We start from the raw sequence: 41,473 nt of genomic DNA, 5'->3' as shown, positions 1-41,473 counted from the left end.
AGAACGACACCGTCCTCCACACCGAACTCGTCCCCGAGATCGCCGACGAGCCGAACTACGAAGCCGCCCTCACCGCCCTCAAGTAACCCCCGACGAAGCCGGGCTGAGCCACGCAGCCCTCGTGCCGCCCGCTCCCGGCCGGGAGCGGGCGGCACGAGGCGGCCGGACGGTGTCAGGCGACCGCACCTCACCCCGGCCCGGAGCCGCGGAAGTTCGGCGAGGATGACCGAGGATGCGGTCGCGCGGCTCACCGAGGGGCGAGCCGCTGATCGACCAGGTACTGCCCTGCGGTCAGCCCGACGGCCCGCCGTCGGCTGCCCGGGAGCACTCGAGCGCCGCGCATGCGACTGGACGAACCCGGCTGTTGCACAGCCGAGTTGGACCCGGCATGCGAACGGCGGCTCGGGAGGGCCGGATCAGCAGAGCAGACCGAAGCCGTACCCGCGCGCCTTGAGGCCGGACAGGATCGCCGGCAGCGCGGCGGCGGTCTGGCTGCGGTCACCGCCGCCGTCGTGCAGCAGGATCACCGAACCGGGGCGGACGGCGCCCAGGACCCTGGACTGGATCGCACCGGACCCGGGGCGGGACCAGTCGGCCGGGTCGACCGACCAGAGCACCACCTGCTTGCCCAGCCCCGCCGCCCGGGAGCGCACCGTGCCGTTGACCGCGCCGTACGGCGGACGCAGGCAGGTCGGGGTGCGGCCGGTCTGCGCGCGGATCGCCCGATCGGTGTTGCCCACCTGGGAGTTGAAGGTGGCGGCCGAGAGCCGGCGCAGGTCGGGGTGCGACCAGGAGTGGTTCTGCACGCTGTGGCCCTGGCGGGCGACCTGCCGGGTGACCGAGGGGTGGGCGGCGACGTTCTCACCGAGTTCGAAGAAGGTCGCGCGCGCGCCGTAGCGGTTGAGGATCGACAGGATCCGGGGGGTGTACACCGGGCTCGGGCCGTCGTCGAAGGTCAGGTAGACGACCTTGCCGCCGGCCGCCTCCGCGGGTGCGGCCGGCACGGCGACCGCCGCACCCGCCACGAGCGTGACGGCGAGGGCGCCGATCGCGGCCCGGGCCCTTCCAACTGCCCTGCGCCTGAAGGGTCGTACGGCCATACCAGCCCCCTGCGGTTCGGAACTCCCGGATGTCGAGCATTCTGCGCCCGACCGGACCGGGGCCGCGACCCGCCCGGGTCGAAAGGGGACGGAACCGGCCAGTCGCAGGGGGGGTTGAGCCCTGCGTGTGCTCCCGCGCCGCGGGCCACCCGGGCGGAGGCCTGACGCCGGGCGGAGGGGGCCGGTGGCGGGCCCCCTCCGCCCCGTGCGCGGGGCTCAGCCGACCATGGCCGCGAGCACGCTGCGCCAGTCCTCCCCCGGCTCCGGCTCCAGGGCGGCCGCCAGGGTGTCGGCCCGGTAGTGCCAGGGGCGGCACAGGTCCGGGTCGGCGTCCGGGCGCAGGTCCGGCGTGCTCTGCGAACCGAGCAGGCGGATCAGCTCGGCGGCGAAGTCCGTCCAGGAGACGTGCCCGCTGATCGCGTTGACGACCCGCCCGGCGGCCGGGTGGTCGGGCTGGAGACAGGCGGCGACGGCCCGGGCGAGGGCCGCCGAATGCACCCAGGCGGCGCCGTTCCAGGTGGACCGGTCGCCGGGGGCCGGGGCGGGCAGGACGACGGGGCGGCCGGCCAGGGCGGCCTGGTAGAGCTCACCGGTGGCACCCCAGCGGAGCTGGTCGCGCAGCCGCTGGTGCGGACCCCAGACGATCGGGGCGCGCACGGCGGTGACCGGGCCGCGCCCGTGCGCCTCGGCCGCTTCGAGGAGCAGCCGTTCGCAGTCCAGCTTGGCCTGCCCGTACGGGGTGACCGGCGCGCAGCTCGGGGCGCCCTCGGCGACCTCCGTACCGGGCGGCCGTCCGTAGGCGTCCACGCTGCTGACGAAGACGAACGGCCCGCCGGACCAGCCGTCCAGCAGGGCGCGCATGGCGGCGACGTCGACGGCGTGCTCGGTGAAGGTGCAGGCGGCGTGGACGACGGCGTCCACGCCCTTGACGGCACGGCGCAGGCTGTCCGGGTCGGACAGGTCCCCTTCGGCGATCTCGGCGCCGTTGAGGGCCGGCAGGTGCGCCGACTCGGGCCGGACCAGCACGCGGACCGGGCGGCCCTGGGCCATCAGCTCCTGGAGCACGGCTGCGCCGACGCCGCCGGTGGCGCCGGTGAGCAGCACGGTGCCGGTGCGGGCCTCGGCGCGGGCTTCGGCGCCGGGCCGGGCCCCGGTGCGGGCGAGGGCGGCGCGGCGCTCGTCCGCGCGGGTGGCGAGCAGGGCGGCGAGGGCGCGCGGGGTGCGCCGTTCCAGGATGTCGAGGCCGGTGAGCGGAAGTCCGAGGCGGGTGCGCAGCCGTTCGGCCAGCTGGACGGCGATCAGTGAGTGGCCGCCGAGGGCGAAGAAGTCGCCGTCGGCGGGCGGGACGCTGCCGAGCAGTTCACCGAAGGCCGTGCGGACCAGGTCGAGCGGGCCGGGCCGGTCGGCAGCGGTGTCGGGGGCGGTGGTCGGGGCGGCGCCGGGCAGCCGGTCGCGGTCGGCGGCGCCGGTCGCGTCGCGCGGGATGCGGTCCACCAGCGTGACGGCGAGCGGCAGTTCGGCGGCGGGGAGGCTGCGCCGGAGGGCTGCACGCAGCTCGCTGCCACTGGGGGCGACCGGGCCGCGCACGACCGCGTAGGCGAGCGGCGGGCCGTCGACGCCCTCGACCACGGCCGCCTCGGCGACCCGCGGGTCGGCCGAGAGCGCCTCGACGACGGGGTGCCGGGCGGCGACCAGGCGCCCGCCGGGCAGCTGGGACAGGGGCAGGTCCGCGTCGTCGGCCACCGCGCCGAGCACGGCGGCGAAGGCCTCCAGCAGCCGCGCCGCGGTGGTCTCGTCCAGCGCGTCCCGGTCGTGCTGGACCAGGCAGCGCGGCTGCGGCCCGTCCTCCAGCAGCAGGGCGAGGTCGAACTTGGCCAGTCCGAGGTCGAGGTCGACGTTCTCGGCCTCGAGCCCGGGCAGGGCCAGCGCGGTGACGGGCTGGACGAGGTCGCAGCTGACGGAGAGCAGCGGAGTGCCGTCGGCGCCGCGGGCGGCGGCGCCGAGGCGCTCGACCACCAGGTCGAAGGGCACCTGGTGGTGCTGCTGGGCGTCGAGCAGCGCGTCGCGGACCACGGCGAGCGCCTCGCCGAAGGTGTCGTGGTCTCCCAGCTCGGCCCGCACGGCGAGGGTGTTGACGCCGAGGCCGACGGTGCGGCGGAGCTCGGGCCGGGCGCGGTGGCCGCTGGCGCACCCGAGGGTGAGGTCGTCCTGCCCGGAGGCGGTGCGCAGGGTGGCGAAGGCGGCGGCGAGGACGACGGCGAACAGCGTGGCGCCGTGCCGCGTGCCGAGCCGGCGCAGGCCGTCGACGGTGGCGGCGTCGATCGGTGCGGCGTGCAGGGTGGCACGGCGTTCGCGGGCGCCGGGCGGTACGGGCCGCAGCAGCGGCAGCGGCCGGGCGCCGGCCAGGTGGGCGGCGCGGGCGTCGGCGGCGGCGGTGAGTTCGGCGTCGCGGGCGCGCTCCTGGCGGGCGTACTCGGCGTAGGGCAGCCCCGGCGGCGGGAGTTGGGGCTCCACGCCGTCGCGGGCGGCGGCGTAGAGGGCGGCGAGGTCGGCCGCGAGGACGGGCAGGGAGCCGCCGTCCACCGCGATGTGGTGGATCGTCAGCAGCAGGGTGTGGTCCTCGGGTCCGTGCCGCAGCAGCAGTGCCCGCAGCACCGGGCCGGCGGCGAGGTCGAACGGCCGGGCGGCTTCGGCGGCGATCCGGTCGGTCCAGTCGGTCCGGTCGGTCCGGTCCCGGTCGGCACCGTCACCGGCACCGCCGTCGGCACCGGCACCGGCACCGCCGTCGGCATCGGCGTCGGCCGCGTCGATGACGGGCAGCGGCACCGGGGCGGCCGGCTCGATCCGCTGGTACGGCTGCTCGCCCAGGCGCGGGTAGCGGGTGCGCAGGACGGCGTGCCGCTCGGTGAGGGCGGTCAGCGCGGTGGCCAGGGCCGCCGGGTCGAGCGGGCCGCGCAGCCGGGTGGCGATCGGGACGTTGTAGAGGGCGCCGCCCTGGCCGAGGCGGTCCATCAGCCACATGCGCTGCTGGGCGTGGGAGAGCGGGGCCGGGCCGCTCTGCGGTGCGGTCGGGCGCTCCGGCGCGGTGGCGGCGCGGCGGTCGCGGGCGCGGCGCAGTAGGTCGCTCTGGTCGGTGGTGCTCATCGGTCGGCTCCGGGGGTGTCGTCGGCGGCCAGCAGGGCGCGCTCCAGCAGTTCGGCCTGTCCGGCCACGGTGGGGTGGCCGAGGAAGTCGGCGAGGGAGAGCTCGACGCCCAGGTCCTCGCGCAGGTCGTCGACGACCCACATGGCGAGCAGCGAGTGGCCGCCCTCGGCGAGGAAGTCGGCGGCCGGGTCGGTGATCGGGCGCTCCAGGGCGCGGCTCCAGGCCTCGGCGACGACCTGCTGGATCGGGGTGAGCGCGGCCGCTCCGGCCGGCCGGGGGTCGGCGGTCGGGTCCGCGGCGGTGGCGAGCGCCCGCCGGTCGACCTTGCCGCTGCCGGTGAGCGGCAGCGCGTCGAGTACGGTCCAGGCGGTGGGCACCAGGTGGGCGGGCAGCCGGTCGGCGAGCCGGCCGCGCAGGGTCTCGACGGCCGGTCGGGCCCCCTCGGTGAGGACCAGGCAGGCGGTGAGCGCGGCGTCGGCCTGCCCGGCCCGGCGGACCACCACGGCCGCCTCGGCGACCTCGGGGAACTGCAGCAGGGCGTGCTCGACCTCGCCGGGCTCGATCCGGAAGCCCCGGACCTTCACCTGGTCGTCGGTGCGGCCCTGGAACTCCAGGGCGCCGTCGGGCCGTTGGCGCACCAGGTCGCCGCTGCGGTAGGCCCGGCCGTGACCCGGGAGCTCGCGGAAGCGCTCGGCGGTCAGTTCCGGCCGGTTCAGGTAGCCCTGGGCGAGGCGCCCGCCGGTGATCCAGAGTTCGCCGACCGTGCCGGGCTCCACCGGAGCGAGCCCCTCGTCGAGGACGAGCGTGCGGGCACCGCCGAAGGGCCGGCCGATCGGGACGGCGCCGCGGTCGCAGTCCGCGAGGGTGACCCGGTGCAGCGTGGTGAAGGTGGTGGCCTCGGTGGGCCCGTACACGTTGTAGAGCTCCAGCCAGGGGAAGGCCCGCAGCACCGCGCCGGCGTGCTCGGCGGACATCGCCTCGCCGCCGACGGCCAGGGTGCGGAGCACGCCGAAGATCCGGGACTGCTTGGCGGCCAGGTGGTGGAAGAGCGCGGTGGTGAGGAAGAGGGTGGTGACGCCGAACCGCTCGACGTCGCGGACGAGTTCCTCGGTGGAGGGCCGGTCGGCCGGGGCGACGGCGACGGCGGCGCCCCGGGCGAGCGGGGCCCACACCTCGAAGGTGGCGGCGTCGAAGGAGACGGTGGAGTGGAGGAGCACCCGGTCGCGCGGGCCGATGGCGAGCGCGTCGGGGGCGGTGACCAGGTCGGTGACGGCGCCGTGCGGGACGATCACGCCCTTGGGCCGGCCGGTGGAGCCGGAGGTGTAGTAGAGCAGGGCGGGCGCCGCCGCCTCGGCGGCGTCGGGCACCGGCTCCGCCGGGGTGGTCTCGGTGCCGCGCTCGGTCAGCACCAGGGTGCGCTCCTCGGGCAGTCCGGCCTCGGCGAGCAGCGCCTTGTCCCCGAGGACGAGCCGCACGTCCGCGTCGGCGGTCATCTCGGCGATGCGCGGGCGCGGGTAGGCCGGATCGAGCGGAAGGACGTGGCCGCCGGCCCGCCAGACGGCGAGCTGGGCGACGACGAGGCGGGTGGAGCGGGCGCAGAGCAGGCCGACGGCGCTGCCGGGGCCGATCCCGCGGGCGGCCAGGACGGCGGCCAACCGGCCCGCTGCTTCGAGGAGTTCGCGGTAGGTGAGGACGGTGGTGCCGTCGGTCACGGCGAGTGCGTCGGGGTGGTCCTCGGCCTGCCGGGCGATCAGGGCGGGAAGCGTCGTCAGGTCGCGGCCGGTCGCCGGGGCGGACGAGGCGCTCAGGGTGGTGGGCGTCATGGCTGGTTCCCTTCCGGGCGCCCCGGCGGTAGGGCCGGGGCGCCCGCGGTCAGGAGGGGTCAGGGTTCGGGGCGTGCCCCGCGGTACGGCGTGCCCCGCGAGCGGCGCGCCGGCGGGGCGGCGTGCCGGCTCCGCAGGACACGCCCCGGGGAGGCGCGGTGAACGGTCAGGCGAGCGAGGCGCTGGGCATCCGCTCCTCGACCAGCCGCGCGATCGCCCGCAGGTCGGGCTGGCGCAGCAGCGGCGCGGCCCGCAGCCGGACGCCGTACTCGTCCTCCAGGGACTCCAGCAGCCGGGCGGCGGCGAGCGAGTTGCCGCCCGAGGCGAGGAAGTTGTCCTCCAGGCCGAGGTCGGCGCTGCCGATCAGCTCGCGGCAGAGCTTCAGCACCGTGCGCTCGACCGGGGTGGCACCCTCCTCGACCGCCGGGTCGCCGGGGTCCGCCGGGTCCGCGGTGGCCGCCGCCTCGGCGGCGAGCAGCGCCGCGCGGTCCACCTTGCCGTTGGCGTCCAGCGGGTAGCGGTCCACCAGCCGCAGGGCCGAGGGCACGGCCTGCTCGGGCAGCCAGGGCCGGACCGCCTCCAGCAGGCTCGCGGGCTCGGGGGCGGCCGCGGCTCCGGCCTCGGCGCCGTCCTCGGCCTCCACGAAGGCGACCAGCCGGACGCCGCCCGAGGCCACGGGCTGGGCGGCGACCACGGCCCGGCGCACCCGCGGGTCGCGCTCGAAGGCGGCCTCCACCTCGGCGGGCTCGATCCGCACCCCGCTGACCTTGACCTGGTCGTCGAGGCGTCCGTGGAACTCCAGCACGCCGTCGGCGCGCATCACCACCCGGTCGCCGCTGCGGTAGACCCGGTCGATGCCGTCCACGCCGGGCGGCACCCCGACGAAGCGGCGGGCGGTCAGCTCGGGGTCGAGGTACCCGGCGGCCAGGCCCCGGCCGCCGATCCGCAGCTCGCCGGCCTCTCCCCGGGGCACCGGGCGGCCCTGCTCGTCGGTGACCAGGACCACCGCGCCCGGGATCGGCAGGCCGATCGGCGGCGCGCCGTCGCCGTGGCCGCCGCCGGGGGCCATGGTGTGCACGGTGGTGGCGACGGTGGCCTCGGCGGGCCCGTAGGCGTTGTGGACGGTCGCGGTGACGTCCGGGCCCGGGGTGCGGCGCAGCCGGTCGCCGCCGATCATCAGGTGGCGCAGCGCCAGCCCGGTCGGCCAGGGCCGGGCGAGGAGGGGTTCGGCGAGCGGGGTGGGCAGTACGGAGACGGTGATCGCGGCGTCGCGGAACCAGTCGGTGAGCGCGGCGGCGTCCCAGCGGACGGCCTCGGGGGCGACGACGAGCGTCCCACCGGAGGTGAGGCCGGCCCACAGCTCCATCAGGTGGGGGTCGAAGGCGACCCCGATCAGCAGGCTGTGCCGGGCACCCGGGCCCAGGCCGGTCAGCTCCCGGTACCAGTGCAGCAGCGCCCCGAGCGCCGGCTCGGTGACGGCGACGGCCTTGGGGGTGCCGGTGGAGCCGGAGGTCAGCACCGCGTAGTGGGTGCCGGTCGGCACCTGGGCCTGCTCGCCGGGGGTCAGTGCGGCGAGCACCTCCCCCGCGGCGGGCAGGTCGAGCGCCAGCCGCTCGCCGCCCGGCGGCAGCACGTCGGGTTCGCCGACCAGGCAGGCGGGCCGCAGCTGCTCGGCGACGGCCTGCAGTCGCCGCTCGCCCGGGCGCGGGCCGAGCGGCAGGTGGACGGCGCCCAGCTTGGCGGCGGCCAGGGTGACGGCGACCAGCGCCGCCGACTGGCCGAGGCAGACGCCGAGCAGGTCGCCCTTGCCGACCCTGCCGCGCAGGGCCTCGGCGACGCCGTCGGCGAGGCGGTCGAGCTCGGCGTAGCTGTAGCTGCGCTCGCCGTCGATCAGGGCGGGCGCGTCGGGGGTGCGCTGCACCCAGCCGGTGAAGAGGTCGAGGACCGCGCCGTCCTGGTGCGGACGGCCGTATCCGATGCTCAGGGATTCCATCATTGTCTCTTGGCTCCAGACAGGTGACTGGCCGTCAGTTCAGGCCCATGGAACGGGCGATGATCACCTTCTGGACCTCGGAGGTCCCCTCGATGATCGTGGTCATCCGGACGTAGCGGTACAGGTACTCCAGCGGGTGGCCGCGCACCCAGCCGGTGGCGCCGTGCACCTGGAGCGAGCGGTCGACCGCCCGCACGGCGGTCTCGGAGGCGGTGAGCTTGGCGAGCGCCGCGTTCTCGGCGGACTCGGTGCCCTCGTCCACCAGCCGGGCGCAGGCCAGGGTGAGCAGCTTGGAGGCCTCCACCTCGGCACGGGTGGTCACCAGGTGCTCCTGGACGTGCTGGTACTCGCCGATCACCCGGCCGAAGGCGCGCCGCTCCCGGGCGTACTCGACGCCGACGCGCAGCGCGTACTCGGCGATGCCGTTGCACATCGCGGCGACGACCAGGCGGCCGCGGGAGAGGCTGTCCATGGCGAGGGCGGTGGCCGCCCCGATGCCCTCCTCGCCGCCGATGACGGCCTCCGGGCCGACGGTGACCCGGTCGAGCAGCAGCTCGAACAGCGGCTCGCCGGACATGCCCTCGTACCGCTGGCCGATCCGCAGACCGGGCTGGTCCATGGGCAGCACGAAGGCGGTGGCGCCGGCGGTCGGCCCGGCGCCGTCACCGAGGTCGGTGGCCGCGACGACCAGCGCGATCCCGGCGTGTTCGGCGTTGCTGACGAAGGTCTTGCGCCCGTCGAGCACCCAGGCGTCGCCGGTGCGCACGGCGGTGGTGGTCAGCCGGAAGGCGTCCGAGCCGGCCTGCGGTTCGGTGAGCGCCAGGCAGCGGGTCTGCTCGCCGCGCACCAGCGGGACGAGGTGCCGCTCGATCTGCTCCGGGGTGCCGTGCCGCAGCAGCGGGCTGGGGCCGTCGGAGCCGGCCAGCGCGTAGGGGGCGAGCACGCAGCCGCTGCGTCCGGCGGCGTGGTGCAGCAGCACGACGGCCGTGAACGGCATGCCGGCGCCGCCGAGTTCCTCGGGGTAGTCCCCGGCGTAGAAGCCGAGGGCGGCGGAGCGCTTGCGCACGTAGGCGCGCAGGTCGGCCGGGACCTGGTCGGCGGTCTCGGGCAACTCGGCGGCGAGCGGCACGAGCTCGCGGCGCACGAAGCTCTCGAAGGCGTCGACGAGTTCGCGGTGGCCGGCTTCCAGGACGCTGGAGGGGGCGCTCACTTCGCCCCTCCGGTGAGGACGCGGGCCTGGTCGGCGAGGACGGCGTGCCGGAACAGCGTGCGCAGCGGCGGCCGGCTGCCGAGGTGCGGTTCCAGGTAGGCGGCGAGCTGGGCGGCGAGCAGGGAGTGGCCGCCGACCTCGAAGAAGTGCGAGTCGGGGGTGAAGCGGTCGTGGCCGAGCACTTCGCGCCAGGCGGCGGCGATCAGCTCCTGGCCGGGGTCGGTGAAGGCGGTCGGCGCGGCGCTGGCCTGCGGCGCGGGCGTCTCGTCGGCGAGTCGGGCCAGGGCGGCGCGGTCGGGCTTGCCTCCGGGCAGCGTGGGCATCTCGGGGACGGCCGTCCAGCTGGCCGGGACGAGTCCGCCGGGCAGCCGGCGTGCCAGTGCCGCGTGCAGGGCGGCCTGGTCGGGGCGGTCGGTGCCCTCCAGGAAGCCGACCAGGCGGGGGCCGGTCCGCGGGTCGGTGTGCAGCAGGACGGCGCAGGAGCGGCCGCCGAGTTCCGCGGAGGCGGCGGCCTCGATCTCCTCCAGCTCGATCCGGTGGCCGCGCAGCTTGACCTGGTTGTCGGCGCGGCCGAGGAACCGCAGGCGCCCCTCGGTGTCGCGGTAGCCGCGGTCGCCGGTGCGGTAGACCCGGGCGCCGCCGAGCGCCGGGACGGTGGTGAAGCGGGCGGCGGTGGGCTCCGGCAGGCCGACGTACCCTTCGGCCAACAGGGCTCCGCTGACGACGAGTTCGCCGACGCACCCGGCCGGGAGCGGGCGCAGCGTCTCGTCGAGCACGTGGATCCGGGCGCCGTCGATCTCGGTGCCGAGCGGGATCTCGCCGTCCTCGGCGACGTCGGCGGCGGTGACCTGGTGGACGGTGGAGGTCACGGTGGCCTCGGTGACGCCGTAGGCGTTGAGCACGGTGGTGGCCTCGGTGAGGTCGGCCAGGGCGCGGGCGGGCAGCCGCTCGCCGCCGAGGACGAGCAGCCGGGGCGACCAGCGGCCGTCCTTCAGCGCCTCGCGCAGGTCCTCGCGCACGCCGAGCAGGTAGCTGGTCGGCAGGTTGGCGACGGTGACGCCGCGGGCGGCGAGGACCGCCACCAGTTCCGGGCCGGTGGGCACCTCGCGCTGCGGCACCACCAGCGCGGCGCCGACCGCGAGCGCGGGCAGCACCTCCTCGAGCGCCACGTCGAAGGACGGCCGGGCGAACAGCAGCACCCGGTCGGCGGAGGTGAGTTCGTAGCGCGCGGCAATCGCGGCGACGTACCCGGCCAGCGCCTCGCGGCCGACCAGGACGGGCTTGGGCACGCCGGTGGAGCCCGAGGTGTGGATGACGTAGGCGGCGCCCTCCAGCACGGCGGCGGGGCGGGCCTCCGGGAAGGCGGGGCCGTCCAGCAGCGCCGGGGTGACGCCCTCGGCGGGCAGGGCGAGCGCGCTCTGCCGGGTGGCCAGGACGAGGGCGGGGGCGAGCCGCTCCAGCAGCAGGCCGAGCCGGGCGGCCGGGTCCTCGGTGGACAGCGGCGCGTAGACGGCCCCCAGGCGCAGGCAGGCGAGCAGGGCGACCACGCTGTCGGCGCCGCGCGGCAGCACGGTGGCCACCGGCTGCCCGGCGGTGACCCCGGCGGCGCGCAGCCGGTCGACCAACTCTCCGACCCTGCGGTTCAGTTCGCCGTAGCTGATCCGCTCGGTGCCGGCCAGCAGGGCGAGCGCGGCGGGGTCGTGGGCGGCGGCCGGGTCGAGCCCGACCGGGGTGACCGGCACGGCCGGCGCGGCCTCGGGCGCGGGGACGAGATCGGCGAGCGGCACCTGCGGGCGGTCGAGGTAGTCGCGCAGCAGCTCCAGCAGCCGGTCGGCCAGCAGCATGGCCTCGGCCTCGCCGAAGAGGTCGGCGTCGTAGTCCCAGACCAGGGTCATCCCGGCGGCGCCGTGCTTCTCGCCGACGACCCGGCGGTCGTCGGGCAGCAGCACCAGGTCGAGGTCGAAGCGGGTGGTGCCGGTGTTGAAGCCCTCGTAGAGCGAGACCTCCAGGCCGGGCGCCTGGACGTCGGGCAGCGCGGCGTCGTGCGCGCTGAACATCACGTTGAACAGCGGGTTGTCGGCGCCGCCGGTGTGCAGCCCGAGGCGGCGGGTCAGCTCCTGCACCGGCAGGTCCTGGTGCGGCAGGGCCCGCAGCAGGACGTCGGTGGTCTCGTCCACGGCCTCGGTGCCGGGCGCGGCCGGGTCGAGCCTCAGGCGCAGCGGCACGGTGTTGACGAACATGCCGACGGTGCCCTCGAAGCCTTCGGGCCGGTTGCCGACGGCCGTGCCGACGACGATCTCCCGGTGGCCGCTGTGCCGGCGCAGCAGTTCGGTGAACAGGGTGAGCAGGGTGCTGAACGGCGTGTGGCCGTCGGCCTTGCTGCGTTCGCGCAGCGGCCCGGCGAGGTCGGCGCCGATCGACTGGCGCAGCTGCCCGCCGCGGTGGCGCCGCTCGACACCGAGCTTGGCCAGTCCGGGCAGGGTGACCTCGCGCGGGGCGTCGGCCAGTTCCCGGGTCCAGAAGGCGAGGGCGCGCTCGCGGGCCGCCGGGTCGACGGCGCGGCGGGCGTGCTGCTCGTACGAGGGCGCGGTGGGCAGCTCGTACGGCTGGCCGAGGACGTGGGCGCGGTAGACGGTGAACAGGTCGCGCAGCAGGATCGCGAAGGAGTGGCCGTCGTGGACGAGGTGGTGCTCGACATGGATCAGCCGGTGGTGGTCCTCGCCGAGCCGGACCAGGTGCCAGCGCAGCACCGGCGCGCGGAAGGTGTCCAGCGGCTCCTCGGCCTCGGCGGCGAGCAGGCGGCGGAAGGCGGCCTCCGGGTCGGCGTCGGCGGTGTAGTCGCTCTGCCGCAGCTCGGGGCGGCAGTCCGCGGCGACCCGCTGGCCGGGCAGGCCCTCCGGGCGGGCCACCAGCTCCAGCCGCAGGCCCGGGTGGTGGTCGAGGACGGCTGCGAGGCCCGCGTACAGCGCGTCCCGGTCGAGGGTGCCCCACAGGTCGAGGACGGCGGTGAAGTTGTAGGCGCGACTGCCGGGCAGCATCTGCTCGTGCAGCCAGACGATCTCCTGCGAGGGAGAGAGTGCGAACATGGGTGATTCCCTTGTGTGGTGGACGGGTTGGCACCGGGGTGGCCGGGCGCGGGCGTGGGGTGGTCCCGGCACGGTCGGGTTGGGGTCCGGTCGCAGCGGGGTGGGGGTGCGGCCGGGGCTCGGGGGGGCTGGGGCTCGGGGGCTGGGGACCCGCGACGCGGGGCGCGAGGGCCTGGGGGCGGGCGGCGGACGGGCGGTCTACGCCAGGTGGCGGCGCAGGACGGCGAGGAGCCCTTCGAAGGCGGCCTCGGCGTCGGCGGCCGGGAAGCGGTCGCTGTCCCAGGCCAGGCGGACCAGCAGGTCCTGGCCGTGCTCGGCGGCGACGGCGAGCGGCGCGGCGAGCGGCCGTCCGGCGAGGTGGACCTCCCGGCCGGCAACGCCGCCGAGCACCAGCGGCGGGCGGCGGCGCATGTCCTCGAGGGTGAGCATCGCGTCGAGCGCGCCCGACCAGGGCGAGCCCGCGGTACGGGCAGCGCGGACGACCTCGTCGAAGGGGGTGCCGGCGTGGTCGAGGTCGTCCCACCAGGCGTCGCAGAGCTCCTCCAGGTCGGCGGCGGGGCGCGGCGGGACGGGGTGCACCAGGGTGTTGAGGAAGCAGCCGAGCGCGGCGGGCGCACCGGGCGGGCGGCCGCCCCAGGGGTAGCCGAGCGCGAGCGGGCCGTCCGCGCGGTGCAGCCGCCGGGCGGCCGCGCCGACGGCGTCCAGCAGGGCGGGGAAGACGGCGCTGCGGGCGGCGCCCTGGGCGCCGGGCAGCCGTTCGGTGAGCATGCCGGTGGCCGTCGCCGCGCCGCCGCCCGTCCCGACCAGGGTGCCGAGGCGGCGGCCCCAGTGGGCCTGGGCGGCGGGGCCCGCGGCGGCCTCCTCGGCGGCCAGCTGGAGTTCGACGGCCTCCCGGAAGTCGGCCGTGGCCTGCCGGTCCGGGCCGGGCGCGGGCGGTTCGTCGCGCTCGTAGGCCGCGGTGAGCTCGCCGATGAGCGCCCCGAGGGACTGCTCGTCGCAGGCCGCGTGGTCCAGCGCGAGGGCGAGCAACTCCTCCGGGGCGTCCGGGTCCTGGGCGACCAGCAGGCGCAGGGCGGGCCCGTCGAGGGGCCAGTCCAGCAGGGCCGCGCGCAGCGCCGGCGCGGCGCCGCCGTGGTCGGCGACCGGGATCCGGGCGGCCTCGACGGAGGGTCCGCCGGCCCGCAGCACGGGGGTGCCCCGGACGGTCGCGAAGCCGCCGCACAGCGCGGGGTGGCGGGCGGCGACGGCGGCGGCCGCACGGCCCAGCCGGGCCGCGTCCACGGTGCCGCGGGGGAAGGCGAAGAACAACGGGACGATGTCGGAGCGGGTCAGCGGGGCGAGTCGGCGGGTGATCAGGAACCGTCGCTGGGCACCGGTCAGCGGGAGCAGCTCCACCGGGGAGTCGGCGGCGGCGGAACGGTACCGGGCGAGGTAGGCGGCGGTGATGCTGGCGTGCACGGAACGGTCTCCGGTCTCCGGTTTCGGTTCGGGTGTTCGAGTGCTCGGGGCTCGGGTGCTCGGGGCTCGTGGCCGGAACGCGGCCGCGTCAGGAGGTGGTCGGGCTCGCGGCGGACTGCCGCCGAGAGTCGGCGTCGGGGGTCGTCGGGTCGAGGCCGTCCCCGGCGGGCGCCGTGGCGGCGGCCTGCCCCGCGTCCTGGCCCTGGGCCCGGTCCTGGGCCTGGTCCTGGTCCTGGTCCTGGGGCTGCGTCGTCGGGAGGTCGCGCATCCGGCGCAGCGGTGACAGCAGCAGCGGCACCGGCACCAGCAGGAAGCCCACCGCGCAGAGCCACAGCGCCTCGCGCGGCCCGAACCGGTCCGCGACGAACCCGCCGCCGAGGGCGCCGAGCGGCATCGTGCCCCACACCAGGAAGCGCATGGTGGCGTTCATCCGGCCGAGCAGCTCGGGCGGGCAGACGCTCTGCCGGAAGCTGACCTGCGCGACGTTGTAGGCCACCGCGCCGAACAGCACCACGCCCGCGCCGAGGCCGAACAGCCACCCGCCCGCGCCGCCCTCGGACAGCGGCCACAGCACCGCGAACGGCGCGGTCACCAGCGCGGACAGCCAGATCAGCCGGGCCTGGCCGACCCAGCGGGCCAGCCGCCCCGCGCACAGCGCGCCCGCCAGCCCGCCGACGGCCGAGGCCGACAGCAGGGCGCCGATGGCACCGGGCGACAGGTCGAGCACCCGCACCCAGAAGACCGTCTGGACGGCCATCAGCACGGCGGCGAACAGGTTCGAGGTGGCGGTGGCCGCGGCGATCGCCCGCAGCAGCGGGTGGCCGAGGACGAAGCGCACGCCCTCGGCGACCTCGGCGCGCAGCGAGCGCCCGGGTTCGGGCTCCGGCCGCGCCTCCTCGACCCGGATCCGGGCGAGCAGCAGGGCGGAGGCGAGGTAGCCGCAGGCGTCCGCGACGATGGCGAGCGGCGCACCGAGCAGCTGCACCAGCCCGCCGCCGAGGCCCGGCCCGGCGATCTGCGCCGAGGATCGGATCGTCTCCAGCGCACCGTTGCCGCCGACCAGCTGCTCGCGCGGCAGGACGGCGGGCAGGAACGACTGGTGGGCGACGTCGAAGAAGACCGTGGCCACCCCGGTGACCAGCGCGACCAGGTACAGCTGCGGCATGGTCAGCACGCCGAGCACCGCCGCCGGCGGGATCGAGCCGACGGCGATGCAGCGCACCACGTCGGCGCGGATCAGCACCGGCAGCTTGCGCATCCGGTCCAGCCAGGCGCCGGCCGGCAGGCCGACCAGCAGGAAGGCCGCGGTCTCGGCGGCGGTCAGCAGGCCGACCTCGAAGGGTGAGGCGTCGAGCACCACCACCGCCACCAGCGGCAGGGCGACCAGGGTGACCTGACTGCCCGTCTGGGCCGCCGCGGCTCCGGTCAGCAGGAGCCGGAAGTCACGGTGGCCGAGCAGACCGGCCGGGCGGGGGCGAAGCGTCTCGTTCATCGGTGCGACTCTCGGTCACCTCTTCGACACGCGGCAACCGCTGGGTTCGTTTCCGGACGAACCCCGGGTCGGCCGGATCCCGCCATTGTCGTGACCCCGGCGCGCCCCTCCCCCGCGCCCCCGCGCGCCCCGGCGGCGATCTCCCGCGGCACCGCGCCCGCTCGTCGGCCAGGGACGCCCGGCTCAACAGGGGATTCCCGTCGCCGACGGCGTCGACTGTCCATTTCACCGTCCGATATCCGGACGTCCGGTTTCCGGCCAACGGAGGGCGCGGGTCAACTTGGCCGGATTCCGTGGAGCACCCACCTGCCGCAACCTCGCCGTGATATCGGGCGTGGTCGAGCCGCGTCGCGCACCGCCCGCCCACCGCCCCGGTACGGCCCTGGTCCGCCGCCGGCCCGGAGTGTCCCGCCCGGGCGCTACCCGGCGCGGCGACGGGTCACCGCGAGCAGTGCCATGTCGTCGTCCCGGGGCCCGCCGGTCCACCGCGCGACGTCCGCCACCAGCGCGTCCAGCACCTCCCGCGGCCCCGCGAAGGGCCCGAGCGGCGTCAGCCCCGGCACCGGGTCGTAGAACTCCCCGGCCGCGTTCCGCGCCTCGGTCACCCCGTCCGTCACCAGCAGCAGCGTGCAGTCGGGCGGGAAGGCCCGGGTCTGCGGCCGCGGCCGCGCCACACCCAGCACGCCCATCCCGAGCGGCAGCCCCGGGTCGGCCGCGTCCCACCGGCGCACCGGCTGCTCCCCGTCCAACAGGTACGGCCCGGGGTGGCCGCAGTCCAGGGTGCGCGCCGCCGCCTCCCCCGGCGGGAACTCGACCAGCAGCGCCGTGATGAAGCCCTCCAGTTGCAGTTCCTCGCTCAGCTGGGCGCTCTCCCTGGTCAGCGAGCGCTCCAGCGCATCCGCGAGCTCGCCGAGGTCCGGAGCGCGGTGCGACTCCTCCCGGAACGCCCCCAGCAGCACCGACACCGCTCCCACCGCGTGCAGCCCCTTGCCCCGCACATCGGCGATCAGCACCCGCACCCCGAACGGAGTCGTCTGCAGCGCGTACGCGTCCCCGCCGATCAGCGCCTCGTCCTGGGCGGCCCGGTAGCAGGCCGCGACCTCCAGCTCCCCCACCCGCCCCGGCGGCTCCGGCAGCACCGCCCGCTGCGCCGCCTCCGCCACCGACCGCACCCGCGCCAGCCGCCGCCCGTGCCGCGCCAGCACCCGGTTCACCCCGACGCCGAGGAGCGCCGTGAACACCGTGTTGCCCAGCTCCAGGTAGCCGGCCGTGGTCCCGATCGTCCCGTCCTGCGAGGACAGCACGATGATGCCCACCACGTTCGCGATCCCGACCGCCACCGTGTCCCGCAGCGTCAGCAGCGCGCCGGCGAGCACGGCGGCAGCCGCCAGCAGCGGATCGCCCCAGTAGTCGGCCGTGTCCAGCGAGTTCCACAACAGCCCGCCGGCGACCACCAACCACGGCGCGACCCGCACGTACAGCGGCCACTGCACGGACCTCGGGGCCATCGGCGACCTGGCTCCCGTCTCGCCACGCACCCGGATGGGATTCCTTTCCGATCGTAGGCACGGCGGTGCCGGCGGCGCAGGTCCGCCGGCGGCGAGGGCCCAGGTCCGGCGGCGGCGAGGGTCCGGTCCGGCGGCGCAAGGGGCGGCAGCACCGGGCGGGCCGGGGCGACGGCCGCCGGGCCGCCCCGCCGGGCGCCTCACCCGGCCCGTACGAACCGCTCCGCCCCGTCCCCCGCCAGCAGCCCGGGCGGCAGCCGCCGGCCGTACGCGACCAGCAGCAGGTGCTCGGCCCGGCCCTCCACCAGCAGCCCTCCCTGCCCGTACGACCACTCCGCGTCCGTCGCCCGCAGCCGCACGCCGTCCAGCCGGGCGCCGAAGAAGCGGACGCTGCGCGCCGAGACCGTGCCCAGCAGGGCGGCCGCGCGGGCCGTCGGCAGCCGGGCGGGCAGCCGGAGGGCCACCGTGATGTCGAGGCCGTGGACGGCATCGTGGGCGAGGGCCGCGATCCGGCCACCCACCGGGGGCCGCCAGGGATGGTCGGCGTGGTCGGCCATCGCCGCCGCGAGTTCCCGGTCCCCCAGCGCGGCGGCGTCGCGGCGGGCGACCCGGTCCGCCATCCGGTGCAGGTTGCCTCCGGAGCGGGCCAGTTCCCAGGCCGTCCGCGCCGTCGAGTAGCGGAACCCGGTGCTCAGGTGGGCCGCCACCTCGCGCACCCGCCAACCCCCGCACAGCGACGGGGCGTTCCACTGCTCGGCGGTGAACCCGCCGAACAGCGCGGCGAGTTCCCGGCGTTCCGCCGCGATCTGCTCGCGGACCCACTCCACACCCTGTTCAAGCTGCGCGTTCTCCATGGCTCCAGCCTGCGGCCGGGGCCGCCCGCCCGTCCAAGACCGGCTGGTTCTGCCACCTATGATCAGCGGTTATGGAACTCCGGCAGCTCCAGTACTTCGTCACCGTCGCCCAGCACGGCAGCTTCACCCGGGCGGCCGAGCTGCTGCACCTGAGCCAGCCCGGCGTGAGCGCCCAGATCCGCCGGCTGGAGCGGGAACTGGGCCATCCGCTGCTGGACCGCTCAGGACGGGCCGTCCGGCTGACCCAGGTCGGCGAGGCGGTACTGCCGCACGCGCAGGCCGCGCTCGCCGCCGCGTCGGCGGCCCGGCAGACGGCGCGGGAGTTCGGCGGGCTGCGGCGCGGGCACGTCCGGCTGGGCATGGTCGCCGGGGCGGCGCTCACCCCGCCGTCCGCCCTGGGCTCCTTCCCCGGGCTCGCCACCACCCTCGCCGCCTTCCGCCAGGAGCACCCCGGCATCGACTTCTCGCTCGCCGAGGACACCACCGGGCGGATGCTGGCCGCGCTGCGCGAGGGGCAGCTGGACCTCGCCGTGATCGGCCTGCCCACCACCGCGAGCGGCCGCGAGGGCGACGACGGCTGGACGGCACTGACCGGTCTCGCCCTGCACACCGTGCTGGACGTCCCGCTGGTCGCGGTCTGCGCCGAGGACCACCCGCTGTCCACCGCGTCCGACGGCCCGCTGCCCGTCGCCGCGCTCGCCGGGCACGCCCTGGTGGGCACCCCGCGCGGCACCGGCCTGCGGACCGCCCTGGAGGTCGCCCTCGCCGAGGCGGGCACGACCCCGATGGTGGCCGTCGAGGCGGCCGCCCCACCCCAGTTGGCCGAACTCGTCGCCCACGGGCTGGGCGTCGCGCTGCTGCCGGACCCGGGGCCCGTCGCCGGGTTGCGGGTCCGGCAGCTGAGCGATCCCGTGCCGCGCGTACGGATCGCCCTGGCCTGGCCGGCGGGGCGGCGGCCGCCGGCGCCGACCGCCGCCCTGCTGGACCATCTGCGGGCCGCCTACCCGGGGCCCGACGACCGCGTGTCCCGCGCCTGACGACCGGCCGACCGCAGCCCGGAGGAGCGGCGGGGGCCCTGTCGGCCGACCGGCTACCCGGTCACTGCCGCACCGTCGCCGATGTGGAGCACCGCGACCGCCCCCTCGAAGCTCGACCGGTCGAAGGAGTAGCCCTGCTGCGGCGCCGTGTCCGTGCGGGGGCGGGCGTCCCCGAGTTCCGGCGCTCCCACCAACTCCCATGCGGTGCCGGGCCGTTGCAGCATGGCCTCGTACGTCCCCGGGGCCGGCTCGGCGAGTCCCAGCGCACCGCTGCGCCCGAGGCTGCCGGCCACGAACAGGTACCGCCCGCCCAGCAGCGGGCGGAGGATGCGGCCCGCGCCGTTCCAGCGGCAGTGTAGCTCTCCCGACCAGGCGCTCACGGCCTGCTGGAGGTGCGCGTTGTGGGCGAACACCACCGTGGGTCCGCGCTCGGCCTCGGCGGTGCGGATGTCGAGCAGGTTCTCGGCCATCAGCGCGTCCCGCAGCCCGAGCAGGCCGGAAACCCGCTCGTCCGGCCCGAGCCCCTGGATCGCCGCCTGCGCGTGGTACCGCAGCAGCCCGAGCCCGGCCCGCAGGTGCGTTCCGGCCCGGAGCCACGCGGCTCGGGAGCCTGCTTCGATCAACTCCGGTGCCCGTACGTACAGCTGGACCAGCAGGTCGTCGGCGACGCGGCGCAGCTGTGCGGCCTCGGGCGTGGCTCCGGGTGAGCTCGCCGCGTCCAGCACCGCCTGCTCGCTGCTCCAGCGTTCGTCCTCGCCCGCCAGTGCGGCGATGTCGAGGTCGAGCCCGAGGTAGTCGCGGGCGTGTTCGAGGTAGCGGCGCGGGCTGGGGGCCATGGTGTTCTCGGTCGGGGCGTCGAAGCCGTGGAGGGCCAGCCGCTCCCCCGGCGCCCGGTCGCGGTTGAACTCGCGCATCCAGGCGACGAGTCGGCGGTTGCCGGCCTGGCCGCCGAAGCCGTGGCTGAAGCCGTCGGCCAGCACCTCGTCGAGGGTGCCCGCACCGCCCTGGACGTAGTCGTCCACGAGGAGCGCCGCCACCCGGTCGGTCTCCAGGGCGATCGAGCGGTAGCCCCGCTCGACCAGTTGGGCGAAGAGCTGGTTGCGGACCAGCCCGAAGGCCGGTTCCTGGTGGGTCGGCTCGCCGAGCGCGAGCAGTTCGCAGGAGGGGGTGAGGAAGTCTCGGATGTCCTGACTCATGAACCTCAAGCGTATCCTTGAAGGATCGGTTGAGACTTTTCCTGCTGTTCTCGCTCAACCACCGGGGAAAGCCTCAAACGGAGGTCAACGTCATGCGGCCCGCCGACCTCGCGCGCGAGCACGGCCTGTCGACCCAGGCCGTCCGCAACTACGAGCGGGACGGTTTCCTGCCGCCCGCCGAGCGCACCGCCGGCGGCTACCGCATCTACACCGAGCGGCACGCCGCCGCCCTGCGCGCCTACCTCGCCCTGGTGGCCGCGTACGGGCACGCGACCGGCGGCGTGATCATGGCCTCGGTGAACGCCGACCGGCTGGACGAGGCGCTGACCGCCGTCGATCGCGGCCACGCCCAACTGCTGCGCGACCGGGAGACCCTGGCCACCGTCCGCCGGGCCGTCGACCACCTGACGGCCCAGCCGGCCCCCGAGGACCGTCCGGCCGTCCCCGGCCCGCTCAGCATCGGCGAACTCGCCCACCGGCTCGGCCTCACCCCCGCCACCCTGCGCACCTGGGAGGCGGCCGGCATCCTCACCCCCACCCGTGACCGCCCGGGCGGGCACCGGACCTACCACCCCGAGGACCTCCGCGACGCCGAACTGACCCACCTGCTGCGCCGCGGCGGCTATCCCCTGGCCCACATCGCCACCGTCATCCGCCAGGTCCGCACGGCGGGCGGCACGGGCGGCCTGGCCGAGGCCCTCGAAGGCTGGCAGGACCGGCTGACGGCCCGCGCCCGGGCGATGCTGACGGCGGCGGCACGACTCGACGCCTACCTGTCCGCGAGGTAGCGCTCGTCCTGGTTCCGGCGCAGTTCCGCAGCGGCAGGGGGCCGGTCCTCACCCTCCGTACGGCAGGCGCGGGTTGCCGCCTGCCGCCGATGCGGTCCTCGACCGGGGCAGGGGTGGAGAGCACCGGCGACAGGCGTCGTTCCGCCGCGTCTCCCTCTGGAGGACGGAACGGTCAGCCGTCGGCCGGGCATGCGGAAGCGGGATGCAGGGGCCCAGCCGGCGGAGGGTGGAAGCGTCAATGTGAGCGCTCACAACAATGGTTAACGCTAACAATCATGGTGTCAAGGGAGGCCGACCGCCGGACCCTCCCCGGCTCGCGCGCCGGGCCTCCTGTCCTGCCGCTCGAGGGGTGAGCGGCAGGGCGGTCCCTGCCCCCGCCTCCTCCCCGCCTCGGGCCCGTCGCCGGTGTTCCCCCGCTCCCCGGGGGATGCAACAGTTCCTCGGGAACATCACGGGGAGGGGCGGGGAATGACGAGCGCGGTGGTCACGCTGCTGGTGGCGGTCTTCGGCGTCACGGGCACCCTGTTGGCACCGTGGCTGGCCCAACGGGCTCAGGCCGGGGCGGCGCAGCAGGACTTCGAACGCCAGCAGGCGGCGGCTCAGGCGCAGTGGGACCGCGAGCTGCGGAAGGAGGATCTGGCCCAACGGCGCGCGTGCTACATGGCCACCAACGCGGCCTACCGCCGCTACCGGGTCGCGATCATGAACCTCCTCTGGTACTCGCACCAGGGCGCCGTGACCGACCAGGAGCGGGAGGCGCTCGAACAGGCCCGCCACGCACACCACGCGGCCTTCGCGGAGGCGCAGATGATCGCCACGCGGCCGGTCCTGGCGCAACTGGACGCCGTCACCCAGGCGTTGTCCGAGGCGTACCACAGCGATGTGCCTCCACGAGGGCAACCCCGTGCCGGACGGTTCGTTCGACGAGATCCGCGAGTACCTCACGTGGCTCTGGGAGCGGTGGGAGGAGATGCGCGGCGTCATGCGCGCCGACCTCGGCGTCGACCTGGACCCGGACCTGGACCCGGACCAGGGCGCCGGCCCGCGCACCGAGGGCGGCGGCGCGGAGGACTGAGATCCGTACGCCGCGCGCCGGTCCTGCGGTCGGCGGAGCGGCAGCGCGGACCACGGCACCCGTACGCGGCCCCGGCCCCTGTCCTGAGCCCCAGATCCGTTGTCGAGTCAATTCCTCCGCCTGGCGGCCGCTCCCACCCGGCCGAGGGAGCGGTCGGGGAGGACGACGAGGAAGAGCAGGCCGGCGCCGCCGAGCATGAACAGCGCGAGGTGGTGCAGACCGCCCGTGGTGGCGCCGTGCGGGAAGTACGCCGCGTTCGCCGCCGAGGCCGCCATCGCGCCGAGGTACATGAAGGTGCGCAGCAGCCCGGCGGCGGAGGCGATGGCCGCGGGATCGGCCTGGTGGTACAGCGCGGCCTGGTTGCCGAGCCCGGTCAGCCCCTGGGGGACCCCGGCCAGCAGCCCGACGGCGACCAGCAGCACCACCGGGCTCGCCGGGTCCAGCAGCAACAGGGCGGCGGCGGCCGCCATCTGGAAGACCGATCCGGCCACCAGCTTGCCGCGCACCGCCGGGCTGCGGCCGGTGACGGCGGAGACCGCGAGGCCGGTGAGCGAGAGCGGCAGCAGGACCAGTCCGGCGGTGGCCGCACCCAGGCCGCGTCCCTCCTCCAGCCACTGGGTGTAGCCGTACAGGAAGGCGTAGGTGCCGGTGTTGCCCAGGACTTGGCGCAGGTACGTCGCGACCAGCGGACGGTTGCGGGCGAGCGCCCGCAGGTCGATGAAGGGGGTGCGGGTCCGCGTCTCGCGGACGGCGAAGCCGGCCGCGGCCAGCACGGTGAGCACCGGCAGGTACCAGCGCGCGGTGCCGGGCTTCATCACGAAGAGCATCAGCGTCAGCAGGAGGGCCGCGAACAGGGCGATGCCGGTGTGGTCGAGCCGGTCCCCGCGGTCGCGGCGCGGCGCGGCAGCGGGCAGCCGGGAGAGCCCGAGGGCCAGGCACGTCAGCGACAGCGGGACGTTGACGGCGAAGACCGTCCGCCAGCCGCCGAGACCGATCAGCAGCCCGCCGAAGGTCGGCCCGATCACGGCGACGGTCTGGCCCGCGACGGCGAGCGCGGTGAGGACGCCGGTGGGGCTGCTCCGGCCGGTCCGTTCGGCTTCGCTGCGGGTCAGGTGCATCGCGGCCGGGTAGGCGGCCGAGGTGCCGAGGCCGAGCAGCACCCGGGCGGCGACCAGCAGCCCGAGCGAGGGCGCCAGCGCGCCGAGCAGTCCGGCCAGGCCGACCAGGGCCGTTCCGGCCAGGTAGAGCCGGCGCGGCCCGTGGTCGTCCACCAGCCGGCCGAGTACCGGTTGGCCGACGGCGGTGGCGAGGTAGAGCGCGGTGACCAGCCAGGCGGTCTCGGCGGGCGGCGCGCCGAAGGCGATGCCGACGGGGACGAGGGCGACCGCGATCATCGAGGAGTTGATCGGGTTGAGCACCGAACCGAGCACCATCGGGGCGAGCAGCCGGCGGTTGAACTCCCCGGCCGGCGCGGGTCGTTCGGGGCGGCGCCCGAAGCGCTGGCCGCCCGGCGGCCGGCGGCGGGCGCGGAGCCGGGCCAGTAACGTCGCGGAGCCGCTCATCGCGGGGCCGCTCATCGCCGGTTCAGCCGATCGATCAGCGGCAGCGCCGCCAGCATGGTGGCGCGCTCGTCCTCGGAGAACTCCTCCCGCAGGGCCCGGGCCAACCACTCCTCGCGCGCCCGGCGGCTGTCCGCGATCCACGCGAGCCCCGCCTCGGTCAGGCTGACCAGTTGCCGGCGGCCGTCGTCGGGGTCGGGCCGGCGCCCGACCAGGCCGTGCTCCTCCAACGCCGCCAGGGTGGCGGCCATCGACTGCGGGCGGACCCGCTCGGCGGCGGCCAGCGCGCTGGGGGAAGCCGGGCCCTCGCCGATCAGTCGGCTGAGCACGGCGGTCTGGGAGGGGGTGAGTTCACTGCCGGCCTGGATCTTCTCCAGGAGGGTGCGCCGCAGCCGGCTGAAGACGGCGCGCAGCTCCCGGGCGGCCACCGAGGCCGACTCGGTCGGGTCGGCTACGGATTCGGGCGCGGGTGGAACGGCTCGCTTCTCGGTCACCGTTCCACGCTAATTTCATCAGGCCAGCCTGTCCAGTCTTGCTGTATATTTTTATCCGAAGCCCTGGTTCCCCCACCGACGCGCCAGGAGGAGCCCCGCGCCCGGCGATAATGGCGTGATGATCGACAAGCAGCTCCGCATCGTCCTCGCCGAGGATTCGGTGATCCTCCGGGACGGCATGGTCGAGCTCCTGACCGCCCGCGGCTGCACGGTGGTCGCCACCGCCGGTACGGGCCCCGAGCTGGTGGCCGCCGTGGCGGAGCACCGGCCCGACGTGGCCGTGGTGGACATCCCGATGCCGCCCACCCACACCGACGAGGGCATCCGGGCAGCGGTGGAGATCCGGGCGGCATCACCGGGGATCGGGATCCTGGTCTTCTCGCAGCACGTGGAGACCGCCTGGGCGGCCCGGCTGCTCGCCGACGGCGCGGCCGGCATCGGCTATCTGCTCAAGGAACGGGTGGCCCGCACCGCCGAGTTCGTCGACGCCCTGCACCGCGTCGCCGACGGCGGCACGGCGCTCGACCCGGAGATCGTCAACGGGCTGATGCACGGAGGGCGGCGCGGACGCGTGGACTCGCTCACCGCCCGCGAACGGGAGGTGCTGGAGCTGATGGCGCAGGGCCGTTCCAACCGCTCGATCGCCGGGCTCCTCACGGTCTCGGAGCGGGCGGTGGAGAAACACGTGGCGGCGGTGTTCACCAAGTTCGACCTGCCCGCGACGGATGCCGACAACCGGCGGGTCAAGGCAGTCCTGGCCTACCTCGCCGAGACCGGTTCCTGACCCAGCTCGTGTCCGCACCGCCGGGCTGAGCGCCGGCCCTCACCGGCTCCCGGCAGCAGCTTCGTCACAGCCTGCACGGCAGCTCCGCCGCGACGGTCGTCGGTCCGCCGGGTGGGCTCTCCACCCGCAGCACCCCGTCCACCGCCGCGAGCCGTTCGGCCAGGCCCGCGAGCCCGCTGCCCGCGCCGACCACGGCGCCCCCACGGCCGTCGTCACGGACCGTCAGCCGCACCTTTCCGTCGCCGGCGCTCGCGGACAGCTCGACGCTCCGGGCGCCGCTGTGCTTGGCGACGTTGGTGAGCAGCTCGGCCGCACAGAAGTAGACGGCACGTTCGATCACCTCCTCCGGGCGCTCCCGCAGGTCCAGCCGGACCGTCACCGGGACGGGCGAGGTGGCGGTGAGGGCGGGCAGCGCCTCGGCCAGGCCGGCGTCCAGTGCCACCGGGTGGATGCCCCGGGTGAGGCGGCGCAGCCCGGCGATGGTGTCGTCGGTCTGCCCGCGGGCCCGGTCGACCAGCGTGCGCAGTCGCCCGACACCGGGGGCGCTGCCCGGGCCGGACTCCGCCGGGGCGAGGCCGGCGGCGTCGGCGGGTTCGGCGCGTTCGGCGAGTTCGGCGAGGGCGTCGTCGGCCAGCGAGAGGGTGATGGCGAGCGCGACGAGTTGCGCCTGGGTGCCGTCGTGCAGGTCGCGTTCCAGCTGCCGCAGCCGGTCGGTGTTCTCCGCGAGGAGCGTGGCCCGCGCGCTCTCCAGGTGGCGGACGCGCTGTTGCGAGCGCACCGGCCCGAGCAGCGCCCGGGCGAGCGCGCGGTTGGCCCGGCTCAGGCCCCGCAACGCGACCGGTACGGCAGCGAGCACCGTGAGGCCGGCCGGCGGCCCGAGGACGTCCAGCCAGCCCACCGGCCGCGGCCCGGGTTCCAGCAGCCGCACCCACAGCGGGAAGCCCGCGAGCCACCCGCAGGCGAGCGGCAGTCCGACCGCGACCAGGAAGCCGAGCGTGCCCAGCGGGAGCCGGAGGAGGAGGTAGAGCAGCGACCGCCAGGCCACCGGGTCGGTCAGCACCACCCGGCCCCGGGCGAACAGCCCGGCGGGCCGGTCGCGCGGCGGTGGCGGCGCCACCGGCTCGTCCAACAGCCGCCCCACCAGCCGGCGGTGCAACCCGCCGATCCCGCGGGCCCCGAGCAGCGCGGCCACCAGGAACGGCAGCCCGAGGACGGTGAGCGAGAGCAGCGCTCCCCCGTAGAGGACGGCGACGGCGTAGACCCCGCCCAGTACCCCGAGCGGCAGCCCGAGAACGGCGAACGCCACGTCGCCGCCCCGCACCGCCAGAACCCGCCGCCACCCGGCCACCGCGCACCTCACCACTCACTCGTCAACCGGCCCCAGCATCCCCCAGCCGTCTCTGACCCCACCAATCACCGCGCCCCGCCTCCGCGGGCCTCCCCGCCGACCGGCCCGATCACCCCCGCGTCCTCGAGCGCCCCCCGACCGACCGGCCGACCGGCCGTCAACGCCTCGGCGCACCAGACCACCTCACCCCCGTTCCCCGCCCACCTCCTCCACCGCACGCCCGCCGACCGCCCACAGGCCCGTCCCCACGATCCCCGGCACGGTGAGCACCGCCGCTCCCACCACCACCCAGGCACAGGCCGCGCCCGGCACGACCGGGAGCACCGACCCCGAGACCGCCCGGCTGAACGCGCCCGTCGCCGCCCCCGCGACCGCGCCGCCCAGCAGCACGCCCACCGCCGTCGTCAGGAGCGCCTCCACGGAGAGCATGTACAGCACCTGCCTGCGCGTCGCCCCGACCAGCCGCAGCAGCGCGAACTCCCGACGCCGGTCGGCGGTCAGCGCGACCAGGGTGTTGACCGTCGAGACCGCCGCGAAGCAGACCAGCAGACCGAGTTCCGCCTGGCGCAACCAGACGTCGCTGGCCTTGGTGACGCTGGTCGTGACACCGGTCGACCGAGCGGCGTGTTCGGCGGTGCTGGTCATGATCAGCATCGTCGCGGAGAGCCCGACCAGCAGCGCGACCGGAACCACCGCCGAGGACAGCCGGGCCGCGTAGCCGCGCAGGTTGGCGTCCGCGAGCCAGCCCGCCCGCGGCAGCAGCGCCCGGACGGGGGCTGCGAGCACCGCGGCCAGCAGCCGGGCCGCCGCCGGCCCCAGCAGGGCGGTCGCGATCAGGAGCACCAGCGAGCTCAGCAGGGCCGCCTGCCCGGCCTTGTCCAGTTCGCCGGCCGGTCGGGTCGCTGCGAGCCGCAGCAGCAGGACACCGCCCGCCAGCACCGCCGCGCCGGCCAGCAGCCGCAGCACGCCCGTCCGGCCCTGTCCGGCCGAGCTGTCGGTCAGCGCGGCGGCCGGGGTGGGACGGGTGACGCGCCGGGCCGCGACGGCGCTGGCCGCCAGGCCCACCAGCAGGGCCACCGCGAGCGCGATCAGCATCGGCACCGGTGTTCCGGGAATCCGCAGGCCCGGCGCCGCCATCCCGCGCCGCTGGAGCGCGGCGAGGAAGGCGCGAGCGCCGAGCGAGCCGGCCGCGGCGCCGGGAACGGCGGCCAGCACGACCGTCGCCGTGACCTCGGCCCGCACCAGCCGCCGGACCTGCCGGGGCGTCGCCGCGACCGTCCGCAGCAGCGCCAGCTCCCGGTGCTGCTGGCGGAGGGTGAAGCCCAGGGCGTTGACCACGACGAACAGCGCGACCAGCACGGCGATCTCGCCGAACGCCCCGGCTATCACCACCAGACCCGGCCCGGCCACCGGCGCCCTGCTGACGGCCGCCGGTGCGGTGAGCTGGGCGGCGACCAGCGCGCCGAACAGCGTCACCGCCGCGACCGCCAGGAACAGCGCCGCCGCCAGGCCGGCGAACGCCGCCGGTCGGCGCCGGATCTGACCGACAGCCAGCATCGGTACGGAGCCGCTCATCGCCCTCACCCTCCCAGCCGGCTCAGTCGCTCGCCGACCTGCGCGGCCGTCGGCCGTACCAGTTCGTCCACCAGCACGCCGTCGGCCAGCAGCAGGACCCGGTCCGCGTAGCCGGCGGCCACCGGATCGTGCGTCACCATCACGCAGGTCTGGCCGTCCTCGTCCACCCCGGCGCGCAGCAGGCCGAGGATGTGGTGTCCGGTCGAGCGGTCGAGCGCTCCGGTGGGCTCGTCGGCGAAGAGCACCTCCGGCCGGGCGACCAGGGCGCGGGCGATCGCCACCCGCTGCTGCTGTCCGCCCGACAGCTCACCGGGCCGGTGCCGCTCCCGCCCGGCCAGGCCGACCCGGGCGAGCGCCTCCTGGATCCTGGCGCGCTCCGGCGGACACCCGGCCAGTCGGCCGGGCAGTGCCACGTTCTGCGCGGCGGTCATCGCGGGCATCAGGTTGAAGGACTGGAACACGAACCCCACCCGCCGGCGCCGCAGCTCGGCCAGCCGCCGCTCGGGCAGCCGGGACACCTCCGTCTCGCCCCAGCGGACGCTGCCCCGGGTGGGCCGGTCCATCCCCGCGAGGCAGTGGAGCAGCGTGGTCTTCCCCGAACCGGAGGGCCCCATCACCGCCGTGAACGTCCCCGGCGCGAAGGCCACGGACACTCCGCGCAGTGCCCGGACGACGGCCGCGCCGCGCCCGTACTCGCGGTGCAAGCCCTCGCCGGTGAGCGCCGCCCCCGGCACCGCCCCCTCGCCCGTGCCCATCCCCGTGCCCATCCCCGCCACCGTGTCCCGCGCCGCCGTGGCCGCGGCTGCCGTCATCCCGTCCATGCCCCCATCCTGGGCGTCCGCGCCCGGCCGATCGATTGTGCTGGCACCCGTATCCGGGGTTCGGAAAACCGAACCCCGCAGGTGTACCCACGTCTCCCGTGCCCTGGCCGGCCGCTTGCCGTCGACGGGGGGGTCGGCCCCCGTGGTCCGGCCGGCCTCGACAATCGGCTGCGCCTCACCCGCCCGAGGAGGGACCATGTTCCGGTGACCATCGACCTGCTGCCCGGCCACGGCGTCCGCCTGCCCGCGCCGCTCCCCGAGCTGTGCTTCGGGCTCACCCAGGAGGCGGTGCGCGACCTGCTGGAGCTGCACCACGCGCTGCTGCCCGGCGGCGTGCGCCCGACCTTTGTCTGCGGCTCCCCCTGGTCGCTGTGCTTCGAACTGCCCGGGGTGTCCGTGACGCTGACCTCGGACGGCGGCGACGGCGGCGGCGACGGCGACGGCGACAGCAACGGTCTGCAGGGTGTCACGATCGGCCGGAACCCGAGCGACGACCGCCCCGCCTGCCCGGTCGGCTACCGGGGGATCGACCTGTTGGGCTGGCCCGCGCACGAGTTGGTGGAGGCACTGCGCGCCCAGGGCCTGGCCGTGCCCGACCCGGACGCGGGCGGCAGCCTGAGGATCGGCCCGCTACACCTCTCCCGGCGTCCCCACCGCCGCCCTTCCCGGTCGTCCCCCGGCCGGAAGCCTCGCCACCAGCCGCCCTTCCACTTCGACTACGTCTCCCTCCACGGCGCCACCCGCGAGCGCCGCCGCGGCGCCGCCTCCTGGCCCGACGCATGACAGGCCGGCCGGGCCGGGCGTCCCGGAATGCCGCTGCGCTCCCGGACGTTCGGTCATCAGACGCCCCAACCGACGCCCCAACCGACGCCCCAACCGACGCCCCGACCCACGTTTTACCCACGCTCCGTCCCACGCCCCGACCGACGTCTCAGCACAGGGAGTCACGATGCCCACCACCCCCCTCACCGTCGCCGTCCTCGGCCCCGGCGGCGTCGGCGGCCTGATCGGCGGGCTGCTGGCCCGTGACGGCCACCGGGTCATCTGCCTGGCCGGGGAGGAGACGGCCGCCGTCCTCGACCGGGACGGCCTGCACGTCGACAGCACCGCGTTCGGCCGGTTCACCGCCCGGGTGGAGGCGGCAGGGGAGCTGCGCGAGCCGGTCGACGCCGTCTTCGTGACGGTGAAGGAGACGGCGCTGACCGACGCGCTCGGCAGGATCGCGCCCCAGGCCGTCGACGGCGCGATCGTCGTCCCGCTGCTCAACGGCCTCGACCACGTGGCGCTGCTGCGCGAGCGCTACCCCGCCGCCCGCGTCGTCGCGGGGACGATCCGGGTGGAGGCCACCCGGACGGCACCCGGACGGATCGAGCACACCAGTCCCTTCGCCGTCGTCGAACTCGCCGCGCCGGCCGGCGGGGCCGCATCCACGGCGTCGGTCGAGGAGTTCGCCGAGAGGGTCCACGAGTTCGCGGAGCAGCTGCGGCACGCCGGGCTGGACGTCGCCGTGCGGGAGGACGAGACGGCGATGCTCTGGAGCAAGCTCTCCTTCCTCGCCCCCTTCGCCCTGCTGACCACCCGGCACGCCGACGGGATCGGCGTCGTCCGCACCGAGCACCGGGACGAACTCCTGGCGGTGCTGGAGGAGATCACCGCCGTCACGAAGGCGGTCGGCGCCCCTGCCGGGACGGCGGCCCTGCTCGCCGCCTTCGACCGCCTCCCCGCGACGATGAAGTCCTCGATGCAGCGCGACGTGGAGGCCGGCCGCCCGACCGAGCTCGACGCGATCGGTGGCGCCGTACTGCGAGCCGCCGAAACGCACGGCGTCCGCACCCCGACCATCGCCCGGCTGGTGCGCGAACTGGCCTGAGCGGGTCCTCCGGCTCGATGTCCGCATCCGGGTTGCGGGTCGGCTGACCCCACGGGTAGAACTCCTGGGGTGACGTCAGCCGACCACCCCAGCAACGCTCCGGCATGGAGCCACATCGAGGACTTCCTGCGCGCCCACGACGCCGACCGGATCCCGCACCCGGGCGGTACGCTGCTGGCGCACCTCGCCCGGGTGGCGGCCCTGTTGGCGCAGTGGGGCACCGACTCCGCCGTCCAGGCCGCCGGACTCTGCCACGCCGCGTACGGGACCGACGGGTTCGACGGCGCCCTGCTCGGCCTGGACGAGCGGGCGGCCCTGGCCGAACTCGTCGGTGACCGCGCCGAGGCGCTCGTCTACCTGTACGCCAGCTGCGACCGGACCGCCGTCTACCCGCGCCTGGGCCGGGACGAACGGCCGCTGTTCCACGACCGGTTCACCGGGAACGACCACCTCCCCCCGGAGGAGGACCTGCGCGCCTTCCTGGCCATCACGGCCGCCAACGAACTGGACGTGCTCGCCCACAACGCCGAGTTGGCCGACCGCTACGAGCCGGGTCTCTACGAACTCTTCTCCCGCGTCCGGCACTTGCTGCCCGAGGCCGCCTGGGCGGTCTGCGTGGAGCAGCTCGGCGACAGTGCCCGGCGCTGACCGGAAGCGCTTCCGAACGAGCGGACGTGGCCTCGCGCCGCCAGGGCCCCGGAACCACGCCCGGCCTGTCGCCGCCGCCCGGGCGCCGCCAGGCGGTAGGAATGGGCACCGGACCGAACCGCACCCCGGAGGCACCGGTGAACCACCCGATCCTCGACCAGATCCAGCGGCTGCGCGCAGACCTGGCACCCGGCGACACCACGCCCGCGCTGGTCACGGCACTCGCCGAGGGTGCGGCCCCGCTCACGGCGGTGGGCGAACTCGCCGCCCAGCAGCGCCGGATCATCACCTCCGACCGGCGCAGCCTCCTGCTGCTCGCCACCCGCTGCGCCGACCGGCCGCTCGGCGCCTGGTTCGCCACCATGGCCGAGGGTGAGAGCGCCGCACTGCGCACCCTGCCCGCCCTGGCCGCGGCCTGCGGCCTGGACGAGCCGTCGGCGGCGGCCCGGCCGCCGCTGCCCGGCTGCCAGGCCTACCCCGCGTACCTGGCGTGGCTCGCCCTGAACAGCGCCCCGGCCGCCGGAGCCGCCGCCCTGGTGGCCAACTTCGCGGCGTGGGGCGGCTACTGCGCCACCGTCGCACACGCCCTGCGCCACCACTACGGCCTCACCGACGAGGCCTGCGCGTTCTTCGACTTCTTCGCCCAGCCCGCGACCGCACTGGAGCAGCAGGCCGCCGACGCCCTCGGGCCCGACCCGCTGGACGGACGGACCCTGTCCACGGCCCGCGAGTACGGTCTGCTGCTCCAGGCCTACGAGCACCTGTTCTGGGACACCCTGCCCGGTTGAGCCGGTTGAGCCGGGCCCGGACGGCGGTAGGCCGGCTCAGGCCTGCCAGTGCGGTTTGCCGCTGACCATCCGGCAGTAGATCACCCGGCCGTTGGCGTCGTGGGTGCTCTTCCCCAGGTCGTCGTTGCGGCAGAACTGGCCGGCCGCGTAGCAGTTGCCGGCGTTGGACCGGATCTCGCACTGCGAGCCGCCCGCCGCCGCGGTGTGCTGCGGATCCGTGTCGGCCGGCGGCTGGGCGGTGGTCGCCTTCGGCTGCGGCGCCTTGGGCGGAGCCGACTGCGGGTGGCTGGGCGGGGCCGCCGCCGGGGCGGTCGCGGTCGGCGCGGCTGCGGGCGCGGCCTCCGTGGTGGCCGCCGGCTGGGTCGGAGCCGCCGGCGCAGCCGTGACCGACGCGACCGTCGTGGTGGGGGCGGCGACGGTCGGCGAGGACGAGGTCTTGGTACCGCCGTCAGCCGACGGGTCGCAACCGGTCAGCGCCAGGCCGATGGTGAGGACGAGTCCGGCGAATCCGGCCAGGCCGGCCGCCCGGCGCCGACCGGGTATCCGTGAGGGCATGGGGGGAGCACGCTCCGTTCCGTTTGGATGAGGCGTGCGATTCAAGCAGACCCCGGACACACCGCGCCCACGGTTCCCCCACTCGTTGGCGGATCGAGACCTTCCGCCCACCGAGAGCGACGTTCACCGGCCCCCGAGGGGCGCTCCGGTCGCCGAGACCGGCCGGCGGCGGCCCTCGCGACACGGCCAGGGGTGGGCCCGTGTCCCGCAGGTGCCCGCAACGCGCGTGTCCCGCACGCTTCCGGGAGGAGCGTGCGGGACACGGCGCGGGCCTTCACCCCCCCGACCCGGAGGCCGGGGCGTCCTGGCGGGTCAGACCTGGGGGATCTTGTCGTTGCGGATGCATTCCTTGTCCGGCTTGGGGGCGACGATGTCCCAGCGGCAGAGCACGGGGATCACCGCGTAGATCGTCTGGACCGGACGCCCGCAGGACGGAAGCTTGTCGGACTTGTCCATCAGCCCCAGCGCCCACACCGGGTCGAGGTAGGAGAGAATGGCGTAGCCGCCGCATTCCTGCGGGATGACGTACCAGTACTGGGCCTTGGCTTCCCTGTCGGCCGGGTCGTCCTCGATCTTCTTCTGGCGGGCCCAGACGATTCCCCCGCTGATGTCGCCGGGATTGGCGCTCAGCATGACCGGATTACTGTCCACCGGGTGCCCCTGGGCGTCCACCTGGAGGCTCTGGAACGTGTACAGGTTGTTTCCGTTGTGCTGCGCACCCAGGTCCATGCGCAGGTAGTGGGCGTGGGCCTTGACCAGGCCGTCGCTGCCGCTGATGGGGGTGGCGACGATCTGCAGGTCCCCGTCGCGCCTGGCGTAGCCACCGGTGGCCTTGTGGACGAGGATGACCGGCTCGCCCTTCTTGATGGAATTGACGATGTCGTCGAGCGTGTTGGGCTGCATCGCTTTCCCGCCGTCTTCTTCCGGGAGCAGGATGGTTCGTACAGGATCTTCATGATCCTGACGAACCGCACGGTTGATTCCCGATGCCGCGGTGCGCACACGCGTCACCCATTAGCACCACCCGAACGAGTGGTAAATGCGCCGATATTACCGGATTTCTCCGAGCACCGCGGAAAAACCGCACCGCCGCCGGAAACCCCTCACGGGCCCCACTTCGGTCGTCCAGCCCGACCCCCCGTCACCCTGACCCGCCGTCAACCCGGTTCGGCCGACGATCCGGCCCGGCCGTCAGCCCCCGCCCGTCAGCCCAGCCCGGCCCCGTCAGCCCAGCCCGGCCGTCCGGCGCTCGAACACCTCCGGCCGGGCGGTCTCCAAGGCGGTGGAGACCGCCCCGAGGAGCACCGCCTCCTCCCCGAGGAGGCTCGGCGCCAGCGTCGGACGCATCGGAGCGAGCCGGTGCAGGGCCCGCTCCAGCGGCGCCAGCAGCAGGTCCGCACTGCTGCCGATGCCCCCGCCGAGCACCACCAGGTCCGGATCGAGGACCGCCGACAGCACGGCGACGGCGTAGGCGAGTCGCTCCGCCTCCTGCTCCACCGCCCGGACGGCCGCCTCCTCCCCGGCCCGGGCCCGGCCGAAGACCTGCTTGGCGGTCAACCGCCGCCCGCCGGTGCCGGACAGCCCGAAGTCCCGGGCGGCGCGCACCACGGCCTCGGCAGCGGCCTCCTGTTCGATCGTCGCGGCCGGCTCGCCGGCGCGGTCGGGCAGCGGCACCAGGCCGATCTCGCCCAGCGCCCCGTGCGCACCGAGCAGCAGTTCGCCGTCCTTGACCACGCCGACCCCGAGCCCGGTGCCGACCAGCAGGTAGGCGAACATCCGGCTGCCGCGCCCGGCGCCGAGGGTGAACTCGCCGAGGGCGGCGAGGTTGGCGTCGTTGGCCACCGTGACGGCCGCGCCCAGCCCCTCCCCGATCCGGTCGAACAGCCCGGGCCGGCCCCAGTCGGGCAGGCTGGTGGCGTACCGGACGCCGCGCAGTTCCTCGTCCCACACGCCCGGGGTGCCGATCACCGCGTGCACGATGTCGGAGGCCGCCAGACCCGCCTCGGCGATCGCCTCGCGCGCTGCGGCCACCACGGCGTCCGCGACGGCGTCGGCACTGCGGCCGCGGTTGGCCACGTCCCGGCGGGCGACGACCGCACCGCCGAGGTCCGCGACCGCCACCCGGAGCCGGGCCCGGCCGATGTCCACCCCGAGCACGTACCCGGCCGTCGGATCGGCCTCGTACAGCACGGCGGTGCGGCCCCGCTCGGGCGCCAGCCGCCCGGCCTCGCGGACCAGCCCGGCCCGCTCCAGCTCGGCCAGCGCGGCGGAGACGGTGGGCTTGGAGAGCCCGGTGTCCCGGGCCAGTTGGGCCCGGGAGGAACCGCCGCCGGTGCGCAGCAGCTCCAGGAGCAGCCACTCGTTGTTGCTGCGCAGCCGCTGCCGGTTCCACGGCACCCCGGGGGCGCCCGCCGCCGGGTGACTGGTCGGCTGGTGGCGGCTCATCGGTTCCCTCCGGTCGGGGTGCGGGCGGTCCGGCGCCGGCGGTCCGCTGCTGGGTCCGCTGCGGACCGTCCGGCGCCCGCGGGTGTCGGTCGGCGGGCCTGGCACGACCCGCGGCGCCCGGTGTCGGGCGCCGCCGCCCCAGTATGACCGGTGATCATCCCGCGCCGGCCGACCCCACCCCCGCCGACCACGGATCCCACCCGACGACGGCCCGCACCCCGCCCCGGACCACCGCCCGCACCGGCCGTCGCCCGGGCCGGAGTCCGGCCGGCCCGGAGTCCGGCCGGCCCGGCGGCAGGGTGACCCCACCCCGGCCGACCCGGCGTCAGGCGCCCTCCGCCCCGATCCAGCCGGCCGTCACGCCCTGCACCGCCGAACCGTCCAGGTCCGCCAGCTTGGTGGCGACGAAGGCCCGGGCCGTCTCGGAGGTCTGCACCCGGAACGGCGGCTTGTCGGCGGTGAGCGCCGCGACGATCGGCTCGGCCGCCTCCTCGGAGGTCTGGGCGCTGCCGAAGGCCTTCCGCGCGCGGTCGATGTACGCGTTCAGCGCCGGGCCGTACGGCCCGGCGGCGGCGATCAGCGCGGGCACGTCGATGCCCTGGTTGCCGACGAACTCGCTGGCCACCGCGCCCGGTTCGACGACGGTGACGGTGACGCCCACGCTGGCCGCGACCGGCGCCAGCGACTCCATGAAGCCCTCGACGGCGAACTTGGCTGCGCAGTAGGCCTCGTTGAAGGGCTGCCCGACCACACCGCCGACGCTGGTCACGGTGACCAGCCGGCCGCCGCTGGCGCGCAGGTGGGGCATCGCGGCCCTGGTCACCTCGACCACGCCGAAGTAGTTGACCTCCATGGCGGCACGCACCGGCGCCAGGCCGTCCTGCTCGATGGTGCCGACGACGCCCGCCCCGGCGTTGTTGACCACCGCGTCCAGCCGCCCGTGCCGGTCGAGGACGGTCGCCAGGCAGTCGGCGACGGAGGACGGGTCGGTGACGTCCAGCCGCTCGACCTCGATCCGCTCGGCCACGCCCGCCTGCTCCGCCGCGCGCAGCAGGGTCCCGGCCCGTCCGGTGTCCCGCATGGTGGCGACCACCCGGCTCCCGGCGCGGGCGGCGGCCACGGCGGTGGCGAGGCCGATCCCGGAGGAGGTGCCGGTGATCAGAACGATCCTGGTGCTGCTGTCCATGGGGAGCTCTCCTTCTGCTGTCCGGGCGGCCGCCCCGGGCCCGGAAAAAATTTGTGTGTGCGCACACGCACCCTACAAGTGTGTGCGCATGCACGCAACTGCTCCCGGACTCACGGACCGGCCCCCCTCCGCACCGCACCGCCTGCCCGCCTGCCCGCCTGCCCGCCTGCCCGCCTGCCCGCCGGTCACGATTTCACCCACTCCCGGGCGTGCCGCGCGCCGAGGCGTGATCATGGCCGTATGCACTTCCGGCACGACAAGCGAGCCGAGGACCCTCCTCCCGCAGCCCCGGACGCCCGGTTTCCCGCGGCGGCAGCCGCGGGGGCCGCCCCTGGTCCCGACGCCGCCGCCGAGGGTGACCGCGCCGATGACGATCCGGACCTGCCGGGCGAGCTGCTCGACGCCGCCCCGGTCGGCCTCGCCCTGCTCGACCGGACGCTGCGGTGGCAGTACCTCAACCCCGCCTTCACGGCCGCCACCGGACTGCACCGCACCGACCTGCTCGGTCGCACCGCCGGGACCACCGCCTTCGCCGGAGCCACCGCGACCCTGCACCGCGTGCTCGCCGAGGGGCAGGACCGCGAACAGGTCACCGGAGGCCCCGAGGGCGCCGGCGCCCCCGTCCCGCCCGGCCTCCGGTTGCGCTACCGCCCGCTGCGCCGCGCCGGACGTACCACCGGCGTGATCGTCGCCGTCCTGGCCGCCCCCGAGCCGGACCCGGCCCACCCGCGGCTGCGCGAACTCGACCGGGCCCGGGCCCGGCTCGCCCTGCTCGACGCCGCCGCGGAGCGCATCGGCACCACCCTCGACGTCGACACCACCTGTGCCGAACTCGCCGCCTTCGCCGTGCCCGAATTCGCCGACGTCGCCACCGTCGACGTGGTGCCGGCCGAGGCGGAACCCGCCCGCCCCGGCCAGGACCACGGCCGGCGGCTGCACCGCGCCGCCGTACGGGCCGTGCCCGCGCTGTCCGACGCGGTCGCGGAACTGGCCCGCCCCGGTGAGTCCGTCCGCCACCGCGAGGGATCCGCGGCCGCCCGCGGTCTGGCGACCGGCACCGCCGTGCTCGCCGAGCCCGGCGCCGAGGACGCCTGCCCCGCCGGCACCGCCTCGCTGCTCGTCCTCCCGCTCGTCGCCCGGGGGCGCCTGGTCGGACTGCTCACCCTCGGCCGGACCGCCGCCACCGCGGCCTTCACCCCCGACGACGCCGCCCTGCTCGGCGACCTCGCCGCGCGGGCCGCGACCGGCATCGACAACGCCCGCCGCTACGCCCACTCCCAGGGAATCGCCCTGGCCCTGCAGCGCGCCCTGCTGAGCGAACCCGGCAACCCGCACCAGAACCTCTCGCTCGCCTCCCGCTACCTGCCCTCCGGCAGCGCCACGGTCGTCGGCGGCGACTGGTACGAGACGGTCCGACTGCCGTTCGGGCGCACCCTGCTCGCGATGGGCGACGTCATGGGGCACGGCGTCGAGGCGGCCGTGGACATGAGCCACTACCGCTCCGCGCTGCGCGACATCGCCGGCATGGACCTGCCCCCGCACCGCATCCTGCGCCAGCTGGACCACGTCATCTCCGCCGACGATTCCGCCCGCCCGGCGACCTGCCTGCTGGTCCTCGCCGATCCCGGCCGCAGCCGCTGGACCCTCTCCAGCGCCGGCCACCTGCCGCCCGCGCTGATCACCCCGGACCACCCCACCGAACTGCTGCGCACCCCCACCGGCCCGCCGCTCGGCACCGGCCTCGGCGGCTACGAGCAGTCCAGCCACCCGCTCGTCCCCGGGCAGACGCTGCTGCTCTACACCGACGGCCTGGTCGAGCGCCGCGGCGAGGACATCGACACCTCCCTGGAGCGCCTGGCCGCCCTCCGCCTCCCCGTCACCGGCGAACTCGACGACCTGCTCGACGCCGTCCTGCACGCCCTCGCCCCGCCCCCGGCGCCCGCCGCCGAGGACGACATCGCCCTGCTCGCCGCCCGCCCCCGGGCACGCTGATCACGCCGGGCCGGAGGGCCGCCGGGGCGGTCGCCGGGGCCGCCGCCCGGACGGCCGACAGCCGCTACAGCTTCGCGAGCGCCTGCCGCAGGTCCGTCCACAGATCCTCCGGGTGTTCGATGCCCACCGAGACCCGGACCGTCCCCGGACCGATGCCCGCCGCCGCCAATCCGGCGTCGGAGAGCTGCCGGTGCGAGGTGCTGGCCGGGTGCAGCACCAGGGTGTGGACGCCCCCGAGCGAGGGGGCCAGCGAGGCCAGCCGTACCGACTCGGTGAAGGCGCGGGCCGCCTCGCGGCCTCCGGACAGGTCGAAGGCCAGGACGCCGCCGTGGCCGGCCGGCAGGAGGCGGCGGGCGAGGTCGTGGTCGGGGTGGGTCGGCAGGCCCGGGTAGTGGACGGCGGAGACCGCCGGGTGGGCGGCCAGACGGGTGGCCAGGTCGAGGGCGGTGTCGCAGTGGCGGCGGACCCGCAGGGCGAGGGTCTGCAGGCCGCGCAGGGTCAGCCAGGCGGCGAACGGGTCGGCGCTGGCGCCCAGTTCGGTCGCGTACTGCCAGACCTCGCGGTGCAGTCCGGCGTCGGCGAAGACGGCGATCCCGGCCAGGACGTCCGAGTGGCCGGCGAGGTACTTGGTGGCCGAGTGGATCACCACGTCCGCGCCGTGCTCGATCGGTCGGCACAGCAGCGGGGTCGCGAAGGTGTTGTCGACGACGCTCACCACGCCCGCCCGCTTGGCGGCCGCGATCAGCCCCGGCAGGTCCGTGACCCGGGTGGTGGGGTTGGAGACCGTCTCCAGGTGCAGCAGCCGGGTGTTGGGTCGCAGAGCCGCTTCGACCTCGCCCGGGTCGTCGCCCGTGACGTGCGTCACCTCGACGCCCCACCGCTCCGCGAGGTCGGCCAGCATCGCGAAGGTGCCCCCGTACAGGCTGCGTTGGGCGATCACGTGGCCGCCGGAGCGCAGCAGGGCGAGCAGCACCGTGTTGATCGCCCCCATGCCGGAGGCGGTGGCGATCGCGCCGGCGCCGCCTTCGAGGTCGGCGACGGCGGCTTCCAGCGAGCGCACGGTGGGGTTGCCGAAGCGGTTGTAGAAGAACGCCTCGCTCGGCCCGCTGAAGGCCTCCACGAGCGCGTCACCGCTGTCGAAGGCGAACAGGTGGCCCTGGTGCAGCGGGACGCCGAGCGGGCGGCTGCCGACGACCTCGGTGATCGGCGGATGGACGATCCGGCTCTCCGGGCGGAGGACGCCGGGGTTCGGGTGGGAGTCGCTCATGCGGTCATCGTGGACCGGGCCGTCGCCGACCGTAAAGGGCCAATCACAGCGAGGTGGCCCTGGTCCGACGCCCGTGGGCGCCCGGACCAGGGCCACTGCGGCTCGGCCGGTCAGCGGCGGCGGCCGAAGATCCGCTTGGCCAGGTGGACGATGGCCCAGATCAGCAGGATCACGAACAGGATGATCAGGATGACCACCACCAGCAGGAACTTGCCGAGCTTGGCGAAGAAGCCCGACTTCTTCTTCTCCTGCTTGGCCGCGAGGTGCGCCGCCGGGTCGTGCGCCACCTCGCCCTGCGCCACCGCGGCCTGCCCGGCGGAGGCCTGCCCGGCCGGCGCCCCGACCGGGGCCTGCGCGGACGGGCCCTGCGCGGTGGCGGCGGTCGCGGCCGCGGCGGTCCGGGGTGCGGCCACCGCCGTCCCGCTCGACGCCGCGGCGCTCAGGCCCACGGCAGCCAGCAGTGCCACGAGGGCGCCGGCTATCGAAGGTGCGATCCGGTGAGTCATCGTGCTCCTCGTACGGGTCCGGAGCAGCGGGATGAGCCACGGCCGGCCAACTCTCGCGGCCTGACCAGTGATTTCCTCATCTGCGCTTAGTATGCTCCTCTGACGTTCTACAGCGGTGTAAAAGTTTAGCGACGGGCCCGCCCGGATCGGCTTCGACCCCGGGCCACGCGAATCCACCGCTCCAACGGGGGTTTCGTGGCAACTGTGGAGGATGACGCCGTGTCGGGTCGCAGGGGTTCCCCCGAAACCGAGAATTCACCGAACCGCCCCTCCGGACACCGGGCCGCAGGCCGCAGGGGCACCCCGAACAAGGACATACCGGACGAGCGCCGCGCGAGCCGGGCCAAGCCCAAGCGCAGACGGAGCACCAAGGAGAAGGTGCTCTGGATCACCGCCGGCTGCACCGCCCTCCTCCTGCTCGGCGGCGGCGCCCTCTACTACCGCCTGAACGGCAACATCACCACCTTCGACGGCGACGCCCTCAGCAAGGACCGCCCGGAGGCCGCCGCCCCGGACGCCCAGGGCCGCACCCCGGTGAACGTCCTGATGATCGGCTCCGACAGCCGCGGCAACGGCAACAGCGACCTGGGCGGCGGCGGGGACGCCGGCGCCCGCTCCGACACCGCGATCCTGTTGCACGTCTACGCCGACCACAAGCACGCCGTCGGCATCTCCATCCCCCGCGACTCCCTGGTCACCATCCCGCCGTGCAAGCTCCCGAACGGCAAGTGGACCAAGGAGCAGACCAACGTCATGTTCAACAGCGCCTTCTCGGTGGGCAACACCGAGCAGGGCAATCCGGCCTGCACCCAGAACGCCGTCGAGAAGCTCACCAACCTGCGGGTCGACCACACCATCGTGGTGGACTTCAACGGCTTCGCCACCATGACCAAGGCCGTCGGCGGCGTCGACGTCTGCCTGCCCAACGACATCCACGAGGGGGACCTCAACCCGAACCTCGGCAAGAAGGGCAAGCTGATCTTCTCCAAGGGCGAGCAGAAGGTCGAGGGGCAGGCCGCGCTGGACTACGTCCGGATCCGCCACGGCATCGGCGACGGCTCCGACATCGGCCGCACCAAGCGCCAGCAGGCCTTCCTCTCCTCCCTCATCAAGCAGGTCAAGTCGCAGGGGATGAACCCGACCACCCTGCTGCCGCTGGCCGACGCGGCGACCAAGTCGCTGACCGTCGACCCCGGCCTCGGCTCGGCCGCCCAACTGATGTCCTTCGCCCTGTCCCTCAAGGACGTGGACCTGCACGACATCAAGTTCATCACCGCGCCGTGGCGGTACGAGGGCCCCCGGGTCGCCCTGGTCCACCCGGACGTGGACCAGCTCTGGGCCGCGCTCAAGGCCGACCGCACCATCGACGGCCAGGACGCCAGCGCCCAGCGCCCGGACGCCCCGGACGCCTCCGCCCCCGGCAGCCCGACCAGCGCGGCGGCCCCGTCCCCCACCGCCGACGCCAGGAACGCCGACATCAAGGTCGCCGTGCTCAACGGCACCGGCGAGTCCGGGCTCGGCGGCAGGGGCGCCGAGACGGTCAAGGGCGCCGGCTACACCGTGACCACCGTCGGCAACGCGACCGGCAAGGCCCGCAGCACCACCGTGGTCGAGTACGGCGCCGGCGAGCGCACCGCCGCGGAGGGCATCGCGAAGCTCTTCCCCGGCGCGACCCTCCAGTCCGGCGGCAAGGGTCTGAGCGTGGTGCTCGGCCACGACTTCGCCGCCGCCAACCCGGCCACCGCCGCGTCCTCGGCTCCCGGCACGAACCCCGCCTCGCCCGCCCCGCTGCCCACCAGCGTCAGCGGCACCGCCCGCTCGGCGGACGACGACCCCTGCGCCAACATCTCCTACGGCTGAGCCGACGGCCGCCG

32 protein-coding genes are annotated in these 41,473 nt (G+C 75.8%); 10 read left to right on the top strand and 22 right to left on the bottom strand.

Going from position 1 to position 41,473, the window contains the following annotated elements:
- Nucleotides 1-416: 416 nt before the first annotated feature.
- The 10 genes from ACGF07_RS23690 to ACGF07_RS23645 all read right to left on the bottom strand — a co-directional run bounded on the left by ACGF07_RS23690 (nucleotide 417) and on the right by ACGF07_RS23645 (nucleotide 17,665).
- Complete coding sequence (locus tag ACGF07_RS23690) at nucleotides 417-1,100, bottom strand: polysaccharide deacetylase family protein (RefSeq protein ID WP_392901797.1); 684 nt, start codon at nucleotides 1,098-1,100, stop codon at nucleotides 417-419.
- Between the two features lie 216 nt (nucleotides 1,101-1,316).
- Complete coding sequence (locus ACGF07_RS23685) at nucleotides 1,317-4,244, bottom strand: condensation domain-containing protein (RefSeq protein WP_392901795.1); 2,928 nt, start codon at nucleotides 4,242-4,244, stop codon at nucleotides 1,317-1,319.
- Nucleotides 4,241-6,067: a non-ribosomal peptide synthetase gene (locus ACGF07_RS23680; protein ID WP_392901793.1), complete on the bottom strand. Its 1,827-nt coding sequence runs from the start codon at nucleotides 6,065-6,067 to the stop codon at nucleotides 4,241-4,243. Before ACGF07_RS23680 ends, ACGF07_RS23685 begins: the two co-directional genes overlap by 4 nt.
- 166 nt (nucleotides 6,068-6,233) lie before the next feature.
- Nucleotides 6,234-8,060, bottom strand: coding sequence for an AMP-binding protein (locus tag ACGF07_RS23675; protein WP_392901791.1), 1,827 nt, complete (start codon nucleotides 8,058-8,060; stop codon nucleotides 6,234-6,236).
- Nucleotides 8,061-8,094: 34 nt separating this feature from the next.
- Nucleotides 8,095-9,270: an acyl-CoA dehydrogenase family protein gene (locus tag ACGF07_RS23670; RefSeq protein WP_392901789.1), complete on the bottom strand. Its 1,176-nt coding sequence runs from the start codon at nucleotides 9,268-9,270 to the stop codon at nucleotides 8,095-8,097.
- Complete coding sequence (locus ACGF07_RS23665) at nucleotides 9,267-12,356, bottom strand: amino acid adenylation domain-containing protein (protein WP_392901787.1); 3,090 nt, start codon at nucleotides 12,354-12,356, stop codon at nucleotides 9,267-9,269. Before ACGF07_RS23665 ends, ACGF07_RS23670 begins: the two co-directional genes overlap by 4 nt.
- A 198-nt stretch (nucleotides 12,357-12,554) precedes the next feature.
- Nucleotides 12,555-13,814: a non-ribosomal peptide synthetase gene (locus ACGF07_RS23660; protein ID WP_392901785.1), complete on the bottom strand. Its 1,260-nt coding sequence runs from the start codon at nucleotides 13,812-13,814 to the stop codon at nucleotides 12,555-12,557.
- Between the two features lie 88 nt (nucleotides 13,815-13,902).
- Nucleotides 13,903-15,306, bottom strand: a complete 1,404-nt coding sequence (locus ACGF07_RS23655; RefSeq protein WP_392901783.1) for an MFS transporter — start codon at nucleotides 15,304-15,306, stop codon at nucleotides 13,903-13,905.
- A gap of 419 nt (nucleotides 15,307-15,725) precedes the next feature.
- Complete coding sequence (locus tag ACGF07_RS23650) at nucleotides 15,726-16,814, bottom strand: PP2C family protein-serine/threonine phosphatase (RefSeq protein WP_392901781.1); 1,089 nt, start codon at nucleotides 16,812-16,814, stop codon at nucleotides 15,726-15,728.
- A 197-nt stretch (nucleotides 16,815-17,011) separates the two neighbouring features.
- Nucleotides 17,012-17,665 carry a maleylpyruvate isomerase family mycothiol-dependent enzyme gene (locus tag ACGF07_RS23645; RefSeq protein WP_392901779.1) on the bottom strand — a complete coding sequence of 218 codons (654 nt, stop codon included), beginning with the start codon at nucleotides 17,663-17,665 and terminating at the stop codon, nucleotides 17,012-17,014.
- A gap of 71 nt (nucleotides 17,666-17,736) precedes the next feature.
- On the opposite strand from ACGF07_RS23645, the gene ACGF07_RS23640 reads away from it, so the two are divergent.
- Nucleotides 17,737-18,702, top strand: a complete 966-nt coding sequence (locus ACGF07_RS23640; protein WP_392901777.1) for a LysR family transcriptional regulator — start codon at nucleotides 17,737-17,739, stop codon at nucleotides 18,700-18,702.
- Nucleotides 18,703-18,755: 53 nt separating this feature from the next.
- On the opposite strand, the gene ACGF07_RS23635 is transcribed toward ACGF07_RS23640, so the two are convergent.
- Nucleotides 18,756-19,898: an erythromycin esterase family protein gene (locus ACGF07_RS23635; RefSeq protein WP_392901775.1), complete on the bottom strand. Its 1,143-nt coding sequence runs from the start codon at nucleotides 19,896-19,898 to the stop codon at nucleotides 18,756-18,758.
- A gap of 92 nt (nucleotides 19,899-19,990) precedes the next feature.
- On the opposite strand from ACGF07_RS23635, the gene ACGF07_RS23630 reads away from it, so the two are divergent.
- The gene (locus ACGF07_RS23630) at nucleotides 19,991-20,686 is read left to right on the top strand and encodes a TioE family transcriptional regulator (RefSeq protein WP_392901803.1); all 696 of its coding nucleotides are present in this window, start codon (nucleotides 19,991-19,993) and stop codon (nucleotides 20,684-20,686) included.
- Nucleotides 20,687-21,566: 880 nt separating this feature from the next.
- Nucleotides 21,567-21,761 carry a hypothetical protein gene (locus ACGF07_RS23625; RefSeq protein WP_392901774.1) on the top strand — a complete coding sequence of 65 codons (195 nt, stop codon included), beginning with the start codon at nucleotides 21,567-21,569 and terminating at the stop codon, nucleotides 21,759-21,761.
- Nucleotides 21,762-21,868: 107 nt separating this feature from the next.
- Here ACGF07_RS23625 and ACGF07_RS23620 read toward each other — a convergent pair whose 3' ends face one another.
- Together ACGF07_RS23620 and ACGF07_RS23615 are read right to left on the bottom strand one after the other, a co-directional pair.
- On the bottom strand, nucleotides 21,869-23,323 hold the full coding sequence (locus tag ACGF07_RS23620) for an MFS transporter (RefSeq protein ID WP_392901772.1): 1,455 nt from the start codon (nucleotides 23,321-23,323) through the stop codon (nucleotides 21,869-21,871).
- Between the two features lie 11 nt (nucleotides 23,324-23,334).
- Nucleotides 23,335-23,814, bottom strand: coding sequence for a MarR family winged helix-turn-helix transcriptional regulator (locus ACGF07_RS23615; protein WP_392901770.1), 480 nt, complete (start codon nucleotides 23,812-23,814; stop codon nucleotides 23,335-23,337).
- 118 nt (nucleotides 23,815-23,932) lie between these two features.
- Between ACGF07_RS23615 and ACGF07_RS23610 the strand changes: the two genes are divergently transcribed.
- Nucleotides 23,933-24,598 carry a response regulator gene (locus tag ACGF07_RS23610; RefSeq protein ID WP_392901768.1) on the top strand — a complete coding sequence of 222 codons (666 nt, stop codon included), beginning with the start codon at nucleotides 23,933-23,935 and terminating at the stop codon, nucleotides 24,596-24,598.
- A 64-nt stretch (nucleotides 24,599-24,662) separates the two neighbouring features.
- On the opposite strand, the gene ACGF07_RS23605 is transcribed toward ACGF07_RS23610, so the two are convergent.
- The 3 genes from ACGF07_RS23605 to ACGF07_RS23595 form a co-directional block, all read right to left on the bottom strand.
- Nucleotides 24,663-25,904, bottom strand: coding sequence for a sensor histidine kinase (locus ACGF07_RS23605; protein ID WP_392901766.1), 1,242 nt, complete (start codon nucleotides 25,902-25,904; stop codon nucleotides 24,663-24,665).
- Nucleotides 25,905-26,129: 225 nt separating this feature from the next.
- Nucleotides 26,130-27,521 (bottom strand): FtsX-like permease family protein, encoded by a 1,392-nt coding sequence (locus tag ACGF07_RS23600; protein ID WP_392901764.1) that lies wholly within the window; start codon nucleotides 27,519-27,521, stop codon nucleotides 26,130-26,132.
- Nucleotides 27,522-27,526: 5 nt separating this feature from the next.
- On the bottom strand, nucleotides 27,527-28,276 hold the full coding sequence (locus ACGF07_RS23595; protein WP_350741190.1) for an ABC transporter ATP-binding protein: 750 nt from the start codon (nucleotides 28,274-28,276) through the stop codon (nucleotides 27,527-27,529).
- A gap of 270 nt (nucleotides 28,277-28,546) precedes the next feature.
- Between ACGF07_RS23595 and ACGF07_RS23590 the strand changes: the two genes are divergently transcribed.
- The 4 genes from ACGF07_RS23590 (at nucleotide 28,547) to ACGF07_RS23575 (ending at nucleotide 31,648) form a co-directional block, all read left to right on the top strand.
- Entirely contained in the window at nucleotides 28,547-29,125 is a 579-nt protein-coding gene (locus tag ACGF07_RS23590) for a hypothetical protein (RefSeq protein ID WP_392901762.1), read from the top strand.
- Nucleotides 29,126-29,291: 166 nt separating this feature from the next.
- A complete protein-coding gene (locus tag ACGF07_RS23585; RefSeq protein WP_392901761.1) occupies nucleotides 29,292-30,212 on the top strand; it encodes a ketopantoate reductase family protein in 921 nt (306 codons plus the stop codon).
- Between the two features lie 69 nt (nucleotides 30,213-30,281).
- On the top strand, nucleotides 30,282-30,860 hold the full coding sequence (locus tag ACGF07_RS23580; RefSeq protein ID WP_392901759.1) for a DUF6817 domain-containing protein: 579 nt from the start codon (nucleotides 30,282-30,284) through the stop codon (nucleotides 30,858-30,860).
- Nucleotides 30,861-30,961: 101 nt separating this feature from the next.
- On the top strand, nucleotides 30,962-31,648 hold the full coding sequence (locus ACGF07_RS23575) for a transcriptional regulator (RefSeq protein WP_392901757.1): 687 nt from the start codon (nucleotides 30,962-30,964) through the stop codon (nucleotides 31,646-31,648).
- 36 nt (nucleotides 31,649-31,684) lie between these two features.
- Here the strand turns inward: ACGF07_RS23575 and ACGF07_RS23570 are convergent, their stop codons facing one another.
- The 4 genes from ACGF07_RS23570 to ACGF07_RS23555 all read right to left on the bottom strand — a co-directional run bounded on the left by ACGF07_RS23570 (nucleotide 31,685) and on the right by ACGF07_RS23555 (nucleotide 35,834).
- A complete protein-coding gene (locus ACGF07_RS23570) occupies nucleotides 31,685-32,203 on the bottom strand; it encodes a hypothetical protein (RefSeq protein ID WP_392901756.1) in 519 nt (172 codons plus the stop codon).
- A gap of 312 nt (nucleotides 32,204-32,515) precedes the next feature.
- Nucleotides 32,516-33,106, bottom strand: coding sequence for a hypothetical protein (locus ACGF07_RS23565; RefSeq protein ID WP_392901754.1), 591 nt, complete (start codon nucleotides 33,104-33,106; stop codon nucleotides 32,516-32,518).
- A gap of 321 nt (nucleotides 33,107-33,427) precedes the next feature.
- Nucleotides 33,428-34,648 carry an ROK family protein gene (locus ACGF07_RS23560; protein WP_392901752.1) on the bottom strand — a complete coding sequence of 407 codons (1,221 nt, stop codon included), beginning with the start codon at nucleotides 34,646-34,648 and terminating at the stop codon, nucleotides 33,428-33,430.
- Between the two features lie 325 nt (nucleotides 34,649-34,973).
- Nucleotides 34,974-35,834 carry an SDR family NAD(P)-dependent oxidoreductase gene (locus tag ACGF07_RS23555; protein WP_350741164.1) on the bottom strand — a complete coding sequence of 287 codons (861 nt, stop codon included), beginning with the start codon at nucleotides 35,832-35,834 and terminating at the stop codon, nucleotides 34,974-34,976.
- A gap of 240 nt (nucleotides 35,835-36,074) precedes the next feature.
- On the opposite strand from ACGF07_RS23555, the gene ACGF07_RS23550 reads away from it, so the two are divergent.
- Entirely contained in the window at nucleotides 36,075-37,826 is a 1,752-nt protein-coding gene (locus ACGF07_RS23550; RefSeq protein ID WP_392901750.1) for a SpoIIE family protein phosphatase, read from the top strand.
- Nucleotides 37,827-37,890: 64 nt separating this feature from the next.
- On the opposite strand, the gene ACGF07_RS23545 is transcribed toward ACGF07_RS23550, so the two are convergent.
- On the bottom strand, nucleotides 37,891-39,093 hold the full coding sequence (locus ACGF07_RS23545) for an aminotransferase class I/II-fold pyridoxal phosphate-dependent enzyme (protein ID WP_350741168.1): 1,203 nt from the start codon (nucleotides 39,091-39,093) through the stop codon (nucleotides 37,891-37,893).
- 110 nt (nucleotides 39,094-39,203) lie between these two features.
- The gene (locus ACGF07_RS23540) at nucleotides 39,204-39,599 is read right to left on the bottom strand and encodes a hypothetical protein (protein ID WP_392901748.1); all 396 of its coding nucleotides are present in this window, start codon (nucleotides 39,597-39,599) and stop codon (nucleotides 39,204-39,206) included.
- Between the two features lie 219 nt (nucleotides 39,600-39,818).
- Between ACGF07_RS23540 and ACGF07_RS23535 the strand changes: the two genes are divergently transcribed.
- The gene (locus tag ACGF07_RS23535; RefSeq protein ID WP_392901747.1) at nucleotides 39,819-41,459 is read left to right on the top strand and encodes an LCP family protein; all 1,641 of its coding nucleotides are present in this window, start codon (nucleotides 39,819-39,821) and stop codon (nucleotides 41,457-41,459) included.
- Nucleotides 41,460-41,473 lie beyond the last annotated feature (14 nt).

This window comes from Kitasatospora sp. NPDC048194, from assembly GCF_043202455.1.
Classification (GTDB): Bacteria; Actinomycetota; Actinomycetes; order Streptomycetales; family Streptomycetaceae; genus Kitasatospora.
This window is presented reverse-complemented; position numbering and strand designations above follow the sequence as displayed.

Excerpts from the sequence above, each read along its gene's own strand:
- ACGF07_RS23575 (WP_392901757.1), top strand. The coding sequence starts at position 30,962 with ATGGGCACCGGACCGAACCGCACCCCGGAGGCACCGGTGAACCACCCG.
- ACGF07_RS23690 (WP_392901797.1), bottom strand. The coding sequence starts at position 1,100 with ATGGCCGTACGACCCTTCAGGCGCAGGGCAGTTGGAAGGGCCCGGGCC.
- ACGF07_RS23595 (WP_350741190.1), bottom strand. The coding sequence starts at position 28,276 with ATGGGCACGGGCGAGGGGGCGGTGCCGGGGGCGGCGCTCACCGGCGAG.
- ACGF07_RS23620 (WP_392901772.1), bottom strand. The coding sequence starts at position 23,323 with ATGAGCGGCTCCGCGACGTTACTGGCCCGGCTCCGCGCCCGCCGCCGG.
- ACGF07_RS23650 (WP_392901781.1), bottom strand. The coding sequence starts at position 16,814 with ATGGCCCCGAGGTCCGTGCAGTGGCCGCTGTACGTGCGGGTCGCGCCG.
- ACGF07_RS23565 (WP_392901754.1), bottom strand. The coding sequence starts at position 33,106 with ATGCAGCCCAACACGCTCGACGACATCGTCAATTCCATCAAGAAGGGC.
- ACGF07_RS23680 (WP_392901793.1), bottom strand. The coding sequence starts at position 6,067 with ATGACGCCCACCACCCTGAGCGCCTCGTCCGCCCCGGCGACCGGCCGC.
- ACGF07_RS23630 (WP_392901803.1), top strand. The coding sequence starts at position 19,991 with ATGCGGCCCGCCGACCTCGCGCGCGAGCACGGCCTGTCGACCCAGGCC.
- ACGF07_RS23685 (WP_392901795.1), bottom strand. The coding sequence starts at position 4,244 with ATGAGCACCACCGACCAGAGCGACCTACTGCGCCGCGCCCGCGACCGC.
- ACGF07_RS23550 (WP_392901750.1), top strand. The coding sequence starts at position 36,075 with ATGCACTTCCGGCACGACAAGCGAGCCGAGGACCCTCCTCCCGCAGCC.
- ACGF07_RS23640 (WP_392901777.1), top strand. The coding sequence starts at position 17,737 with ATGGAACTCCGGCAGCTCCAGTACTTCGTCACCGTCGCCCAGCACGGC.
- ACGF07_RS23555 (WP_350741164.1), bottom strand. The coding sequence starts at position 35,834 with ATGGACAGCAGCACCAGGATCGTTCTGATCACCGGCACCTCCTCCGGG.
- ACGF07_RS23635 (WP_392901775.1), bottom strand. The coding sequence starts at position 19,898 with ATGAGTCAGGACATCCGAGACTTCCTCACCCCCTCCTGCGAACTGCTC.
- ACGF07_RS23600 (WP_392901764.1), bottom strand. The coding sequence starts at position 27,521 with ATGAGCGGCTCCGTACCGATGCTGGCTGTCGGTCAGATCCGGCGCCGA.
- ACGF07_RS23585 (WP_392901761.1), top strand. The coding sequence starts at position 29,292 with ATGCCCACCACCCCCCTCACCGTCGCCGTCCTCGGCCCCGGCGGCGTC.
- ACGF07_RS23570 (WP_392901756.1), bottom strand. The coding sequence starts at position 32,203 with ATGCCCTCACGGATACCCGGTCGGCGCCGGGCGGCCGGCCTGGCCGGA.
- ACGF07_RS23545 (WP_350741168.1), bottom strand. The coding sequence starts at position 39,093 with ATGAGCGACTCCCACCCGAACCCCGGCGTCCTCCGCCCGGAGAGCCGG.
- ACGF07_RS23560 (WP_392901752.1), bottom strand. The coding sequence starts at position 34,648 with ATGAGCCGCCACCAGCCGACCAGTCACCCGGCGGCGGGCGCCCCCGGG.
- ACGF07_RS23645 (WP_392901779.1), bottom strand. The coding sequence starts at position 17,665 with ATGGAGAACGCGCAGCTTGAACAGGGTGTGGAGTGGGTCCGCGAGCAG.
- ACGF07_RS23610 (WP_392901768.1), top strand. The coding sequence starts at position 23,933 with ATGATCGACAAGCAGCTCCGCATCGTCCTCGCCGAGGATTCGGTGATC.
- ACGF07_RS23655 (WP_392901783.1), bottom strand. The coding sequence starts at position 15,306 with ATGAACGAGACGCTTCGCCCCCGCCCGGCCGGTCTGCTCGGCCACCGT.
- ACGF07_RS23665 (WP_392901787.1), bottom strand. The coding sequence starts at position 12,356 with ATGTTCGCACTCTCTCCCTCGCAGGAGATCGTCTGGCTGCACGAGCAG.
- ACGF07_RS23675 (WP_392901791.1), bottom strand. The coding sequence starts at position 8,060 with ATGGAATCCCTGAGCATCGGATACGGCCGTCCGCACCAGGACGGCGCG.
- ACGF07_RS23625 (WP_392901774.1), top strand. The coding sequence starts at position 21,567 with ATGTGCCTCCACGAGGGCAACCCCGTGCCGGACGGTTCGTTCGACGAG.
- ACGF07_RS23540 (WP_392901748.1), bottom strand. The coding sequence starts at position 39,599 with ATGACTCACCGGATCGCACCTTCGATAGCCGGCGCCCTCGTGGCACTG.